The sequence below is a fragment of the Streptomyces sp. NPDC058291 genome, from assembly GCF_042880855.1.
Taxonomy (GTDB): Bacteria; Actinomycetota; Actinomycetes; order Streptomycetales; family Streptomycetaceae; genus Streptomyces.
Genome location: NZ_JBHVYK010000018.1, coordinates 12,681 through 55,949 on the forward strand (window position 1 = coordinate 12,681; position 43,269 = coordinate 55,949).

Sequence of the window (43,269 nt, forward strand, 5' to 3'; positions counted from 1 at the left end):
GGTGTTTTTTTAATAAGTTCCTGGTCCCTTTTATGCGTTTTACTTGAGTGGGGGGGCCCGGGCTGTGGCGGGGGCCACACCTGTCTGCGGTTCCGGTCGCTCAGCCGAGGCCGTCGACGAGGCGGAACATGAAGTCCTGCCGGTTGGACGTGTTGTAGCCGTACGGGTCCAGGCGCAGCTGGAAGTTCTTGTGCCGCAGCGCGTAGTTGGGGTAGTTCACCGACTGCAGCAGCACCGCGCCCGAATACCCCGAGTAGCCGGGGCAGAAGGTGGCGTCCTGCTTGAACAGCGCGGAGCCGTCGTTGCGTTCGGCGCGCAGGACGAAGTCGCGGTGGCGCAGGTAGTCGCCGTCGTGCGTCGCGAACGAGTAGCAGGAGCCGTCGGCCAGCCCCCTGACGACGTCGAAGGTGGAGTCCTCGCGGGACTCCGAGCCGCGCGGCGCGTCCAGTTTCACCAGACCGCCGCTCACATGCCAGTACCGGTCGGGGTAGTTGACCGCCTCGACCGATCGCCGGTAGGCGGCCGGCCCCGGGTCGGCGGGCTTCTTCGTCGGCGAGGGCGCGGAGGCGCCGGCCGAGGCGTGCGGCGACGAACTGCCCTGCGGCTCGGGCGAGGACGAGACCGAGGGCGAGGCCGAGGTCGACGGCGAGGCGGACGGGGACCCGCTCTCGTGGTCCGGGGTCGCCGACGAGGCGCCGGCGGAGGGCGTGGCGAAGGAGATCAGACCGCCGCCTTCCGTCTTGTCGTCCGCCAGCGTCTGTCCCTGACGGGCGTTCGACTTCTGGTCGACCGGCCTGTCGTTCAAGGCGATTGCGGTCACGCAGGTCACGATGGTGGCCACGGCGAGACCGCCCGCCAGCCACAGGCGTCGTGTTCCGGGGGCCCGGGAGCTGTCCGGGGCCCAGCCGTTCTCCCAGGGTTCGTCCTGGGACGGCCGGGACTTGATTCTTGGCATGCGCTGGTCCTCCAGCGGCGCCCCTGATGGCGGCCGCGGCTGCGATGGCCCGGTGTGTGAACGATGAAACAGTAGTGGAACCGGTGGTTCGTGTTCATCCGTTTGAGCGAGCGCTTTCCATAACGCTTTCGAATCCCCTTGTCCTGTACGGCTGTACGCATCGATGTGTCCGCTCGTACACATGGGATCCTGACGCTCGCCGGCGCGGTCGCCGGCGCCGCCGAGGTCGCCGCGACCACCGTCATGCAACAGAGCGACGGCTTCAGCAGGCTCTGGCCCTCGCTCCTGACGACCGTCGGCTACGCGGACGCCGACCTGCCCGCCGAACTGGCCGGACTGCCCGGCGAGTGACTCGCCGGCGACCGCACCGGCGTCGAGCCGGAGTACGAGCCCTACCTCGCGGCGCTGCGCCGCCCGGCCCTGCGTCCCGTCGCCGCCGAGTGGGCCGAGGACGTCGCCGCCCTGCTCGCCCGCCGCCCTGCTCGCCCGCCGCACGGACCCGCTCACCGCACGCGCCCTGGTGGCGCTGATGGACGGCATCCGCCCGCAGGTCCTGCTGACGGGCGCGCCCTACGACGAGGAGTACGCCAGGCAGGCCCTGCGCCGGCTCATGCCGCGTTCCGCCCCGGCCGGCCGGACCGCCACCTGAGACACCGCTGTGCGGGTTGGCCTCCGCGGGCCCCCGCCGGTTAGGTTGCCCTCATGACCGACACGACTGCTCCTCGCACCACCGGCGCCGTGGCCGGCGGCCTCGCCACGATCGCCGCCGACGGCACCGTTCTCGACACCTGGTTCCCCGCCCCCGCGCTGCTCGCGGAGCCGGGCCCGTCCGGCACCGAGCGCCTGTCCGCCGAGCGGGCCGTGGAGCTGCTCGGCGAGGGCGCGGCCGCCGCCATCGGTCCGGACGCCCGCCGTGGCGTCGAGGTCGTCGCGGTCCGTACGGTCATCGCCTCGCTGGACGACAAGCCCCTCGACGCGCACGACGTCTACCTGCGCCTGCACCTCCTGTCCCACCGCCTGGTCAAGCCGCACGGGCAGAGCCTGGACGGCATGTTCGGCCACCTCGCCAACGTCGCCTGGACCTCGCTCGGCCCGGTCGCGGTCGACGACGTCGAGAAGGTCCGGCTGAACGCCCGCGCCGAGGGCCTGCACCTCCAGGTCACCTCCATCGACAAGTTCCCGCGCATGACGGACTACGTCGCCCCCAAGGGCGTCCGCATCGCCGACGCCGACCGGGTCCGCCTCGGCGCGCACCTCGCCGAGGGCACGACCGTCATGCACGAGGGCTTCGTCAACTTCAACGCCGGCACGCTCGGCACCTCGATGGTCGAGGGCCGCATCTCCGCGGGCGTCGTCGTGGGCGACGGCTCGGACATCGGCGGCGGCGCGTCCACCATGGGCACGCTGTCCGGCGGCGGCAGCGTGATCATCTCCATCGGCGAGCGCTGTCTCGTCGGCGCCGAGGCGGGCGTCGGCATCGCCCTCGGCGACGAGTGCGTCGTCGAGGCCGGTCTGTACGTCACCGCGGGCACCCGCGTCACGATGCCCGACGGCCAGATCGTCAAGGCCCGCGAGCTGTCCGGGGCGTCTAACATTCTCTTCCGCCGCAACTCGGTCACCGGCGCGGTCGAGGCCCGCCCGAACAACGCGGTCTGGGGCGGCCTGAACGAGATCCTGCACAGCCACAACTGATCAACGGCGGCCGTCGTCACGGGATGTCGGCGGTCCGCGTCGAGCGCCCTTCCCGGTCCGAGGACGGCCGGGGAGGGCGCTCCCGCGTTGTCCGCGGAGGCCGGCGGCCGGGGCTGCCGTTCGGATCAGGCCGCAGGAGTGCGACGGTGCCTGGGCCCCGCCGTGAGCGGGGCTCGGTGCGTGCAGACGCCAGGCGGAGGAGGGACTCGAGGCGGATCTTCGGCGACCGACGACGACGCCGCAGATGGGCGTGCCGAGCCCCACGTCCGCGGACTGATCCAAACGGCAGGCCCTAGCTCAGGTGCCGGGTGAAGAACCGGGCCGCGGCCTCGCCCGCGTGCTGCGGAACACCGGTGTGGCCGCCCATGTTGGCGTGCAGCGTCTTCTCCTTCGCGCCGAACGCGTCGAACAGGTCCAGGGCCGCCTGACGGTCGTTCCCCTCGTCGTCCCACTGCAGCAGGACGTGCAGCGGAACGGTGACCTGGCGGGCCTCCTCGAACATCGTGCGCGGCACGAAACTCCCGGCGAACAGCACGGCGGCCGCGATGCGCGGCTCGACCACCGCCAGCCGGATGCCGATGGAGATCACTCCCCCCGAGTACCCGACCGGGCCGCCGATCTCGGGCAGCGACAGGAGGGCGTCCAGGGTGGCCTGCCATTCCGGGACCGCCCTGTCGACCAGCGGGAGGATCAGTCGGTCGACGATCTCCTCGCCGACCGGCTCGCCGGCCTGCAGCGCCCGGCGCAGGTCGGCGCGGGCCTGCTCGGCGGCGGGGGAACGGGGCCGGTCACCGCTCCCGGGCAGCTCGATGGTGGCCGCGGCGTAGCCGTCCGCCGCGCACTGCCGGGCTCGGCCCACGAGCCGGGGGTACATCCTGGCGAGGCCGCCGGGGTGGCCGAGCAGGATCAGCGGCGCCGGCGCCGGCGCCGACGCGGATGCGGTCCCAGGCGTCCACAGGACGCCGGGGATCTCGCCGAGGGTGAACGGGCGTTCGAGGACGCCGTCGTCGAGGCGTTGTTCGGAAACGAACTGCATGGTCGTGCCTTTCGGGAGTGCTCAGGAACGGCGCTCCCGGGCGACCTGTCGCCCGACCGTGACCCCGGAGGGGAGCACCCATGTCGATACTGCGTTCACGGGTACCACCTCCTCGTCTCTCGCACGGCCTCCGCAAAGTAGCAGGGGCCGCCCCGGTCCGCCAACGGGTTTCCCCTCGGGCTCCGCGGCCCCCGCGGGCCGGTCAGGAGGACGTCAGGACGATCAGTTGCCGGGTGGCACGGGTCATGGCGACATAGTGGTCGACCGCTCCCTGGACGCCCTCGCCGTACTTCTCCGGGTCGACGAGGACGACGAGGTCGAACTCGAGCCCCTTGGACAGTTCGGGGGTCAGCGAACGGACGCGGGACGTGGCGCGGAACGTGGGATCGCCGATCACGCACGCGGTCCCGTCCGCATGCTCGGCGAGCCAGGCGTCGAGGATCGAGTGCAGCTGGGCGACGGATCCGCGCACGACCGGGCCGCCGCCGCCGCGGATCGAGGTCGGCACGTTGGCGTCCGGGAGCACCGCCCGGATGACCGGCTCGGCCTCGGCCATGATCTCCCGCGGCGTGCGGTAGTTGATGCTCAGCGAGGCCAGGCTGATCCGGTCGAATCCGACCCGTTCCAGCCGTTCCCGCCACGACTCGGTGAAGCCGTGCCGGGCCTGGGCGCGGTCCCCCACGATGGTGAAGCTGCGGGAGGGGCAGCGCAGCAGCAGCATCTGCCACTCCGCGTCCGTCAGTTCCTGCGCCTCGTCGACGACGATGTGCGCGAACGGACCGGCCAGCAGATCCGGGTCGGCGACGGGCAGTTCGGCGTCGTCGACGAGACTGACCTTGGCGTCCTCGCCGCTCAGCATCTTCACCAGGCCCTCGCCGTCGTCCCCGTCGGCGCCGGAGTCGGCCACGGCCCGGATCAGGTTGTCCACGACCTGGTCCATGCGCTCGCGCTGGGCGGCCAGGACGGCCTTGTGCCGGCGGGCGCGCCGGGCCGCCGCCGGGTCGCCGAGCCGCTGCCGTGCCGCGTCCAGGAGCGGCAGGTCGGACACCGTCCAGGCCTGCGCCTGCGAGCGCTGCAGCAGCGACACCTCGTCCGGCCCGAGCCAGGGGGCGCACATCCGCAGGTAGGCGGGCACCGTCCACAGGTCCCCGACGAGGTCGGCCGCTTCGAGCAGCGGCCACGCCCGGTTGAAGGCCGCGGCCAGCTCCCTGTTCTGCAGCAGCGACTTGCGCAGCAGGGCGGGCGGGGCGTCGCCGTCGTGCTTGTCCATCAGAATCGTGAGCAGTTCCTCCCAGACGTGTTCGCGCGCCTCGTTGTGCGGGGCGCCCGGTTCCGCGGCCTCGAACGCGACGGCCCAGTCGTCGGCGCTCAGCGCGATGTCGGACCAGTGGGTGGTGACCGTCATCCCCTCGGCGGGCGGCTCCTCGTAGAACGCCACGGCCTTCTCGATCGCGCGCACCAGACCCGCGGACGACTTCAGACGGGCCACCCGCGGGTCGGCCTCGGCCGCCGCCTCGGCTCCCTCGGCGACGAGGTCCCGCAGGGTGCACGTCTGCACGCCCTCCTCGCCGAGGCTGGGCAGCACGTCGGCGACGTAGGCCAGGTAGGGCCGGTGCGGGCCGACGAACAGCACGCCTCCCCGGCGGTGGCCGAGGCGGGGATCGGAGTAGAGCAGGTAGGCGGAACGGTGCAGCGCGACGACGGTCTTGCCCGTGCCCGGCCCGCCGTCGACGACCAGGGCGCCGCGTGAGCTCGCCCGGATGACGGCGTCCTGGTCGGCCTGGATGGTGCCGAGCACGTCCCGCATCCGGGCCGACCGGTTGCCGCCCAGACTGGCGATGAACGCGGACTGGTCGTCGAGCGCCGCGTGCCCCTCGAACCCCTCCGCGGTGAACACCTCGTCCCAGTAGTCGGTGATCCGGCCCCGGGTCCAGCGGTACCGGCGGCGGCTGGCCAGGCCCATGGGACGGGCGTGGGTGGCTCCGAAGAACGGCTCGGCGGCGGGGGAGCGCCAGTCGAGGAGCAGCCGCCGGCCCGTGCTGTCGGTCAGTCCGAGCCGTCCGACGTACACGGGCTCGCCGTCGTCGGCGCCGACCATGTGCCCGAGGCACAGGTCCAGGCCGAAGCGGCGCAGCGTGCGCAGCCGGGCGGTCAGCCGGTGGATCTCCGTGTCGCGGTCCATCGCCCCCCGGCCGAGCCCGCCGGGCGCCCTGCGCGCGGCGTCGAGGCGCTCGGACACCTCGGCGATCGACTGCTCCAGACACTCCGCGACGGCCGCGAAGTGCCGTTCGTCGCCGGCGATCAGCTTCGGGTCGGCCTTGTGGGAGAGGCGGTCGGGAAGGTCGAAGGCCCCGGTGGTCAGGGGGGTCACGTCATCAGCTCCGATATGAGATCGCTTGCGACCGCGGTCGGTCCGTGCCGCCCGGGTACACCCATTCTCATGCTCTCGGGTGCCGGCGTTCGCCCGCGGGTCGCCGGTGGGGGCGGGGGAGGGGGCGGGCCGTGAGGGCGGGCGTGCGGTCGTCCGTCCGCCGGACACCGGCCCGGGCCGGAGATTCTGCGCCATGAAGGGGGCCTTGCCGCAAGCCCCCCGGTGCGCTGTACGTTGAGAGTGGCAAGGAGTGGGTGACTCCTTGCCTTCGTTGTTTCCTCTCGGGACGGTGTTCCTTTCGGGACGGTGTTCCTCTCCGGACGTCGTTTCGATCTCCAGGCGCGGTGACCCCCGACCGGTCAGGCCGCCAGGCGATCGTGGACCGCGCGCAGCTCCACGACCGTCTTCCGGTCGGCGGGCCGCAGCGGTGCGCGGACCGGGCCGGAGGGCAGGCCCAGGTCCCCCAGCAGGGCCTTGGCGGTGACGGCTCCGGGCAGGCCCTTCGCCATCATCGCCTCCACCAGCTCGGTGGCGCGTCGCTGCTGTCGGGCGGCCCCGGCGGTGTCCCCGGCGTCGAAGGCGTCCAGGACGGCCCGCAGCCGCTCCGGAACCACGTTCGCGACCGTGCTGACATAGCCCGCCGCACCCACCGCGTACAGCGCGAGGTTGTGCTCGTCGCAGCCCGCGTAGTAGGCCAGCTCGGTCTGCGCGAGCACCTTCTGCGCGCCGAGGAAGTCGTAGGAGCAGTCCTTCACCGCGACGATCCGGGGGTGTTCGGCGAGCCGGAGCACCGTGTCCGGCTCGATCCGGGTGCCGGTGCGGCCGGGGATGTCGTACAGCATCACCGGCAGCCCGGACGCGTCGGCGACCTCCCGGAGATGCGCCTCCACGGCGTCCTGCGGGGGTCTGCTGTAGTACGGGCTGACCACCAGCGCTCCGTCCGCCCCCGCCTGCTCGGCGGCCCGCGCGAGGGCGACGGTGTGGCGGGTGTCCGAGGTGCCGACCCCGGCCACGATCGACGCCCGGTCGCCGACCGCCTCCCGCACCGCCGTCACCAGTTCCGCCTTCTCGGCGTCCGACGTGGTCGGCGACTCTCCCGTGGTGCCCGAGAGCACCAGTCCGTCGCAGCCCGCGGACACCAGCCGGTCGGCCAGTCGCTGTGCGCCGTCGAGGTCGAGCGCGCCGGATCGGGTGAAGGGCGTGACCATCGCGCAGAGGGCGCGGCCGAAGACCGCCGCACGGTCCCGGGCGTCGGGCGGAGCGGGCGTCGGCGCGCCGGGTGGGGAGGGCGGGAAGGGCGGGGTGGCTGTCGTCATGGGAGTAGTCTCGGCCGATCGACAGTGAAGCTCTACTTAATTCTTCTACGAGATATCGATAAGGTCTGCTGCGAAATGGTCACCGCGTCCGCCGGTCCGGCCGCCCTCGCGCGGCCGGTCCGCCGCAGGGGTAGGGCGGACCGGCCGGGGTACCCGAAAGTCTCCGGAGACCGAGAGGAGGCGGAGCATCGTGACCGGCACCACGGACGTCCGACCCGTCCAGGACGGGCATCACACGGTCGGCGAACTCGTCGGCCAGGCCACCGAACAGCTCTCACGACTCGTACGACAGGAACTGGCCCTGGCCAAGGAGGAGTTCGCCGAGAAAGGGCGGCGCGCGGGTCGCGGCGGCGGCCTGCTCGGCGCCGCCGGCGCGTTCGGGTACGCCGGTCTGCTCGCCCTCGCCGGCACGGCCGTGGCCGCTCTCTCGCTGGTGCTGCCCGTCTGGGCGGCGGCGCTCGTGGTGACGGCGGTGCTCTTCGTCATCGCGGCCGTGCTGGGCCTGGCCGGCCGCGCCCAACTGCGCCGGGCCGCGCCCGCGACCCCCGAGGAGACCCTCGGCAGCGTGAAGGCCGACGTCGAGGAGATCAAGGAAAGGGCGCACCGATGACGGACAGCGGGGCGGCGGACCTGCGTCGCCAGATCGAGCAGACCAGGCATCAACTGGGAGAGACCGTCGAGGAGTTGGCGGCCAAGGCCGATGTGCGCGGACGCGCCCGGGCTCGTGCCGCCGACCTGAGGGACCGGGCCGGCGCGATGACCGTGCAGTTGCGCAGCACGGCCGCCGAGGCGGGGCGCCACCTGCAGGAACGTGCGAACCGCGCCGGCCACACGGTTCAGGAGCGGGCGAGCCGCGCAGGCCATGTCACGCAGGAGCGGGCGAGCCGGGCGGGTCACACCGTCCAGGAGACGGCCGTGCGCGCCGGGCACACCGCGCAGGACCGGGCGGTCGTGGCCCGCGAGGGCCTGCGGGGCAAGGCGTCGGAGGCGCGACGCGCCGCCGAGGGATCCGCCCCCGCCCCGGTCCGCGCACCCGTGCGGCTCGCGTTGCGGCACCCGTGGCCGGTGGCGATCGTGGGCGTCGCCGCGGTGGCCCTGGTGGTGGCCGGAGCGAGGGGGAGAAGCAGGGCGAAGCGCTGACCTGGCCTTCTTCGGGACCTCGCGGCCGAGGGCGCCTCGCACGTATGCCTCGCACCGACACACGCACCGTAGGTACGCATCGCGCGTACGCATCGAGGCCCGGCACCCCTGGCGAAAGGGGGGCCGGGCCTCGGTCCTCTTCTCCGACGTCGCGCCGACGACTCAGGCCGAGCGGACGTCAAGGAGTGCGAGGCCGCCCGGCAGGGCCGGCGGAACGGTATGGCCGACCGGCCCTGGTCCGGCGGTGTTCACGGCTCACGGCTCGAAGCGCAGCACCTGCGGGTCGTGGTCGCTGATCTGGTCGTGGAACTCCGAGTTGATGTGCACGCTGTCGTAGGCGAAGTCGCAGGACCGCCGGATCGACGGGCTCACCAGGATCTGGTCCAGGACCTGCTGGTTGCCCTGGTAGTCGTAGGTGTAACGCTCGCTCTTCGGCAGCGACTTGATCGCCGACCACAGCTCGCCGTCGCCTTCGAGGATCTTGGCGGTGCCGGAGAACTCGAAGTCGTTCATGTCGCCGAGCGCGATGACGTCCGCGTTCTTCTGGACGTCCAGGATGCTGTTGACGAACGCGTTGACCAGCGTCGCCTGCGCGTGGCGCTGGGTCTCCGAGCTGCGCGCCACGGGCTGGTACTGCGAGGTCAGACCCTGGTCGCCGCCCTTGGAGTTGAGGTGGTTGGCGATGACGAAGACCGTCCTGCCGCGGAAGACGAACTCGCCGGCCAGCGGCTTGCGGCTGGACTTCCAGGCGTCGTCGCCCGGCGCGACGCGGCCGGGGGAGGCCGTCAGCTGGGCCTTGCCGTGCACCTTGGCCACCCCCACCGCGGTGGTGGAGTCGCCGCCCGCGCGGTCCGTGAAGGACACCCGCTCCGGGTTGAAGAGGAACACCTGGCGGATGTTGCCGCCCGGCTCGCCGCCGTCCTGGTCGTTGACCGGGTCGATGGAGCGCCAGTCGTACGTCGGGCCGCCGGCCGCGACGATCGCGTCGATCAGCTTGCGCACCGTCGCGCCGGCGGTGACCGTGCCGTCGTCCTTCGCGCCGGTGTCGTCCTGGATCTCCTCCAGGGACACGATGTCGGGCGACTTCAGGTTGTTCACGATCGCGGCGGCGTGCGCCTCGAAGGTGGCGTCGGACGGGTCGAGGTTCTCGACGTTGTACGTCGCGACCGCGAGCTCGCCCCGCCTCTGCTTCTGCGTCGTCTCCCGCTGCAGGTCGCCGCTCTTCAGCGTGCCGAGCCGGCCTGCGACGAGCGTGTAGCCGCCGAACTGGTTGTAGTCCAGGGGGCCTTCGGTGACGCCGGCGAGGGTGTCGCCGACGTTCGCGAGGGGGAAGTCGGCCGTCGCGCCCAGCGACTGGATCTGCAGCCGGCCGGTGTTCTGCGACGCGTAGGAGCCGTAGAGCGTGCCGCCTCGGCGGGTGGCGTTCTCGCGCGGCTTCACCGTGACCCACAGTTCGCTGTACGGGTCGGTGGCCGTGACGACGCGCGCGTCGGCGACCCGCACGATCATGCCCTCCAGGGACTCGTAGTGGTCCAGGGCGTACGTGCCGGGCCGCAGGGGCAGACCGTTGACGGAGTTGGCCGCGGCGGCGTCGCCGGCCGGGGCGTACGCGGCCGGGACCGACCTCGCGTCCACGACGGTCGCGGCCGGGACCGCGTTGCCGCTCGACAGGACCGTCACCGTGGGCTTGGTGATCTCGGTGACCGACTGGTTGCCGGACGCCGCGCCGCCGGGCACGTACTCCGACACCGTGCCGGAGACCGTGACGGAGTCGCCGACGGCGGCCTTCGGGGCGGAGCCGGTGAAGACGAAGACGCCCTCACTGGTGGCGGGGTCGGCGTCCGGGTTCGGGTCCTGGATCCAGATCCCCTTGGACGAGCCGTAGGCGCGCACCCCGGTGACGATTCCGGCCACACCGGTGACCGCCTGGCCGGCGTACGGCGATATCCGGGTCGTGCCCTGGATGTCGTGAATGGCCACCGTGTCCGCCTGCGCGGGTGCGCCGAGGGCGACGGTGGAGGCCGCGGAACAGGCGGCGGCGACGGTGAGCGCGGCGAGACGCGCGGACTTCTTGCTCGGCAACGGAATCCCTCCGGGGACGTACGTGAGCGCCGGGACGAGGGTGGAGCACGGAACGGGGGGCCGCGACCGGCGAGCGGTGCGCGACGCGCGTAGAAATACAGTGAACAGCTGTCCAGTGGATTTCTACGCGCGTCAATCTCCTGCCTGCTCAGGCCACTTGTCAAGGTTTCAGCCATGTACGCGGGCCGACGGGGAGATGAACCGGGCGGCATGGGCCCATATCCGTCTAGGCTGAGTGGCCCAGTGGCCCCAGCGGGCCGGCGGCACCACGCGCCCCAGGGCCTGTCGTTCGCATCAGGCCGCAGGGCGTCGGCGGGGCTTGTCGATGCGCGTCTGCGGGGTGATCCAAACGACAGGCCCTAGGAGAACCAGCCGATGTCAGACAGCTCCCCCCTGCCGCCGGTGCGGCTGCACCCCGAAGCGGAGCTGGCGCGCGACGCCCTGTCCACGCCCTTGCTCTCCCGGGCCGCCCTGCTCGCCCGCTGGGCCGGCCCCGACACCCGCGTCGACGCGGGCGGCGGACTCGTCGAGGAGCAACTGGGGGCGGCCGCCGAGGCGCTCGGCCTGACCGGGGAGGACGCCGCCGCCCACGCGAGCGAGGCCTGGCGGATCGCCGTGGACGCCGGACTCGTGGAGGCCGTCGACGAGGAGGCCGGCACGGTCACGGCCGGCGAGGACCTGGCCCTGCTCACCGGCGGCGCCCCGCACGACGTCCTCGCCGTCTGGCTCGCCGCCCTGGAGACCGTGCTCGCCGTGGCGGCCGTCCCCGACCTCGACGAGCTGATGGAGGCGATGGACGAGGGCGGCCGGGTCGACTTCTCCCGGCTCGACTGGAACCCCGAGGCCGAGGCCGAGTTCCTCGACGGCGTGCTCGGCAACCTCTACCTGCTCACCGCCGGCGAGGACGGCCCCGCCGACGGCCCCGTCCCGCTGCCCGCACTCGCCGCCTCCATGATCGTCCCGGGTGACATGGAAGAGCCCACCAACGACGTCCTGGAGCAGGTGTCCAACGCGATGATGCGCCTGGACGACCAGTTCCGCCTGCTGGAGCCGATCGGCGTCGTCGCCTACACGCCCGTCGACGAGGCCCTGATGGCGGACCCCGACGAGGAGCCCGCCGCCCCGGTCGACGACACCGACGTCTCCCGCTACGGCATGGTCCGCCTGACCCCGCTCGGCGTGTACGGGCTGCGGGCCCGCCTGCAGGAGGCCGGCTTCCACGCCCCGGCCGTCGGCGACCTCGCCGACAAGGGCGCCGACGCCCTCCTGGACGCCGGCGCGGGCTACGGCCCCCGCGCCGCCCTCGCCGAGACCGAACAGTGGCTGGCCCGGCGCGAACCCCTCGCCGCCGCACGGGAGCTGCTGGCCGCCGCCCGCGGCTCGGACCCCGGCGCGCCGCTGCGCCGACTGCGCTGCCAGCAGGCCCTCTCCCTCGTCGGAGGCCAGGCCGAAGCGGCCGTGCGCGAGGTGCTCGACGACCCCGAACTCGGCGGACTCGCCCGGGTCTGGCTGAGCGAGCTCGGCGCGACCGACGTGCCCGCCCCCTCCGAGGACCTCGTGTTCTGGCTCACCGTCGACACCCTGGCCGCCCAGCTCGCCGCCGAGGGCAACTCCGAGGAGCTCCAGGCCCTCGTCGAAGGACTGGCCCAGCAGCACAGCGGCTTCTTCGCGGCGGCCTGGCGCGTCGACCACCCGGCCACCGCGGACGTCCTGGAGGCGATGGGGCGCCTGCACCCCGACAAGCGCATCGCCAAGGAGGCCCGCAAGGCCGCCTTCAAGGCGCGCTCGCAGCGGAGCGGCTGATCCGCTCCCGGGGGCCTGCCGACGGTATCCGCACGGGTTCACACAAGCAGGTCCCCGGCAGCCGCCCCCCGTTCAACTCCCGTTCAGGCATGGACGGGACGGTGTCGCCGAAACCGGAGTCCGCCACCCTCCACGGCACTACCACCGTCTCAGGAGACACCATGTCGCTCACCCGCAGGGATTTCACCAGGCGATCCGCGGTCACCGGCGCCGGGATCGCGCTGGCGGGCAGCGTAGGCGCCCTCGCCTCCGCGCCCCACGCCCTCGCCGCCACGGACGCCGAGGACCCCGCGGACGCCTCGCGCGGGTCGGCGGCCCCCGGGCACCACGGAGTCGGCTACGGACCGCTGCTGCCCGACCCGGCCGGCCTCCTCGCGCTGCCCGCCGGCTTCCGGTACCGCGTCATCACCCACAGCGGCCGGACCAAGCTGGAGTCCGGCGAGATCACCCCGTCCAACCACGACGGCACCGCCGCCTTCCGCGGCCCGCGCGGCGCGACCCTGCTCGTCAACAACCACGAGCTGAAGGGCCCGCGCTCCGGCTGGCCGTACCCCGTGCCGCTCACCGAGGACCACGTCTACGACCCGGCCGCCGCCGGGGGCTGCACGGTCGTCGAGGTGCGCCCCGGCGGCCAGGTCGCCGAGTGGGTGGGCATCGCCGGGACCTCCACCAACTGCGCGGGCGGCGTCACCCCCTGGGGCACCTGGCTCTCCGGCGAGGAGACCGAGGACAAGGCCGGCCAGAACGGCATGACCAAGGACCACGGCTACATCTTCGAGGTCGACCCCGAGGACCGCCGCGCCAACCGCCACCCCGAGCCGATCAAGGCGTTCGGCCGGTACGCCCACGAGGCGGTCGTCATCGACCCCCGGCACGGGCACGCGTACCTCACTGAGGACGCCTCGGGCCCCAACGGCCTGCTCTTCCGCTGGACCCCGCCGGCCGGCTTCCGCCACGGCCGGGGCAGGCTGCGCACCCTCGCCGACGACGCCGGCGTCCTGCAGGCCTTCAAGTGCTTCGACTCCGGCGGCAAGTTCGTCGACGACCTGTCCCGCGCCACGAGGACCGGCACCGTGTACGGCGTCGACTGGGTCGACGTCCCCGACCGCGACGCCAGGTCGGTGTCCGTCCGCAAGCAGTTCACGGCCGGCCAGGTCACCCGCGCCCGCAAGCTGGAGGGCATGTGGTGGGCCGACGGCGGCGCGTACATCGTCTCCTCCTACGCCCGTGACGAGAGCCCCGTCCAGCACGACGGCGCCGTCTGGTTCTACGACCCCAAGCGCCGCACGCTGACGCTGAAGGTGCTGCTCGGGGTGAACCCGGACCCGTCCGCCGACGGCGCCTTCGACGGCCCCGACAACATCACCGTCTCCCCCTACGGCGGCCTCGTCATCGCCGAGGACGGCGAGGGCGTCCAGCACCTCTTCGGCGCCACCGACAGCGGCCGCACCTACCCCATCGCCCGCAACGAGCTCAACATCGGCACCGCGGACGACCCCGAGTACAGCGAGTTCACCGGCGTCACCTTCTCGCCCGACGGCCACACCCTCTTCGCCAACATCCAGACGCCGGGAATCATGCTGGCGATCACCGGCCCCTGGAAGCGCCAGAAGCGGTGAGCAATGAGCGGTGATTAATTCGCTCGCCCGATCCGCGGCCGCCCTCCTAAAGTGATGCACGTCCAGGTGCGAAGGCAGGACCTACTTCCACTGATAATGGGGCGGCCGCGGGTTCGAATCCCGCCATCGGCACCACGCGCCGGTGTAGCTCAGGGGTCAGAGCACCTTGTCGGTTCCGCCGGCCTCGATCTCTGGACACCACAACTTCACAGCACCTTCCGGTGCGCGGGCTGCGGCTACTTCTCTGTAAAAGAACTCCACGCCGCCGCCGACTTGATCTCGGGAGGCGCAGCATGAGGTGGGTGCCCGGTGCGCAGGCAACGGTTACTTCATCGGATCGGACGGTCGCGGGTTCGAGTCCCGTCGTCGACCTCGGGTCGACGTAGCTCAGTCGGGTAGAGCATCTGACTTGGTCCGTCGCCGACCCCTGATCTCGGGCACCTTCCCTTTGTCGCGCCTCCCCGAAAAGCCGATTCGCCGAACGGCGAAATCGATGAACACGAATTCGGGGGAATTCACCATGGTGCGCTTCAACGTCCGTGCCCGTAAGGCCCTGCCCACCTCGCCCGTGAGGACCACGGGCCGGTCGCTGCGCACCCACCAGGGCGGCCGGGGCCACGAGCGGGACGCCCGCTCCGAGCTCTTCCTGCTGGCGGTGGCGAACCTGGTCTCCCAGCAGACCTTCTACGAGACCGGCGCCGCCCGCGACGACCGCTTCGCGCACCTGGTGCGCGAACTCGCCGTCAGCGACCCGACCTGGACGGCCGGCCTGCTGGGCTGGCTGCGCGGCGAGGGAAACCTCCGCACGGCCGCGATCGTCGGCGCCGCCGAGTACGTCCACGCGCGCCTGGCGGCGGGCGCCACCGGCGGCCCCTCCAACCGGCAGGTCGTGGACTCCGTCCTCCAGCGGGCCGACGAGCCCGGCGAGTTGCTCGGGTACTGGACGGCGGCCCACGGCCGCACCGTCCCCAAGCCCGTCAAGCGCGGCATCGCCGACGCCGTGCGCCGGCTGTACGGCGCCAGGTCGCTGCTGAAGTACGACACCGCGTCCAAGGGCTACCGCTTCGGCGACATCCTCAACCTGGTGCACGCCTCGCCGGATCCCGCCAAGCCGTGGCAGGGCGACCTGTTCCGCTACGCCCTGGACCGCCGGCATCACCCGGACACCGCCGTGCCGCCCCGGTCGCTGCCCGCGCTCGTGGCGCACCACGACCTCATGGCGCTGCCGCCCGCCGAGCGGCGCGCGGTGGTGACCGCGGCGGACGGCGCGCGGCGCCTGGCCGAGGCGGGCATCACCTGGGAGGCGCTGGCGGGCTGGCTGCAGGGGCCGATGGACAAGGCGGCCTGGGAGGCGGTCGTCCCGTCCATGGGGCCCATGGCGCTGGTCCGCAACCTGCGCAACCTCGACGAGGCCGGGGTGAGCGACGAGGTCGCGGCACAGGTGGCGGCGAGGATCAGCGACCCGGAGGAGGTCGCGCGCTCGCGGCAGTTCCCGTTCCGGTACCTCGCCGCGTACCGGCATGCGCCCTCGCTGCGCTGGGCGTACCCGCTGGAGCAGGCGCTCGGCCACTCGCTGGCCAACGTGCCCGCTCTGCCGGGGCGGACGCTGGTGCTCGTCGACCGCTCCGGCTCGATGTTCTACGCGCGGTTGTCGGACCGCTCCGACCTCACCCGGGCCGACGCGGCGGCGATCTTCGGGACGGCGCTCGCACTGCGGGCGGCGGACGCGGACCTCGTCGAGTTCGGCACCGGCAGCAACGCGATCACTTTCCGGAAGGGGGAGTCTGTGCTGAAGATCCTGGAGCGGTTCGGTGACCTCGGCGGTACCGACACGACCGAGGCCGTGCGCCGTCACTACCGCGCGCACGACCGGGTGCTGATCGTCACCGACGAGCAGTTCACCGCGAACCGCCACGGCGGCCCGACCGACCAGGTGCCGGCGAACGTGCCGGTCTACACCTGGAACCTGGCCGGACACCGTGCGGGCCACGGTCCGTCGGGCACGGCGAACCGGCACGCCTTCGGGGGTCTGTCGGACGCGGCCTTCCGGATGGTGCCCCTGCTGGAGGCCGCCGACGACACCAAGTGGCCGTGGGCGCCCTGAGAGCGGGCGGCGCTCGCCCCGGCTCGCGCAGCCGGTAGTGGCCGAGGGGCCGGAAGTCGTGGCAGTCCGCGACCTCCGGCCCCTCAGACGTGGGGGACCGGAAGAGGCGGGCTCTTGTGTGCGCCGGTGACTGATATCTAACATTTCAGTTCATGGAAGCTGTGCCGCGCACTCTGCTCAGGGACCGGGCCTACGCGTCGATCCGCGACGCCATCGTGGCCGGGGTCATCGCCCCCGGCGCCGTGGTGCGCGACGCGGATCTCGCGGAGCGGCTGGGGCTGTCCCGGGCGCCGGTGCGCGAGGCTTTCGCGCGGCTGGTCGACGAGGGGCTGCTGGAGACCAAGCCGCAGAGCTACACGCGGGTGACCCCGGTCGTGGCGGCCGACGTGCGGGACGCGGCCGCCGTGGTCGGCGCGATGCACGAGCTGGTCGCCCGGGTGGCGGTGCCCCGGCTGTTCGCGGCGGACGTCGAGGGGATGCGTGCGGCCAACGAACGGTTCGCCGCCGCGGTGGGCGCTGGGGACGTGGACGCCGCCCTGCGCGCCGACGACGAACTGCACGACGTGCTGGTCCGCGCCGCCGGCAACCGGGCGGCCGCCGCCACCGTCGCCCGCTACACCCCGCTCATCCGGCGGCTGGAGCGACGGCGCTTCGGCGAAGGCGGCGCCTGCCGTTCGGCCGGCCTGCACGGACAGTTGATCGAGGCCTGCGCGGCCGGCGACGTGGACGAGGCGGTCCGGGTCACGGCGGAGATCTGGCGCACCCTGGCCGACCTGGCCGACACCACAGACCTGGGCGACACCGCAGACCTGGCCGACACCGCCCATCGGGCCGACCGGCCGGCACCGACTGAGCCGAGGAGGCTCCATGGCCACGACGTCCCTCTCCTCCCATGACCGCTACCCCCTGCTGTTCGGCCCGTCGCCGGTCCACCCCATGGAACGGCTCACCGCCCACCTCGGCGGGGCCGCTCTGTGGGCCAAGCGCGAGGACTGCAACTCGGGGATCGCGTACGGCGGGAACAAGACCCGCAAGCTGGAGTACCTGGTCGCCGACGCGCTCGCCCAGGGGTGCGACACCCTGGTGTCGATCGGCGGGGTGCAGTCCAACCACACCCGCCAGGTCGCCGCGTGCGCCGCTCGCGCAGGACTCAAGTGCGTGCTGGTCCAGGAGAGTTGGGTGCAGTGGCCCGACTCCGTCTACGACAGGGTCGGCAACATCCTGATCAGCCGGCTCGTCGGCGCCGACGTGCGGCTCGTCCGCGCCGGGTTCGGCATCGGCTTCAAGGAGAGCTGGGAGCAGGCGCTCAGGGAGGTCGAGGAGGCGGGCGGGAAGCCCTACGCCATCCCGGCCGGGGCCTCCGACCATCCGCTCGGCGGGCTCGGCTTCGCCGGATGGGCGTACGAGGTGGCCGAGCAGGAGCGGGAGGCGGGCGTGTTCTTCGACACCGTGGTCGTCTGTTCCGTGACCGGGTCGACCCAGGCCGGCATGATCGCCGGGTTCGCCGCGCTGGAGGAGGCGGGCGGCCGTCCCCGCCGCGTCCTCGGGATCGACGCCTCGGCCGAGCCGGCGCGCACCCGGGAGCAGATCGCCCGCATCGCGCACGGCACGGGCCGGCTGATCGGGGTGCGTCGCGAGCTGACCGTCGACGACGTCGAACTCGACGAGCGGTACCACGCGGGCGTCTACGGCGTTCCGGACGAGACGACCCTGGAGGCGATGCGGCTCGCGGCGCGGACCGAGGGCATGGTCACCGACCCGGTCTACGAGGGGAAGTCGATGGCCGGGCTCGTCCATCTGGTCGCCCGCGGCGAGATCGGCCATGAGGCGACCGTGCTCTACGCGCACCTGGGCGGACAGCCCGCGCTGAACGCGTACAGCGCGCTGTTCTGACCGCCCGCGGCCTTCGCCCGGCACTGGGACCCCCCAGCTCCCCCCTCGCCCGTTCCCCGCGTTTCCCCGTTCTCCCATTCTCCTGATGGCCAGGTCTTCTGGTGTCCCGGTCCGATGTGGTGGACCATGCGGTCAGCACGACCGGACGCGGTCAGCACGACCGGACGCGGTCGTGGAACCGCGGCGCGAGGGCGGCGCGCGGGGACGGTCTGCAGGGCGGCTTCGCCGTCCCGCACAGCGAGACACGGTTCGCGAGGAGTGACTGGATGACGCAGGTCAGGCCCATGCGCGCGGACGCTCGCCGCAACTACGCGCGTTTGCTGGAGGTGGCGGCGCAGGCCTTCGCCGAGCACGGGGAGGGCGCCTCCCTCGATGACATCGCCAAGCGGGCGGGCGTCGGCTCCGGCACCCTCTACCGGCACTTCCCGACCCGGCAGGCGCTGCTGGAGGCGGCCTACGTCGACCGGATCGAGGCGCTCGCGGCGCGGGCCGACGAACTCGGCGGGGAGCTGCCGCCCGGCGAGGCGCTGACGGCGTGGCTCGACGAGCTGTGCGTGGGCACGATCCAGGTCCGCGGCATGAAGGCGCTGCTGGGCTCCGCCGTCACGGACGGCGGCACGGCCGCCGTCACCGTCTGCGGCACCCGCGTGAAGGCGGCGGCGACCCGGCTGGTGGAGGCGGCGCAGCGGGAGGGCACCCTGCGGCCGGACGTCGATCCGATCGACGTGCTGCGGCTCGCCCACGGGGTGGCGACGGCGTCGGAGCTGGCCCAGGGGGACGCGGGCGTCATCCGCCGGTACGTGTCGCTGCTGACGGAGGGGCTGCGGCCGGTGCGCTGACGGCGACGGGCGCCCCCGACGACGGCGGGCGCCCGCGGCCGGGCGGGGCGGAGGGCTTCGATGCGGTCGCCGGGCGGCTACAGGGCCTCGGCGCCGGGCTTCACCATGTTGCGGACCGTCCGTGCCTTCACGAACCGGCCGATCGCCGTCATCTCCCATTCGCCGGAGTACTGGCGGATCATCTTGGCCATCAGCACGCCCGTCTGCGGTTCGGCGCCGGTCAGGTCGAAGCGGACCAGCTCCTCGCCGCTGGCGGCGTCCAGCAGCCGGCAGTAGGCCTTGGCGACCTCGGTGAACTTCTGGCCCGAGAAGGAGTTCACGGTGAAGACCAGTCCGGTCACCTCCTGCGGGAGCCGGCCGAGGTCGACGACGATCACCTCGTCGTCGCCGCCGCCCTCGCCGGTGAGGTTGTCGCCGGAGTGCTTGATCGCGCCGTTCACGATGGAGAGCTTGCCGAAGTAGCAGCTGTCGATGTGGTTGCGCTGGGGGCCGAAGGCGATGACCGAGGCGTCCAGGTCGATGTCCTTGCCGCCGAACGCGGGCTCCCAGCCGAGCCCCATCTTGACCTGGGAGAGCAGCGGGCGGCCGCCCTTGACCAGTGACACGGTCTGGTTCTTCTGCAGGCTGACCCGGCCCTTGTCCAGGTTGATCTTCCCGGCGCCGGGCGCGGCGGCCGGCGGGGCCGGGGGAGCGGCGGGCGGTGCGGGCGTGGCCAGCCGCGGGTCGGCGGGCGGGGTCGCCGGCGCCACCGGGGCCTGGGCCGTCGGCCTGGGCGGGGCGACCGGCTGCGGCGGGGCGACGGGCGCCGGCTCCTCCACCGTCACGCCGAAGTCGGTGGCGATGCCGGCCAGGCCGTCGGCGTAGCCCTGGCCGACCGCGCGGGCCTTCCAGACGCCGTTGCGCAGATAGATCTCCACGACCACCAGCGCCGTCTCCGCGCCGAGCTGCGGGGGCGTGAACGTGGCCAGGACTCCGTTGTCGTCCGCGCTGCGGATCGTCGCCGTCGGTTCGACGCCCTGGAACGTCTGCCCCGCGGCGTCCGGGCTCGCGGTGACGACGATCTTCTCGATGCCCGGGGGGACGGCGGCGGTGTCGACCGTGATCGCGTCGGGGGACGTGCCGCCGCCGGAGCGGTAGGTGACGCCGGGGCCGCTCGGCTGGTTGTAGAAGATGAAGTCGTCGTCGGAGCGCACCTTGCCGTCGGCGGTGAGCAGCAGGCCCGAAACGTCGAGCCGCACCGGGGCGGCGACGTCCACCGTCACGCGCGCGACGGGGAGAGGGATGTTCGAGCCGGGGGTCATAGCTGTCATGCCGGGTGAACGAACGAGACCACTTTGCCGTTCCCTTACCCGCGCGTACCTCCCCCGGACGCTTCGCCGGCGCCACCCCGGTCTTGCCGCCGCCCCCCGCCGTGTACTGCTCCAGTGACCCTCGCGAGGGGGTGGCTTCCGGTCAGTACGGCCAGATCGGCGGGTCGCTGACGAAGTGGCCGCCCAGGTAGGCGTGGGCGATGTTCTCCGGGTCCAGCTCGCCCTGCTCGGCGACGAGTTTGTCGGCGTAGGGCTCGGAGTCGTCCCGCGGCTCGTAGCCGAGCGCCCGCGCGCTGCTCAGGTCCCACCACAGGCGGGTATTGGCGGAGGAGCCGTAGACGACGGTGTGGCCGACGTCCTCGGCGGTGAGGGCCGCGTGGAAGAGGCGGGCGCCGTCGGCCGGGCTCATCCACACCGAGAGCATGCGCACGCTGGTCGGCTCGGCGAAGCAGGAGCCGATGCGCACCGAGACGCTCTCCAGGCCGTGCTTGTCCCAGTAGAGCTGGGCGAGGTCCTCGCCGAAGGACTTGGACAGGCCGTAGAACGTGTCGGGGCGGCGCGGGGTGTCGACCGGGATCAGCGGGTCCCCGTCGCCGGGGCGGGGGGTGAAGCCGACCGCGTGGTTGGAGGAGGCGAAGACGACGCGCCGCACGCCCTCCTCGCGGGCGGCCTCGTACAGGTTGTACGTTCCCGCGATGTTCGCGGCGAGGATCTTCTCGAAGGGGGCTTCCAGGGAGATCCCCGCGAGGTGGATGATCGCGTCCACGCCCCGCACGGCCTCCCGGACCGCCTCTTCGTCGGCCAGGTCCGCGACGATCGCCTCCGGTGCGCCCTCGATCGGGCGCAGGTCGAGCAGCCGCAGCTCGTAGCCGTAGGCCGGCAGCAGGTCCCGCATCAGGGTGCCGAGGCCGCCGGCGGCGCCGGTGAGCAGGACGGTGCGCGGAGCGGGCATCCTCGGGTCTCCTTGGATCACTTGAGCGGGCGGACGCGGGTGGACGCATGCGTGGCTGCGGTTCACATGCATGGACACGCTAAGGAGCGGTGGCGGTGCCCGTCAAGTGTCTCGCAGGAGAGGCGAAACGGCTGGTGTCTTGGGGGTTCGTCGGCTTGACCCGGCTCGTTCGGGCACCTTAGCGTGAGGTTGTTCAGGAATATGGACGCCGCTCAAGAATATGGACCCGGGAGAGCCCGTGACGTCAGCACCGCTCGCCGCCCGCCTCCGCGTCCCCAGCGGACCGCTGTTCTTCCCCGTCACCGCCTACGGCCCCGACGGCCGTCTCGACCTCGACGTCTTCCGCGCGCACGTCCGCCGCGGCGTCGAGGCGGGCGCCGCCGCGGTCTTCGCGGCCTGCGGGACCGGGGAGTTCCACGCGCTCACGCCGGAGGAGTTCGAGGCCTGTGTCCGGGCGGCGGTGCAGGAGACCGCCGGGCGGGCCCCGGTCGTCGCGGGCGCCGGCTACGGCACCGCGCTCGCCGTCCGTTACGCGCGGCTGGCCGAGGCCGCCGGGGCGGACGGTCTGCTGGCCATGCCGCCCTACCTCGTCGTCGCCGCCCAGGAGGGCCTGCTGCGGCACTACCGGTCGGTGGCGGCCGCGACCTCCCTGCCCGTCGTCGTCTACCAGCGCGACAACGCCGTCTTCACCCCGCAGACCGTCGTCGAACTCGCCAGGACCGAGGGGATCGTCGGCCTCAAGGACGGGCTCGGCGACCTCGACCTGATGCAGCGGATCGTCAGCGCCGTACGCACCGAGGTCCCCGGCGACTTCCTCTACTTCAACGGTCTGCCGACCGCCGAACAGACCCAGCTCGCCTACCGCGCCCTCGGCGTCACCCTCTACTCCTCGGCCGTGTTCTGCTTCGCCCCCGAGATCGCGCTCGCCTTCCACCGGGCGCTCGCCACCGGCGACGACGCCACCGTCCACCGTCTCCTCGACGGCTTCTACCGGCCGTTCGTCGAACTGCGCGCCCAGGGCCGCGGATACGCCGTCTCGCTCGTGAAGGCCGCGGTCCGGCTGCGCGGCCTCGACGTCGGCGAAGTCCGCCCGCCGCTGCACGAACCGGGCGAGGATCATGTCAAGCAGCTCGCCCAGGTGATCGAGCGCGGCTACGCGCTGCTGGAGGAGGACCGTTAAGTGAAGGCGTCGACTTTCGTCTATCCCTGGGACGTCACCGGCGACCCCGAGGCCCCGGCCCGGATCGCCGCGCTCGGCGTGGAGCAGGTGACCCTCGCGGCGGCCTATCACTCCACCCGCGCCCTCACCCCCCGCCACCCGCGCCACCGGATCGTCACCGCCGAGCACGCGTCCGTGCTGTACCCGGTGGATCCCGAGGCCGGCCGCTGGAAGGGCCGTGCCCTGCGCCCCTACCCGGCCGGCGACTGGGCCCCCGGCGACGCCTACCAAGAGGCCGCCGAGGCGCTCGCCGGGAACGGGCTGGACGTGCACACCTGGGTCGTCCTCGCGCACAACTCCCGTCTGGGCGCCGAACGTCCGGACACCTCCGTGGTCAACGCCTACGGCGACCGCTACCCGTGGGCTCCCTGCATCGCCCAGCCCGACACGCGCGCGTACCTCGTCGACCTCGCCGCCGAGGCCGCCGTGCGCCCCGGCGCGAACGGCACGGAACTGGAGTCCCTCGGCTGGTACGGCCTCCAGCACCTGCACGCCCACGACAAGACCGGCGGCGTCGCCCTCGGGGACGCCGGCCAGTACCTGATGGGACTCTGCTTCTGCCCCGCCTGCCGGGCCGGCTACGGCGACCGGGGCCTGGACGCCGACGCCCTCGCCGCCGCCGTACGGGAGGCGCTGGAACCGCTGTGGCGGGGCGCGCCGGACGACCAGGGCTGGACCGGGGTGGAGAAGCTGCTCGGGGAGGAGACGGCCGCGGCCACGCGCGCGTGGCGCGACGAACGGGCCCGCACCCTCCAGGAGGACGCCGTGGCCGCCGTCCGGGCGGCCGCACCCGCCGGCTTCCAGGTCCTCCTGCACGCCGACCCCGTGACGTACCACGTCGGCGCCAACCCGGGCGTCGACCCCGCGCACATCCTGTCCGTCGCGGACGGGGTGGTCGTGCCCTGCGCCGGCGGTCCGGGCCTGCTGACGCCCTTCGCCGAACAGGGCCGTGAGGGCGCGGTCCTCGCCGCCAACCTCGGCGTCGTCTCCGGCATGGGCGGCAGCCCGGGCACCCTGACCGCCGACATGGCACGCGCCCGGGAACTCGGCGCGACGGAAGTCCGCCTCTACCACGCCGGGTTGGCGTCGGACGAGGACCTGGCGGCGGTGCGGGCGGCGCTGGCGTCGCGGTGAGCGGGAGGGCCGGCCTCGGCGGGCGACGGCCGCCGGAGCGGACGGGGCGGCGGATCGGGGCTGCGCCGTGCTCGCCGCGAGGCGGACCGCGGGCCCGGAGACGTTCGAGGAAGCGCGGGCGTCACGCCGGGCCGGCGTCGGACGAGGACCCGGCGGCGGTGCGGGCGGCGCTGGCGTCGCGGTGGACCGGCGTGCGCCGCAGAGGCAGGACCGCCGGCAGGCGGGCCAGGCCCAGCAGCACCAACAGCAGCTGATACGGCAGGAGTTCCACCAGGCCGGCGCCCGCCGCCAGACCGAACGCGTTCGGCGCGTACAGCAGGGTGCCGGCCGTGGCGGTGACCCGGCCGAGCAGCGCGTCCGGCGTCCGCTGCTGCACGGCGGTCAGCGCGGCGATGAGGGGACAGGGCAGTCCCGCCCCGATCGCCGCGCCGCACACCAGGGCCACGGGGTCCGAGGGGACGGCCTGGGCGACGACCGCGACGGCCGTGAGGGCGATCCCGCACGCGGCGAACCGGCGCGCCCCCAGCCGCCGCAGCGCCGGCCCCGAGAGCAGCCCCGCCACGACCGAACCGGCGCCCTGGGCGGCGTAGAGCGCGCCCGTGTACGCGGGGGAGTGGCCGAGGCCCTCGACGACGGCGTAGAGCAGCGGCGCGCCGAGACCCGCGAACAGCATCGTCGTGCCGCCCGCCAGGACCAGCGGGCGCAGCTCGGGATGCCCCCACAGGAAGCGGGCGCCCTCGGCGGTCCGCGCCCGCCAGTGGCCGGCAGGCCGCCGCGGCCGTTCCTCGCGGACCCGCACGCACCCGTACAGCCCCGCCGCGCACACGAAGGTCGCCGCGTCCAGCAGGGCCACACCCCGGCCGCCGTGGGCCGCGTAGACGACCGCGCCGGTCGGCGGGGCCACCAGCTTCATGCCCTCGGTGACCGTCATGCGCAGCCCGTTGAAGTCGCCGAGCAGCTCCGGGGCGACGACGGCGGCCACGAGCGCGGACTCGGCCGCGTCGATCACGACGGAGGCGGCGCCGTACAGGAACAGCACCGTGTACAGCAGCCAGAGCCGGCCGGGGGAGTCCACGGCGAGGAGGGCGAGCAGCAAGGCGGCCGGGCCCAGGTCGAAGGCGACGAGCAGGGGGCGTCGGCGGGCGCGGTCGGCGAGGGACCCCAGCAGCGGGGCGAGGAGCGTGGGCGCCCACAGCGCCAGCACGCACAGCGCGGCGAGCCCGTTCGAGCCGGTGAGGTCCTTGACCCACACGCCGGACGCCAGCCAGAGCGCCGAGGTGCCGAAGCCGGACACCACCGACACCGCCAGGCAGAGCGCCGCGTCCCGTTCCCGCACGACACGAACCACGGACCAGTTCTTCGTCATGTCCGGTCATCGTGGGTCTAAGGAGGTTCGCGCCGCGTCGGGCAGGTGCCTTATCCGGGGGCCGCGATGAGTTTCCGGCGCGCGGCCGGTCTCCCTCATATGACCGACACGACGACGACCTTCGACCTCGGGCCGCAGGCCCGGACCGTCGCGCGCCTCGCGGACGGCGTGCGCGAGGAGCAGCTCGCGCACGAGACGCCCTGCCCGGGCTGTGCCGTGCGCAACCTGCTCGGACACCTCACCGGCCTGTCCGTCGCCTTCCGGGACGCGGCCCGCAAGGACCTCGGTCCCACGACCGACACCCCTCCCGACGCGGCCGCGCCGGACATCGGCCCCGGCTGGCGCGGGGAACTGGCCAAGGTGCTCGACGCCCTCGTCGACGCCTGGCGCGACCCGGCCGCCTGGACCGGCATGACCCGCGCGGGCGGCGTGGACCTGCCCGGCGCGGTCGCCGGCGCCGTCGTCGCGGACGAGCTGGTGATCCACGGCTGGGACCTGGCCCGGGCCACCGGCCAGGAGTACGACCCCGACCCGGCGGCGCTGACGGCGGCGCACGGATTCCTGGCCGCCGCGGCCGACGGCGATTCCGGCGTCGGCCCCTTCGGCCCCGTCGTGCCCGTCCCGGACGACGCCCCCCTGCTCGACCGGGCGGTCGGGCTGAGCGGACGCGATCCGGGGTGGGCGCCCCGGTCCTAGCCCTGGGCACACGTCACCCCGGGCGCACGTCACCCCGGGCGCACGTGACCCGGGGCCCGTCGTGGACCCGGCATCCCCGTAGACGCCGGCCTGCGGTTGCCGTAGACGGAGGCAATCAGGGGGCGGACGGCGGGAGCGAAACGTACGCTCCCCACCATGCCCCTCAGCCTCACCGTCCTCGGCACCGCTTCCCCGCACCCGGCTCCGGGCCGTCCCTGCTCGGGATACCTGCTGCGCGGCGCAGGGGCGGAGGTGTGGGTGGACGCCGGGCCCGGCACGTTCGCGGAGTTGCAGCGGCACACGGATCCCGACCGGCTCACCGCGATCTGGATCTCGCACCTGCACGCCGACCACAGCGCGGACCTCCTCGCCGCCGCGTACGCGTTCGCCCACGGCGGGATGGCCCCGCCGGCCCCGATCCCGGTGTACGCGCCGCTCGACTGCGCCCGGCGGCTGGCCGGCTTCCTGGGCAGGCCGGACGTGCGGTTCCTCAGCGAGTTCCTCGACTTCAGGCCGCTGTTCGACGGGCACACCGTGCGGCACTGGAATCTGCGCCTCACCTCGCGCGCGGTGGCCCACGACACCGAGGCGTACGCGCTGCGCGCCGAATGCCAGGGGAGCGTCCTCGCGTACTCCGGGGACAGCGGGCCGTGCGACGCGCTCACCGAACTCGCCTCGGGCGCCGACCTGTTCCTGTGCGAGGCGGACCTCGACCAGCATCGCGAAGGCGAACGCGAGCAGGCGGTGCACCTCACGCCCGAGGACGCCGGCGAGGCCGCCCGCAAGGCAGGGGTGCGCGAGCTGTACGTCACGCATGTCGGCCCCACGCTCACCCGGCAGGCGGCCACCGCCCGCGCCGCCGCCGTGTTCGAGGGGCCGACCCGCACGGCGCGCGAGGGCGAGACCATCCCCTTCTGACCCCCCTTGGGGCCCTTGCGTCACGGCAACCCCAACTTCCTTTGCCAGAAGCATTGACGAAACACGGGGCCCCTCCTACCTTCAACGCGTCGTACCTCGTACGTCATATATGAGACGCGATATGCGAGATCCGTGATCAGACACGCGACATCCGAGAGGCGCGCATGACCTCTGTGCCCACGCCGATCCCGTCCCGCACGCAGTACGTGCTGGAGGAGATCAAACGCCGCATCCTCACCGGGCGGCTGACGCCCGGTCAGGCCCTGGTCGAGACCGAGCTCGCCGCGCAGTTCGGGGTCTCCAAGACCCCGGTGCGCGAGGCGCTCAAGACCCTGGCCGGCACCGGTCTGGTCGTCATGAGCCAGTACAAGGGCGTCACGGTGCGCATGGTGGACGCGGACATGGCGCGCGAGGTCTACGACGTACGCCTGCTCCTCGAACCCGAGGCGCTCAGGCGGGCCGTACGCCGGGGCGCCTCCCTGGAGGCCGCCCGCGAGGCGCTGACGATGGCCGACGAGGCTGCCGACACCGCCGAACGGTCCCTGGCCAACCGGGAGTTCCACCGCGCGCTGTATCTGCCCTGCGGCAACCCGCTGCTCGGCCGGATGCTCGACGAGGTCCGCGACCAGGCCGCCCTGGTCTCCGCCGTCGCCTGGGCGGCCTCGCCCTCCTGGGAGCGCGAGGCCGGCGAACACCGCGAGATCCTGCGGCTCGCGCTGGCCGGCGACGCGGACGGCGCGGCCCGCGCCCTGCACGCCCACATCGCGTCCTTCGTGCACCGGGCGTTCCCCGAGACCGCCGAAGCGGCCGCCCTCGAACAGGCTCCGGCCAAGGAAGGTCAGGAATGAGCAGCGTGGCGTTCGAGACCCAGCGAGCGGCCCTGGCCGACGTGGTGGCCATCCCGGTGACCCCGTTCGCCGAGGACGGCGCCGTCGACCGGCCCGCCCACCGGGCCCTGGTGCGCCGGCTGCTCGACGGCGGGATCACCACCCTCACCCCGAACGGCAACACCGGCGAGTTCTACGCGCTCACCCCCGAGGAGCGCCGCCTGGTCACCGAGCTGACCGTCGACGAGGCGGGCGGGCGGGCCGTGATCCTGGCCGGCGTCGGGCACGACGTGCCGACCGCCGTCGCCTCCGCCCGGCACGCCCGGGAGCTGGGCGCGCAGATGGTGATGGTCCATCAGCCGGTCCACCCGTACGTTTCGCAGAGCGGCTGGGTCGACTACCACCGGGCCATCGCCGAGTCCGTGCCCGAGCTGGGCGTCGTCCCCTACATCCGCAACGCGCGGCTGCACGGCAAGCGCCTGGCCGAACTCGCCGACGACTGCCCGAACGTCATCGGCGTCAAGTACGCGGTCCCGGACGCCTCCTGCTTCGCGGCGTTCGCGCGGGACGCCGGGCTGGAGCGCTTCGTCTGGGTCGCCGGTCTCGCCGAGCCGTACGCGCCGTCGTACTTCTCCGCGGGCGCCACCGGCTTCACCTCCGGGCTCGTGAACGTCGCCCCGGCCGTCTCGCTGAACATGATCGAAGCGCTTCGATCAGGGGACTACCCGGCCGCCATGAAGGTGTGGGAACAGATCAGACGCTTCGAGGAGCTGCGAGCCGCGGACGGCTCTGCCAACAACGTCACCGTCGTCAAGGAGGCCCTGGCGTCGCTGGGCCTGTGTCGGCGCGAGGTGCGGCCGCCGAGCCGGCCGCTGCCCGAGGGTGAGCGTGCCGAGGTCGCCGCGATAGCAGCGGGATGGTCCATATGAAGCGCTTCGACGATCAGGCCGTCAAACGCCCCGAGGAGCTCAGAAGCCACCAGTGGTACGGCGCGGAGGGCCTGCGTTCCTTCAGCCACCGCGCCCGCACCCGCCAGCTCGGCTATCTCCCCGAGGAGCACCTCGGCAAGCCCGTCATCGCCGTCCTCAACACCTGGTCCGACATCAACCCCTGCCACGTCCACCTGCGCGACCGCGCGCAGGCCGTGAAGCGGGGCGTGTGGCAGGCGGGCGGCTTCCCGCTGGAGTTCCCGGTCTCCACGCTCAGCGAGACCTTCCAGAAGCCGACCCCGATGCTGTACCGCAACCTCCTCGCGATGGAGACCGAGGAGCTGCTGCGCTCCTACCCGGTCGACGGGGCGGTGCTGATGGGCGGCTGCGACAAGACCACGCCGGCCCTGCTGATGGGCGCGGCCAGCGTCGACCTGCCGGCCGTCTTCGTGCCCGCCGGGCCCATGCTGCCGGGCCACTGGCGCAACGAGGTCCTCGGCTCGGGCACCGACATGTGGAAGTACTGGGACGACAGGCGGGCCGGCCTCATCGGCGACTGCGAGCTGGCCGAGCTGGAGAGCGGGCTCGCCCGGTCACCGGGCCACTGCATGACGATGGGCACCGCGTCCACGCTGACGGCCGCCGCGGAGGCGCTGGGGGTGACGGTCCCGGGGGCGTCGAGCATCCCGGCCGTGGACTCCGGGCACGACCGGATGGCGGCCGCCGCCGGCCTGCGCATCGTCGAACTGGTCCACCGCGACCGCCGGTTGAGCGACATCCTCACCGCGGACGCCTTCGAGGACGCGGTGACGACCGTCCTCGGGCTCGGCGGCTCGACGAACGCGGTGATCCATCTCATCGCCATGGCGGGCCGCGCGGGCGTCAAGCTCACCCTCGACGACTTCGACCGCGTCGCCCGAACGGTACCCGTCCTCGCCAACGTCCGGCCCGGCGGCCGGAAGTACCTCATGGAGGACTTCCACTTCGCCGGCGGCCTGCCCGGCTTCCTCTCCCGGATCCCGGACCTGCTCCACCTGGACCGGCCGACCGTCTCGCACGACACGATGCGCGAGCAGCTCGCCGGCGCCCGGGTGCACGACGACGACGTCATCCGCCCCCGGGACAACCCGGTGGCGAGCGAGGGCGGGGTCGCCGTGCTGCGGGGCAACCTCTGCCCGGACGGCGCGGTCATCAAGCACATCGCCGCCGAGCCGCACCTGCTGCGGCACACCGGGCCCGCGGTCGTCTTCGACGACTACCGCACCATGCAGCGCACCATCAACGACCCGGACCTGGGCATCACCGCGGACACCGTGCTGGTGCTGCGGGGCTCCGGCCCCAAGGGCGGCCCGGGCATGCCCGAGTACGGCATGCTGCCCATCCCCGACCACCTCCTCAAGCAGGGAGTGCGGGACATGGTGCGCATCTCCGACGCCCGGATGAGCGGCACGAGTTACGGCGCGTGCGTGCTGCACGTGGCGCCCGAGTCGTATGTCGGCGGGCCCCTGGCCCTGGTCCGCACCGGCGACTCCATCACCCTCGACGTCGAGGCCCGCACCCTGCGGCTCGACGTGGACGACGACGAGCTGGAACGGCGCAGGGCGCGGTGGACGCCGCCGCCCACCCGTTACGAGCGCGGCTACGGCGCGCTCTACACCGAACAGATCACCCAGGCCGACACCGGCTGCGACTTCGCGTTCCTGGCCCGCCCCGGCAAGGTCGCGGACCCCTACGCGGGCTGACCGCCGCCGGCAGGGGAGCGCACACGCCTGTCCATGCAGAAAGCGCTTCACCTCCGACGACGGCACGACGCACGCGAACGCTCGCCGCGACCGCGAGACGCACAGCCGGACGCACCGGAAGACGCACCGAGAGACGCACCGAAGAACGCATCGAGAGACGCATCGAGAGTCGCGCCGAGAGACGCGCCGAAGAACGCATCGAGAGATGCGCCGAGAGACGCACCGAGAACGGAGAACAGTCATGGCCCAAGCCGCAGCCGTGGCGAAACCGCCCGCGCCACCCCGGCGGCGCCGTGCCTCCGCCACGCCCCGCAGACTGCCGTACCTGCTGATCGCGCCGGCGGCCCTGCTGATGCTGGGCTTCATCGCCTACCCGGTCGTCAGCGTCTTCTACTACAGCCTGCAGAACTTCAACCCCACCAAGCCGTGGCGCAACGGGTACGCGGGCTTCGACAACTTCGTCCACATCTTCACCGAGGACCCCCAGTTCTGGGACACGCTGGCCTTCAGCGCGAAGTGGGTCTTCGTCGAGGTCGGGCTGCAACTGCTGTTCGGCCTGGCGCTGGCGCTGATCGTCAACCAGACCTTCGCCGGCCGGGCGCTCGGCCGGGCGCTGGTGTTCTCGCCCTGGGCCGTCTCCGGCGTGCTGACCTCCGCGATCTGGGTGCTGCTGTACAACTCCCAGACGGGCGTCAGCCGCTACCTCGCGGATCTGGGGCTCGGCGAGTACGGCACGAGCTGGCTGTCGGAGACCTCCACCGTCTTCCCGGCGGTGGTCGTCGCCGACCTGTGGCGCGGCGTCCCCTTCTTCGCGATCCTCATCCTCGCCGACCTGCAGTCCGTCTCCAAGGACCTGTACGAGGCCGCCGAGGTCGACGGAGCGAGCCGGATCAAGCAGTTCTGGCACATCACCCTGCCCCATCTCAAGGACGCCATCGTCCTGTCCACGCTGCTGCGCGCGGTGTGGGAGTTCAACAACGTCGACCTGCTCTACACGCTCACCGGGGGCGGCCCCGCGGGGGAGACCACCACCCTCCCGCTCTACATCGCCAACACCAGCGTCGACGCCCACAACTTCGGCTACGCGTCCGCCCTCACCACGGTCGCGTTCGTGATCCTGCTCTTCTGCTCGATGGTCTATCTGCGGCTGAGCAAGTTCGGAGGAGGCGACAAGTGATCACCGAGGAGGCCACCGAGGTCACGTCCGTCCCCGTGCGCGCGCCCGCCGCGGCGGGCCGGCAGCCGGCCGGCAGGAAACGCCCCTGGGACGAGGCCCCGCGCTGGCAGATCTACCTTCCCCTGGGCATCTACCTCGTCTTCACCCTCGTCCCCTTCTACTGGATCCTGCTGTTCGCGCTCCGCCCGGCCGGGTCGACCTCGCTCGTGCCCTGGCCGATGACCTTCGACCACTTCGAGAAGGTCTGGAACGAGCGGGACTTCGGGGTCTACTTCCAGAACAGCGTCCTCACCGGCGTGGCGACCCTGCTGCTCACCACCGGAGTCGCGCTGGCCGGCGGTTACGCCCTCGCCCGCTTCGACTTCAGGATCAAGCGCGCGTTCATGCTCGCCCTGCTGTGCACCCAGTTCGTGCCGGGAGCGCTGCTCCTCGTGCCGCTGTTCCAGATCTTCGCCGAGCTGAAGCTGATCAACTCGCTGGGCAGCGTCATCCTCGCCGAGACGGTGTTCCAGTTGCCGCTGTCGATGATCCTGATCAGCGGCTTCATCCGGAACGTGCCCTACTCCCTGGAGGAGGCCGCCTGGGTCGACGGCTGCGGCCGGCTCACCGCCTTTCGCATCGTCGTCCTGCCGCTGCTGCGGCCCGGGCTGATCGCCGTCGGCTCCTTCGCCTTCGTGCACGCCTGGAACCACTTCCTCTTCGCCCTGATGTTCCTGTCCGACCAGACCAAGCAGACGATCCCGGTCGGCCTGAACACCCTGATGAGCGCCGACAGCGTCGACCTGGGAGCGCTGGCCGCGGGCGGCATCATCGCCGCCGTCCCCGTGGTGATCGTCTTCGCCTTCATCCAGAAGTGGCTGATCACCGGCTTCAGCGCGGGAGCGGTGAAGGGATGAGGGGCCGTCAGACCGCCTTCGCCGCCGCGACGACGGGAGGCCTGCGCGTCCCCGCGCACGCGCGCTCCCGCGGCCTCGGCCGTGAGACCCTCGCCGCCGGCGACGGCCGGGCCGCCCACGGCGCCGGCGGGAACGGCGCCGCCGTGCACCGGAGCGGCACCCTGCTCGACGGCCGGCTCGTGCACCTCGTCGCGATCGGCCACGCCTACGACAGCGGCACTCGGCGCGACGTCACGGCGGACGTCGGCCGGACGCCTACCCTGCAGCGAAAGATCGACAGCGCCGCGGCAGCCGACAGCGAGGTGGCACGCGGCGCAGGCGCAGGGAGGATCCCATGAACACCCCGGACACCGCCGTCCCCGTCGTCCTCGCGGGCGCGCGCGGCCACGGCCGCTGGCACCTGGACAACATCCGCAGGCTCCAGGACAAGGGCATCGTCCGGCTGGCGGGCGTCTGCGAGCTGACCCCGCTGACCCCGGCCGAGCTCCCCGAGGGCCTCGGCACGCCCGAGCAGTCCGCCGACTTCGGCGCCCTGCTGGACACGACCGGCGCCCGGGTCGCCGTCGTCTGCACCCCGATCCCCACCCACACCGACCTCGCCCTGACCGCGGCCGGCAAGGGCGTGCACCTGCTCCTGGAGAAGCCGCCGGCCCCGTCCTACGCCGAGTTCCGGCGGATGGCCGACGGGGTCGCCCGGGCCGGGGTCGCCTGCCAGATCGGCTTCCAGTCGCTGGGCTCGCACGCCGTGCCCGCGATCCGCACGCTGATCGAGGACGGCGCGATCGGCGAGGTGACGGGAGTCGGCGGCGCCGGGGCCTGGGCGCGCGCCCAGTCGTACTACCGGCGGGCGCCGTGGGCGGGCAGGCGGCGGCTGAACGGCGTCGACGTGGTCGACGGGGCGCTCACCAACCCGCTCGCGCACGCCGTCGCCACCGCCCTGGCGCTGGCCGGCGCCACCCGCGCCGAGGACGTCGCCCGCATCGAGACCGAGCTGGCGCACGCCAACGCCATCGAGTCCGACGACACCTCCTGCGTCCGCGTGAGCACGACCGGCGGCCGGCACGTCGTCGTCGCGGCCACACTGTGCGCCGAGGACCCCGACGAGCCGTACGTCGTCGTCCACGGCGACCGCGGCCGGATCACCTACTGGTACAAGCAGGACCGCGTGCTGCTCCAGCGGGCCGGCCACGGCCCCGAGGAGTTCGAGTACGGCCGCACCGACCTGCTGGAGAACCTCGTCGACCACCTCACCGACGGGACGGACCTGCTCGTCCCGCCCGCCGCGACCGAGTCGTTCATGCGGGTCGTCGAGGCGATCCGGACGGCCCCCGACCCCGTCCAGCTGCCCGGACGGGCCTGGCGCCTGCTGCCGGAGGAGGACCGGCGCGTCGTCCCCGGCGTCGACGGCCTGGTCGCGGCCGCCGCCGACACCCTCTGCCTCTACTCCGAACTGGGCGCCCCCTGGGCGTTCCCGACCGCGCATCCGAAAGAGGTGAGCCCCTGATGACCGCATCGGCACCCGACTCACCGGTCGTCCTGCGTGTCGCCGGCCGCCCGGTCGCCCAATACGTCATCCGGCCCGAGCTGCCCGCCCGGCTGTCCCCGCGCCCCTACCTGCACCCCGTCACCACCCTGGCCGGCACGGCGGTCACCGAGCTCAGCCCCGCCGACCACACCCACCACCTCGGCGTCGGTGTAGCCGTACCCGACGTCGAGGGGCACAACTTCTGGGGCGGCCGCACCTACGTCCGCGACCGGGGCCCGACCGAGCTGGACGATCACGGCGCCCAGCGGCACGGCTCGTTCCAGTTGCGCGACCCCGACGGCTTCGTGGAGGAGCTGCGCTGGGTCGCCTCGGGAAGGGAGCTGCTGCGCGAGCGCCGCACGGTGGCGGCCACCGAACTCACCTCGGCCGCCTGGGCGCTGGACTTCACCTTCTCCCTGACCAACGTCACGTCCGGCCCGCTCTCCATCGGCAGCCCGGCGACGAACGGACGCCCCGGAGCGGCCTACGGCGGCTTCTTCTGGCGGGCCAGGAAGGAGAGCACGCCCCCCGACGTCTTCACGGCCGACACGCAGGGCGAGGCGGCCGTCCACGGCGCCCGCGCCGACTGGCTCGCCCTGGCCGGCGCCGGCTGGACGCTCGTCTTCGCGGGAGCCACCGGCGCCACCCGCCGCGACCCCTGGTTCGTGCGCACCGCCGAGTACCCGGGCGTCGGCTCCTCGCTGGCCTTCGCCGAACGGCTGCCGATCCCGCCCGGCGAGACGGCCGTGCGCCGGATCGTCACCGTCGTCGCCGACGGCCGGCTGAACCGGGACGAGGCGGCGGCGCTGGTCCGCAAGGCGGTCGGCCAGTGACGCACGAGCGGCACGAGACGTACACCAACCCCGTCCTGAACGCCGACTGGTCCGACCCCGACGTCGTGCGCGTCGGCGACGACTTCTACCTCACCGCCTCCAGCTTCGGCCGCGCCCCCGGCCTCCCGTTGCTGCATTCACGCGACCTGGTCGGCTGGACGCTGGTCGGCCATGCCCTCGAACGCCTCGAACCGGCGGAGGAGTTCACGGCCCCGCGCCACGACTGCGGGGTCTGGGCGCCCGCCCTGCGCCACCATGACGACCGCTTCTGGATCTTCTGGGGCGACCCGGACCGGGGCGTCTTCCAGGTGAACGCCCCCGAGATCCGGGGCCCTTGGACCGGTCCGCACCTGGTCAAGGAGGGCAAGGGGCTCATCGACCCGTGCCCGCTGTGGGACGAGGAGACCGGCGAGGCCTATCTGGTGCACGCCTGGGCGAAGTCCCGCGCGGGCGTCAAGAACCGGCTCACCGGCCACCGTATGCACCCGGAGGGGACGGCCGTCCTCGACGAGGGCAAGGTGATCGTCGACGGGGACCGGATCCCCGGCTGGTTCACCCTGGAAGGGCCGAAGCTCTACCGCCACGACGGCTGGTTCTGGATCCTCGCCCCCGCCGGCGGGGTGGAGACCGGCTGGCAGGGCGCCTTCCGCGCCCGGGACTTCTTCGGCCCCTACGAGGAGCGCATCGTCCTGGAGCAGCGGGACACCGGCGTCAACGGCCCGCACCAGGGCGGCTGGGTGCGCACCCCGCACGGCGAGGACTGGTTCCTGCACTTCCAGCAGCGCGGCGCCTACGGCAGGGTCGTCCACCTGCAGCCGATGCAGTGGGGGAGCGAGGGAGGCTGGCCGGTCATCGGGGACGAGGGCGCACCCGTCCTGGAACACCGGCGGCCCGCCCTGCCCGCGCAGCCGCCCGCCGCGCCCGCCGACGACGACGACTTCCCCGGCGGACGCTTCGGCCGCCAGTGGTCGTGGACGGCCAACCCCCAGGACGGCTGGGCGACCCAGCACTCCGCCGACGGACTGCGTCTGACCTGTGTGCGGACCGCCGACGCGCATGATCTGCGCACCCTGCCGAACATCCTCACCCAACGGCTGCCCGGGCGCCCCTCGGCCGTCGAGGTGGAGCTGCGGCTGCACAGCGAGGAACCGGGGGCCCGTGCCGGACTCGCGGTCCTCGGGGACGCCTTCGGCTGGATCGGCCTCCAGCGGGGCGCCGACGGAGCCGTCCATCTGGTGCACCGGTTCGCCGAGCCGGTGGCCGACCGGGAACGGGACGCCGCTCATCCGCGGCTCGCCCCCTCGGGCCGGGCACGGCTGCGGATCGAGATCGGCGCCGGCGCGCGCTGCCGTTTCGCGTACGACCTCGGCGACGGCCCGCGTCACTCGGGCCCCGTCTTCGCCGCCACCCCGTGGCGCTGGGTCGGCGCCCTGCTCGGCCTCTTCGCCCTCGCGCCCGTCGGGACGGGACACGCAGGGGCGGCCACGTTCGAGGAGTTCCGGATCAGACCGCTCTGACCCATCCGTTCCGCACGCCCTTGGGAGCCGCAATGACGCACTTCCCCAGCCAGCGTTCACCGAGGCCGGCCGTGGCCCCGGCGGCCGTACCCGGTCCGCCGGCCGGTCTCTGCCCCGGCGCGGTCGGCGAGGCCGCCGGCGAGCCGCACCTGAACCCCGACGCCGAGCGCGCGTCGATCCCCAGGAACCCGAGCGGCCGGACCGACGAGTGGGGCGCGGCCTGCGAACCGCCGGACTTCCCCGCCCGCCGCCCGGACCCGCCCGCCGCCGTCCCCGCGCTGGTCACCCGGCTCCCCGGGCCGCGGAAGCAGACCGGCGACGCGGTCGCGCCGCACGTCCCGGACCGCGTCGAGGGCGCGGACGTCTGGGCGTCGTACGCCCGCACCGCCCACTGACCCCCCACAACTTCATATGTCCGTTGGGATCCAGAAGAAGAGAGCCGACCACATGAAGAGCAGCATCCACAGAAGCAGGCGCGCCGCCCTGGCCGTCGCCCTGGGCTCCGTCCTCGCGCTGACCGCCACCGCCTGCGGCGACGACGGCAGCGGCGCGGCCGGGGACAAGGGAGGCGACGGCTCCGGCAAGGGGGAGATCACCTTCTGGGACAACAACGGCGGAGTCCGCACCGACGTCTGGAAGGAGATCATCGCCGACTTCGAGAAGGCGAACCCGGACATCAAGGTCAAGTACGTCGGCGTGCCGTCCGACAGCGTCCAGTCCAAGTACGACACCGCCATCCAGGGCGGCGGCCTGCCCGACGTCGGCGGCGTGGGCACCGCGATGCTCGCCGAGATCGCCGCGCAGGACGCCCTCGAACCGCTGGACGACCGCCTGGCGAAGAGCGAGCTGAGCGGGCAGCTCAACGCGAAGTTCCTGGACAGCGTCAAGGCGGCGGGCATCGGCGGCAAGACGTACACCGTGCCGACCTCCGCCAACAGCGGCACCCTCTGGTACCGCACGGACCTCTTCCAGAAGGCGGACCTGGAGGCGCCGACCACCTGGTCGAAGTTCTACCGGGCCGCCGACGAGCTGACCGACAAGGACAAGAACGCCTTCGGCTACACCATCCGCGGCGGCGCCGGATCGATCGCCCAGGCGCTCGACGCGACCTACGGGCAGAGCGGCATCACCGAGTTCTGGAACGGCGACAAGACCACCGTCAACGACCCGAAGAACGTGGCCGCGCTGGAGAAGTACGTCGGCCTGTACAAAAAGGACACCCCGTCCGCCGACGTCAACAACGACTTCACCAAGATGGTCGCCCAGTGGGACTCCGGCACCATCGGCATGCTGAGCCACAACCTGGGCTCCTTCGGCGACCACCAGAAGGCGCTGGCCGGCAAGTTCAAGGGCATCCCCGCGCCGACGCAGGAGGACGGCAGCCGGGTGCAGGTCTCCAACCCGGTCGACGGGCTGGGCCTGTTCAAGTCGAGCAAGAACAAGACCGCCGCCTGGAAGTTCATCGAGTTCGCCGCGTCGCACGAGTCCAACAGCAAGTGGAACAAGACGGCGGGACAGGTGCCGGCCAACCTGGAGGCCGCGCAGGACAGCTGGGTGCAGGCCTCCGAGCCGACCAAGCTGGCCGCCGAGGCGCTGACGGGCACCGGCACGAAGATCGTGCAGCTGCCCTACTACCTGCCCGACTGGAACACGATCTCCAAGGCCGACAACGAGCCCAACTTCCAGAAGGTGCTGCTGGGCAAGCAGAGCGCGAAGGACTTCCTGGACACGCTCGCCGAGCAGCTGAACGCCGCGCAGGCCGACTGGAAGAAGAACCACGGATAACCGCCCCGGTGGTCGCGGTCGTGGGGGACCGCCGGCCCGCCGTGGCCGGTCGCGCGGTTCCCCGCGGCCCACGAGAACGAGAGGTGCATGATCGTGTCACTGACCCGCAGGCAGGTCACCTCGGCGGCCCTGGCCGCCGTTCCGCTCGGGGCGGCGGCCGTCCCCGCCCACGCCGGGGCCCGCCGGGCGAGAACCGTCTACATCGCCGGCGACTCCACCGCCGCCCAGAAGTACTCCGACGCCGCGCCCGAGACCGGCTGGGGCATGGCGCTTCCCTTCTTCCTGCACTCCGGACTGCCCGTCGCCGACCACGCGGTGAACGGGCGCAGTTCCAAGAGCTTCGTCGACGAGGGCCGGCTCGACGCCGTGCTCGCCGCGATCCGTCCGGGGGACTTCCTCCTCGTCCAGTTCGCGCACAACGACGAGAAGAGCACCGACCCCGCCCGCTACACCGAGCCCTGGACGACGTACCAGGACTACCTGCGCAGGTATCTCGACGGCGCCCGGGCCAAGGGCGCGCGGCCGGTTCTGGCCACGCCCGTCGAGCGGCGCAAGTTCGACGCGGCGGGCAACGCCCTGCCCACGCACGGGGAGTATCCCGCCGCCATGCGCGCGCTCGCCACCGAGGAGGGGGTGGCGCTGCTCGACGTACAGGCCCTGTCGCTGGCGCTCTGGCAGCGGCTGGGCGTCGAGGCGACCAAGACCTACTTCAACTGGACCGAAACCGAGCAGGACAACACCCACTTCAACCCGCCGGGCGCGATCGCCGTGGCGCGGCTCGTCGTCCGGGAGCTGCTGCGCACCCGGGTGCTCGCCCCGCGTGACGTGATCCGGCTGCACGACGAGATCCCCACGTCCTGGATCACCTGGCCCGCGCCTCTCGCCTGACCCCTCTCCCGATCACCGCACACCGCCCTTTCCCGCAAGGAGACCCGCACAGTGCCTACCCAGTCATGTCATGCACGCGCCATAGCCGCCCTGGTGGGGTGCACCGCACTGGTGCTGTCCGCCACCGCCACCGCCACCGCGTCCGCCCACACCGATGCCCGCTCCACGCCCCGCGACCTCGGCCGGCAGGTCCTGGGCGCGAACGACGGCTGGGCCGCCTCCGGGACGGGCACCACGGGCGGGTCCGCGGCCGACGCCGCCCACGTGTACACCGTCACCACCTGGGCCGGGTTCAAGGCCGCCCTCGACGCCGGGGGCTCCGCCCCGAAGATCATCAAGGTGAAGGGCGTCATCGACGCCGTCGCCGAGGGATGCGACGCCTTCGCCGCGCCCGGCTACGACTTCGACGCCTACCTCGCCAAGTACGCGCCCGCGACCTGGGGCCTGGACACCGATCTGAGCGCCGAGCCCGACGACAGCCCGGAGGGGCTGCGACGCGCCTCCGCCGCCGCCCAGGACCAGGCCATCAAGGCGAACGTCCCCGCCAACACCACCATCGTCGGCATCGGCGCGAACGCCGGCTTCAAGGGCGTCAGCCTGCAGATCAAGGCCGTCGACAACGTGATCGTCCGCAACCTGGCCTTCGAGTCGCCCATCGACTGCTTCCCGCAGTGGGACCCGACCGACGGCGACAAGGGCAACTGGAACTCCGAGTACGACACCGCCGTCGTGTACGGCTCCACGCACGTGTGGCTGGACCACAACACGTTCACCGACGGCTCACACCCGGACAGCGCCGCGCCGACCTACTTCGGCATGCTCTACCAGCAGCACGACGGCGAACTGGACATCGTGCGCGGCGCCGACCTCGTCACCGCCTCCTGGAACGTCTTCACCGAGCACGACAAGACGATCCTCATCGGCAACAGCGACGGCGAGTCGACCGCCGCCGGCGACCGCGGCCACCTGAAGGTGACCTTCCACCACAACCTGTTCTCCGGCCTCGTCGAGCGCGCCCCCCGGGTCCGCTTCGGGCAGGTCGACTCCTACAACAACCACTTCGTCGCCGCCGGCGACTACTCCTACAGCTTCGGCATCGGCAAGGAGTCCGCGCTCGTCGCCGAGCACAACGCGTTCACCCTCCCCCAGGGGGTCAGCGCGGCCAAGGTGCTCAAGCGGTGGAACGTCTCGCCGCTGACCGCCGCCGACAACTACGTCAACGGCGTGAGGACCGACCTGATCGCCGTGCACAACGCCGAGATCCCGGCCGAGACCCTGCAGTCCGGCGCCGGCTGGACGCCCACCCTGCGCACCAGGGTCGACCCGGCGAAGGCGGTGCCCCGGATCGTCGACTGCGGCGCCGGCGCCGGCCGCCTGGGCTGACCCGCACGACGGCCGGGGCGGCGCCCGTCGCCCCGGCCGCGCCTTCTCGCACCTCCCATGCCTTCCGCACCCCGCCCGCACCAGCGCACCGCCGTACCGCGAAGGAGCACCCGCATGCCCTCGCCCCACCCCCGACGCCCCCTGTCCAGAAGGGGATTCCTCGCCGCGAGCGCCGGCACGGCCGCCGCGCTCGCCTCCACCGCGTCGCCCGCGCGGGCCGCGGCCGGCCGGCGCCCGTTCGGCCGCTACGGCTCACCGGCCGCCCGCCGCACGCCACGCACCCTGTACGTCGACCCGCTCGGCCGGGGCGACCACACCTCCGTACGGGACGCCGTCGCGGCCGCCGCCGGCGGCGGCTGGACGCTGGTCCTCGCCCCCGGCGCCTACCGGGAGACGGTCGTCCTCGACGCCACCCGCACCGACGCCACCTGGATCGGCGCCTCGGAGGACCCCCGCGACGTCGTGATCGTCTACGACAACGCGGCCGGCACCCCCAAGCCCGGGGGCGGCACGTACGGCACCACCGGCTCGGCCACCACGACCCTGCAGGCCGACGGCTTCACCGCCCGCTGGATCACCTTCGCCAACGACTGGCTGCGCGCCGACCACCCCGACGTCACCGGCACCCAGGCCGTCGCCGTCAAGGTCCAGGGCGACCGCTGCGCCTTCCACCACTGCCGCTTCCTCGGCCACCAGGACACCCTGTACGCCGACTCCCTCGCCCTCACGGCCTTCGCCCGCCAGTACTACGCGCACTGCTACGTCGAGGGGGACGTCGACTTCGTCTTCGGCCGGGCCACGGCCGTCTACGAGCACTGCCACTTCCGCGCCCTCGACCGCGCCGACCTGGCCGCAGCGCCCTTCGGCTTCGTCTTCGCACCCTCCACCGCGGGCGCCAACCCGCGCGGCTACCTGGTGACCGGCAGCCGGGTGAGCAGCCAGGCGCCGGCCGGGTTCTACAAGCTGGCCCGTCCCTGGGTGCCCAGCTCCGACCCCACCGCCCGCCCGAGCCTCACCGTCCGCGACACCTTCCTGGACGCCGGCATCGACGCGGTCGCGCCCTACACGAACATGTCGGCCTCCTTCCCCTGGCAGAGCCAGCGGTTCGCCGAGTACCGCGACAGCGGGCCCGGAGCGCGGATCACCGTCCCCGAGAACCGCCCGCAACTCACCGCGCGGGAGGCCCGGTCGGCGACCCGTGCCGGCTACCTCGGCGACTGGGAGCCCTGGCGGGGGGAGTGCTGAGATGCTGCGCCGACGCGCCCTGCTCGCGGGGCTCGCGGGCGGCCTGACCGTCGCCGCCGGGCGCGCGCCCGCCGTCGCGGGCACGGGCCGCCGTGTGCTGCACGTCCGCCCCGGCGACTCCCTCCAGGCCGCCGTGGACGCCGTCGACGGACCCGGCGCGACGATCGTCGTCCACCCGGGTACCTACCGCGAGGTCGTCAAGGTTCCAGCCCACACAGAGGAGTTGACGATCCGCGGCGCCTCCCGCGACCCGCGCGCCGCCGTCCTGGTCTTCGACAACGCGGCCGGGACGCCGAAGCCCGACGGGTCCGGCACCCTCGGCACGGCCGGCTCCGCCACCTTCACCTCCGCCGCGCCCGGCCTCACCGTCCGCTACCTCACCCTCGCCAACGACTGGCTGCGCGCCGACCACCCGGAGATCACCGGCACCCAGGCGGTGGCCGCCTACGTCACCGGCGACCGCACGCACTTCGACACCGTCCGCCTCCTCGGTCACCAGGACACCCTCTTCGCGGACACCACCGCGCTCGACGCCTTCGACCGGCAGTACTTCCACCGCTGCCACATCGAGGGCGACGTCGACTTCGTCTTCGGGCGCGGCCGGGCCGTCTTCGACGCCTGCCACTTCCACGCCCTTCCGCGCGACGTGGACTTCACCCCCAAGGGCATGGTCTTCGCCCCCGCCACCGCCCGGGCCAACCCCTACGGCTTCCTCGTCCTGCGCGGCCGGATCACCTCCGGCGCCGAGGACGCGGCCTACAAGATCGCCCGGCCCTGGGTGCCGTCGTACGAGACGACCGCCTGGCCTTCGCTGGTCGTGCGGGACACCTGGATCGGCTCCGGGATCGACGCGGTGGCGCCGTACGTCAACATGCGCGACGCCTACCCGTGGCGGACCATGCGCTTTCGTGAGTACGCCGACCGCGGTCCGGGCGCGGTCGTGACGGTGCCGGAGAACCGGCCGCAGCTGACCGCGGCGGAGGCGGCGGCCCACACCCGGCGGACCTACCTCGGTGACTGGACGCCGTAGGGGCGCCCGTGACCCGGCCGCAGGGCGGCGGGCTCAAGTCGCCGACCGAGCCGGGGCGCTTGACCCGTTTTTTGCCCGGCAGCTCTCGCGCCGACGGGGGTGACGCGCGTAGAACCTGTTGTCATGCATAAGCCACTGCGCATTGCGGCCGTAGCCGCAGCCTGTGCCGTCGCCGGCGCCGCCCTGTACGGCGCCGGCGCGGCGACGGCCGGCCAGTCCACGGCCGACTCCACCCACGAGCCCTACAACATCGGGCTGTTGGCGAAGGACATCGACACCTACTACGGCACCGCGCCGGACGCCGACGGCGTGTACCAGGCGTCGCCGTCCAGCCCGTACGCCCAGGACCTCGCGCGCATGGACAAGGCCGCGAGGAAGTACATCGACGAGGCCGCCCGCAAGGCGGTCAGGAAGTATCGGCGACCCGCGGTCGTCTTCGACATCGACGACACGCTGCTGCTCAGCCTCGACTACGAGAAGCGGTACAACTACACCTACAACTCGGCCAGTTGGGCGGCCTACGTGAACAAGGCCGACCGCCCGGCGGTGTTCGGCAGTCCCGAACTCGTGCGCTACGCCGAGAAGAAGGGCGTCGAGGTCTTCTACAACTCGGGCCTCTCCGAGGCGCAGCGCTCCGCCGCCGTCGAGAACCTGAAGAAGGTCGGCGCCGACGTCAACCTGGACGCCGGCCACGTGTTCCTCAAGAACGCGGCCGCTCCGCCGTCCTACCTGAGCGCCTGCGCCACCCCGGGCGCCTGGACCTGCACGACCGTCCAGTACAAGTCCGGCACCCGCAAGCACATCGAGGACGACCTCGGGTACGACATCGTCGCCGACTTCGGCGACCAGTACTCCGACCTCGACGGCGGCTACGCCGACCGCACGTACAAGCTGCCCAACCCGACGTACTTCGTCAGCTGAACCGGCGTGGGGGGGGGGGGGCGGGCCCCCCCCCCCCGCCGGCCCCCCGGCGGGGGGGGGGGGGCCTGGGCCCCCCCCGCGCGCTGGCCCCCCCCCCGGGCGGCCCCGGCCCCCGGCGTGGGGGTT

At 73.0% G+C, this 43,269-nt stretch carries 37 protein-coding genes and 1 pseudogene; 30 read left to right on the forward strand and 8 right to left on the reverse strand.

Annotated elements, in window-relative coordinates; genetic code table 11:
- Positions 1-100 precede the first annotated feature (100 nt).
- Complete coding sequence (locus ACFVYK_RS11955) at positions 101-955, reverse strand: AbfB domain-containing protein (protein ID WP_389771894.1); 855 nt, start codon at positions 953-955, stop codon at positions 101-103.
- 165 nt (positions 956-1,120) lie between these two features.
- Between ACFVYK_RS11955 and ACFVYK_RS11960 the strand changes: the two are divergent.
- Both ACFVYK_RS11960 and dapD read left to right on the forward strand, forming a co-directional pair.
- Positions 1,121-1,258, forward strand: a pseudogene (locus tag ACFVYK_RS11960) (SMR family transporter); the annotation flags it as partial.
- A gap of 399 nt (positions 1,259-1,657) precedes the next feature.
- Positions 1,658-2,647, forward strand: a complete 990-nt coding sequence (gene dapD / locus ACFVYK_RS11965; protein ID WP_389771896.1) for a 2,3,4,5-tetrahydropyridine-2,6-dicarboxylate N-succinyltransferase — start codon at positions 1,658-1,660, stop codon at positions 2,645-2,647.
- A gap of 292 nt (positions 2,648-2,939) precedes the next feature.
- Here the strand turns inward: dapD and ACFVYK_RS11970 are convergent, their stop codons facing one another.
- The 3 genes from ACFVYK_RS11970 to dapA form a co-directional block, all read right to left on the reverse strand.
- Positions 2,940-3,683: an alpha/beta hydrolase gene (locus tag ACFVYK_RS11970; RefSeq protein ID WP_389771899.1), complete on the reverse strand. Its 744-nt coding sequence runs from the start codon at positions 3,681-3,683 to the stop codon at positions 2,940-2,942.
- 202 nt (positions 3,684-3,885) lie between these two features.
- Entirely contained in the window at positions 3,886-6,054 is a 2,169-nt protein-coding gene (gene helR / locus ACFVYK_RS11975; RefSeq protein ID WP_389771901.1) for an RNA polymerase recycling motor ATPase HelR, read from the reverse strand.
- Between the two features lie 359 nt (positions 6,055-6,413).
- Complete coding sequence (gene dapA, locus ACFVYK_RS11980) at positions 6,414-7,370, reverse strand: 4-hydroxy-tetrahydrodipicolinate synthase (RefSeq protein ID WP_389771904.1); 957 nt, start codon at positions 7,368-7,370, stop codon at positions 6,414-6,416.
- 190 nt (positions 7,371-7,560) lie between these two features.
- Between dapA and ACFVYK_RS11985 the strand changes: the two genes are divergently transcribed.
- Both ACFVYK_RS11985 and ACFVYK_RS11990 read left to right on the forward strand, forming a co-directional pair.
- Positions 7,561-7,980 (forward strand): phage holin family protein, encoded by a 420-nt coding sequence (locus tag ACFVYK_RS11985; protein WP_389771907.1) that lies wholly within the window; start codon positions 7,561-7,563, stop codon positions 7,978-7,980.
- The gene (locus ACFVYK_RS11990) at positions 7,977-8,510 is read left to right on the forward strand and encodes a DUF3618 domain-containing protein (protein WP_389771909.1); all 534 of its coding nucleotides are present in this window, start codon (positions 7,977-7,979) and stop codon (positions 8,508-8,510) included. The genes ACFVYK_RS11985 and ACFVYK_RS11990 overlap by 4 nt, the downstream gene beginning before the upstream one ends.
- A gap of 255 nt (positions 8,511-8,765) precedes the next feature.
- Here the strand turns inward: ACFVYK_RS11990 and ACFVYK_RS11995 are convergent, their stop codons facing one another.
- On the reverse strand, positions 8,766-10,592 hold the full coding sequence (locus ACFVYK_RS11995; RefSeq protein ID WP_389771912.1) for an endonuclease/exonuclease/phosphatase family protein: 1,827 nt from the start codon (positions 10,590-10,592) through the stop codon (positions 8,766-8,768).
- A 375-nt stretch (positions 10,593-10,967) separates the two neighbouring features.
- Here ACFVYK_RS11995 and ACFVYK_RS12000 point away from each other — a divergent pair, with 375 nt between their 5' ends.
- The 6 genes from ACFVYK_RS12000 (at position 10,968) to ACFVYK_RS12025 (ending at position 18,850) form a co-directional block, all read left to right on the forward strand.
- Complete coding sequence (locus ACFVYK_RS12000; RefSeq protein WP_389771914.1) at positions 10,968-12,395, forward strand: hypothetical protein; 1,428 nt, start codon at positions 10,968-10,970, stop codon at positions 12,393-12,395.
- A 161-nt stretch (positions 12,396-12,556) separates the two neighbouring features.
- Positions 12,557-14,014, forward strand: coding sequence for an alkaline phosphatase PhoX (locus ACFVYK_RS12005; protein WP_389771916.1), 1,458 nt, complete (start codon positions 12,557-12,559; stop codon positions 14,012-14,014).
- Between the two features lie 520 nt (positions 14,015-14,534).
- Entirely contained in the window at positions 14,535-16,118 is a 1,584-nt protein-coding gene (locus ACFVYK_RS12010; protein ID WP_389772095.1) for a TROVE domain-containing protein, read from the forward strand.
- A gap of 152 nt (positions 16,119-16,270) precedes the next feature.
- Positions 16,271-17,014 (forward strand): GntR family transcriptional regulator, encoded by a 744-nt coding sequence (locus ACFVYK_RS12015; RefSeq protein ID WP_389771919.1) that lies wholly within the window; start codon positions 16,271-16,273, stop codon positions 17,012-17,014.
- Positions 16,986-18,011 carry a 1-aminocyclopropane-1-carboxylate deaminase gene (locus tag ACFVYK_RS12020; RefSeq protein ID WP_389771922.1) on the forward strand — a complete coding sequence of 342 codons (1,026 nt, stop codon included), beginning with the start codon at positions 16,986-16,988 and terminating at the stop codon, positions 18,009-18,011. Before ACFVYK_RS12015 ends, ACFVYK_RS12020 begins: the two co-directional genes overlap by 29 nt.
- 266 nt (positions 18,012-18,277) lie before the next feature.
- A complete protein-coding gene (locus ACFVYK_RS12025) occupies positions 18,278-18,850 on the forward strand; it encodes a TetR/AcrR family transcriptional regulator (RefSeq protein WP_389771925.1) in 573 nt (190 codons plus the stop codon).
- Positions 18,851-18,927: 77 nt separating this feature from the next.
- Here the strand turns inward: ACFVYK_RS12025 and ACFVYK_RS12030 are convergent, their stop codons facing one another.
- Complete coding sequence (locus tag ACFVYK_RS12030) at positions 18,928-20,151, reverse strand: TerD family protein (RefSeq protein WP_389772098.1); 1,224 nt, start codon at positions 20,149-20,151, stop codon at positions 18,928-18,930.
- A gap of 151 nt (positions 20,152-20,302) precedes the next feature.
- The gene (locus ACFVYK_RS12035; protein ID WP_389771927.1) at positions 20,303-21,112 is read right to left on the reverse strand and encodes an NAD-dependent epimerase/dehydratase family protein; all 810 of its coding nucleotides are present in this window, start codon (positions 21,110-21,112) and stop codon (positions 20,303-20,305) included.
- 220 nt (positions 21,113-21,332) lie between these two features.
- Between ACFVYK_RS12035 and ACFVYK_RS12040 the strand changes: the two genes are divergently transcribed.
- Together ACFVYK_RS12040 and ACFVYK_RS12045 are read left to right on the forward strand one after the other, a co-directional pair.
- Positions 21,333-22,292: a 5-dehydro-4-deoxyglucarate dehydratase gene (locus tag ACFVYK_RS12040; protein WP_389771930.1), complete on the forward strand. Its 960-nt coding sequence runs from the start codon at positions 21,333-21,335 to the stop codon at positions 22,290-22,292.
- Positions 22,293-23,465 (forward strand): hypothetical protein, encoded by a 1,173-nt coding sequence (locus ACFVYK_RS12045; protein WP_389771933.1) that lies wholly within the window; start codon positions 22,293-22,295, stop codon positions 23,463-23,465.
- Between the two features lie 121 nt (positions 23,466-23,586).
- On the opposite strand, the gene ACFVYK_RS12050 is transcribed toward ACFVYK_RS12045, so the two are convergent.
- On the reverse strand, positions 23,587-24,831 hold the full coding sequence (locus ACFVYK_RS12050; protein WP_389771935.1) for an MFS transporter: 1,245 nt from the start codon (positions 24,829-24,831) through the stop codon (positions 23,587-23,589).
- A 99-nt stretch (positions 24,832-24,930) separates the two neighbouring features.
- On the opposite strand from ACFVYK_RS12050, the gene ACFVYK_RS12055 reads away from it, so the two are divergent.
- The 18 genes from ACFVYK_RS12055 to ACFVYK_RS12140 all read left to right on the forward strand — a co-directional run bounded on the left by ACFVYK_RS12055 (position 24,931) and on the right by ACFVYK_RS12140 (position 43,143).
- On the forward strand, positions 24,931-25,527 hold the full coding sequence (locus ACFVYK_RS12055) for a TIGR03086 family metal-binding protein (protein WP_389771936.1): 597 nt from the start codon (positions 24,931-24,933) through the stop codon (positions 25,525-25,527).
- Positions 25,528-25,683: 156 nt separating this feature from the next.
- Positions 25,684-26,445: an MBL fold metallo-hydrolase gene (locus ACFVYK_RS12060; protein ID WP_389771939.1), complete on the forward strand. Its 762-nt coding sequence runs from the start codon at positions 25,684-25,686 to the stop codon at positions 26,443-26,445.
- A 164-nt stretch (positions 26,446-26,609) separates the two neighbouring features.
- Positions 26,610-27,293 (forward strand): GntR family transcriptional regulator, encoded by a 684-nt coding sequence (locus tag ACFVYK_RS12065; protein ID WP_389771941.1) that lies wholly within the window; start codon positions 26,610-26,612, stop codon positions 27,291-27,293.
- On the forward strand, positions 27,290-28,201 hold the full coding sequence (locus ACFVYK_RS12070) for a dihydrodipicolinate synthase family protein (protein ID WP_389771944.1): 912 nt from the start codon (positions 27,290-27,292) through the stop codon (positions 28,199-28,201). The genes ACFVYK_RS12065 and ACFVYK_RS12070 overlap by 4 nt, the downstream gene beginning before the upstream one ends.
- On the forward strand, positions 28,198-29,943 hold the full coding sequence (gene araD, locus ACFVYK_RS12075; protein ID WP_389771947.1) for an L-arabinonate dehydratase: 1,746 nt from the start codon (positions 28,198-28,200) through the stop codon (positions 29,941-29,943). The genes ACFVYK_RS12070 and araD overlap by 4 nt, the downstream gene beginning before the upstream one ends.
- Positions 29,944-30,184: 241 nt before the next feature.
- On the forward strand, positions 30,185-31,120 hold the full coding sequence (locus ACFVYK_RS12080) for a carbohydrate ABC transporter permease (protein WP_389771949.1): 936 nt from the start codon (positions 30,185-30,187) through the stop codon (positions 31,118-31,120).
- Positions 31,117-32,016: a carbohydrate ABC transporter permease gene (locus ACFVYK_RS12085; protein ID WP_389771951.1), complete on the forward strand. Its 900-nt coding sequence runs from the start codon at positions 31,117-31,119 to the stop codon at positions 32,014-32,016. The genes ACFVYK_RS12080 and ACFVYK_RS12085 overlap by 4 nt, the downstream gene beginning before the upstream one ends.
- On the forward strand, positions 32,013-32,354 hold the full coding sequence (locus ACFVYK_RS12090) for a hypothetical protein (RefSeq protein ID WP_389771954.1): 342 nt from the start codon (positions 32,013-32,015) through the stop codon (positions 32,352-32,354). Before ACFVYK_RS12085 ends, ACFVYK_RS12090 begins: the two co-directional genes overlap by 4 nt.
- Positions 32,351-33,520: a Gfo/Idh/MocA family protein gene (locus ACFVYK_RS12095; RefSeq protein WP_389771957.1), complete on the forward strand. Its 1,170-nt coding sequence runs from the start codon at positions 32,351-32,353 to the stop codon at positions 33,518-33,520. Before ACFVYK_RS12090 ends, ACFVYK_RS12095 begins: the two co-directional genes overlap by 4 nt.
- On the forward strand, positions 33,520-34,374 hold the full coding sequence (locus tag ACFVYK_RS12100) for a PmoA family protein (RefSeq protein WP_389771960.1): 855 nt from the start codon (positions 33,520-33,522) through the stop codon (positions 34,372-34,374). The genes ACFVYK_RS12095 and ACFVYK_RS12100 overlap by 1 nt, the downstream gene beginning before the upstream one ends.
- Positions 34,371-35,891: a family 43 glycosylhydrolase gene (locus ACFVYK_RS12105; protein WP_389771962.1), complete on the forward strand. Its 1,521-nt coding sequence runs from the start codon at positions 34,371-34,373 to the stop codon at positions 35,889-35,891. Before ACFVYK_RS12100 ends, ACFVYK_RS12105 begins: the two co-directional genes overlap by 4 nt.
- 32 nt (positions 35,892-35,923) lie before the next feature.
- Positions 35,924-36,286, forward strand: coding sequence for a hypothetical protein (locus ACFVYK_RS12110; protein ID WP_389771965.1), 363 nt, complete (start codon positions 35,924-35,926; stop codon positions 36,284-36,286).
- Positions 36,287-36,338: 52 nt separating this feature from the next.
- Positions 36,339-37,676 carry an ABC transporter substrate-binding protein gene (locus ACFVYK_RS12115; RefSeq protein WP_389771967.1) on the forward strand — a complete coding sequence of 446 codons (1,338 nt, stop codon included), beginning with the start codon at positions 36,339-36,341 and terminating at the stop codon, positions 37,674-37,676.
- A gap of 93 nt (positions 37,677-37,769) precedes the next feature.
- The gene (locus ACFVYK_RS12120; protein ID WP_389772101.1) at positions 37,770-38,564 is read left to right on the forward strand and encodes a rhamnogalacturonan acetylesterase; all 795 of its coding nucleotides are present in this window, start codon (positions 37,770-37,772) and stop codon (positions 38,562-38,564) included.
- A 51-nt stretch (positions 38,565-38,615) separates the two neighbouring features.
- A complete protein-coding gene (locus tag ACFVYK_RS12125; RefSeq protein ID WP_389771970.1) occupies positions 38,616-39,947 on the forward strand; it encodes a polysaccharide lyase family 1 protein in 1,332 nt (443 codons plus the stop codon).
- 114 nt (positions 39,948-40,061) lie between these two features.
- Entirely contained in the window at positions 40,062-41,192 is a 1,131-nt protein-coding gene (locus ACFVYK_RS12130; RefSeq protein WP_389771973.1) for a pectinesterase family protein, read from the forward strand.
- Position 41,193: 1 nt separating this feature from the next.
- Positions 41,194-42,222: a pectinesterase family protein gene (locus tag ACFVYK_RS12135; protein WP_389771976.1), complete on the forward strand. Its 1,029-nt coding sequence runs from the start codon at positions 41,194-41,196 to the stop codon at positions 42,220-42,222.
- Positions 42,223-42,345: 123 nt separating this feature from the next.
- The gene (locus ACFVYK_RS12140) at positions 42,346-43,143 is read left to right on the forward strand and encodes an HAD family acid phosphatase (protein WP_389771979.1); all 798 of its coding nucleotides are present in this window, start codon (positions 42,346-42,348) and stop codon (positions 43,141-43,143) included.
- Positions 43,144-43,269: the final 126 nt, after the last annotated feature.

Coding starts and splice junctions, on each gene's coding strand:
- ACFVYK_RS12055 (WP_389771936.1), top strand. CDS start 24,931: ATGACCGACACGACGACGACCTTCGACCTCGGGCCGCAGGCCCGGACC.
- ACFVYK_RS12090 (WP_389771954.1), top strand. CDS start 32,013: ATGAGGGGCCGTCAGACCGCCTTCGCCGCCGCGACGACGGGAGGCCTG.
- ACFVYK_RS12130 (WP_389771973.1), top strand. CDS start 40,062: ATGCCCTCGCCCCACCCCCGACGCCCCCTGTCCAGAAGGGGATTCCTC.
- dapD (WP_389771896.1), top strand. CDS start 1,658: ATGACCGACACGACTGCTCCTCGCACCACCGGCGCCGTGGCCGGCGGC.
- ACFVYK_RS11970 (WP_389771899.1), bottom strand. CDS start 3,683: ATGCAGTTCGTTTCCGAACAACGCCTCGACGACGGCGTCCTCGAACGC.
- dapA (WP_389771904.1), bottom strand. CDS start 7,370: ATGACGACAGCCACCCCGCCCTTCCCGCCCTCCCCACCCGGCGCGCCG.
- ACFVYK_RS12060 (WP_389771939.1), top strand. CDS start 25,684: ATGCCCCTCAGCCTCACCGTCCTCGGCACCGCTTCCCCGCACCCGGCT.
- ACFVYK_RS12065 (WP_389771941.1), top strand. CDS start 26,610: ATGACCTCTGTGCCCACGCCGATCCCGTCCCGCACGCAGTACGTGCTG.
- ACFVYK_RS12100 (WP_389771960.1), top strand. CDS start 33,520: ATGACCGCATCGGCACCCGACTCACCGGTCGTCCTGCGTGTCGCCGGC.
- ACFVYK_RS12110 (WP_389771965.1), top strand. CDS start 35,924: ATGACGCACTTCCCCAGCCAGCGTTCACCGAGGCCGGCCGTGGCCCCG.
- ACFVYK_RS12115 (WP_389771967.1), top strand. CDS start 36,339: ATGAAGAGCAGCATCCACAGAAGCAGGCGCGCCGCCCTGGCCGTCGCC.
- ACFVYK_RS12025 (WP_389771925.1), top strand. CDS start 18,278: ATGACGCAGGTCAGGCCCATGCGCGCGGACGCTCGCCGCAACTACGCG.
- ACFVYK_RS12010 (WP_389772095.1), top strand. CDS start 14,535: ATGGTGCGCTTCAACGTCCGTGCCCGTAAGGCCCTGCCCACCTCGCCC.
- ACFVYK_RS12050 (WP_389771935.1), bottom strand. CDS start 24,831: ATGACGAAGAACTGGTCCGTGGTTCGTGTCGTGCGGGAACGGGACGCG.
- araD (WP_389771947.1), top strand. CDS start 28,198: ATGAAGCGCTTCGACGATCAGGCCGTCAAACGCCCCGAGGAGCTCAGA.
- ACFVYK_RS12095 (WP_389771957.1), top strand. CDS start 32,351: ATGAACACCCCGGACACCGCCGTCCCCGTCGTCCTCGCGGGCGCGCGC.
- ACFVYK_RS12005 (WP_389771916.1), top strand. CDS start 12,557: ATGTCGCTCACCCGCAGGGATTTCACCAGGCGATCCGCGGTCACCGGC.
- ACFVYK_RS11990 (WP_389771909.1), top strand. CDS start 7,977: ATGACGGACAGCGGGGCGGCGGACCTGCGTCGCCAGATCGAGCAGACC.
- ACFVYK_RS12000 (WP_389771914.1), top strand. CDS start 10,968: ATGTCAGACAGCTCCCCCCTGCCGCCGGTGCGGCTGCACCCCGAAGCG.
- ACFVYK_RS12135 (WP_389771976.1), top strand. CDS start 41,194: ATGCTGCGCCGACGCGCCCTGCTCGCGGGGCTCGCGGGCGGCCTGACC.
- ACFVYK_RS12140 (WP_389771979.1), top strand. CDS start 42,346: ATGCATAAGCCACTGCGCATTGCGGCCGTAGCCGCAGCCTGTGCCGTC.
- ACFVYK_RS12020 (WP_389771922.1), top strand. CDS start 16,986: ATGGCCACGACGTCCCTCTCCTCCCATGACCGCTACCCCCTGCTGTTC.
- ACFVYK_RS11955 (WP_389771894.1), bottom strand. CDS start 955: ATGCCAAGAATCAAGTCCCGGCCGTCCCAGGACGAACCCTGGGAGAAC.
- ACFVYK_RS12070 (WP_389771944.1), top strand. CDS start 27,290: ATGAGCAGCGTGGCGTTCGAGACCCAGCGAGCGGCCCTGGCCGACGTG.
- ACFVYK_RS12015 (WP_389771919.1), top strand. CDS start 16,271: ATGGAAGCTGTGCCGCGCACTCTGCTCAGGGACCGGGCCTACGCGTCG.
- ACFVYK_RS12035 (WP_389771927.1), bottom strand. CDS start 21,112: ATGCCCGCTCCGCGCACCGTCCTGCTCACCGGCGCCGCCGGCGGCCTC.
- ACFVYK_RS12040 (WP_389771930.1), top strand. CDS start 21,333: ATGGACCCGGGAGAGCCCGTGACGTCAGCACCGCTCGCCGCCCGCCTC.
- ACFVYK_RS12030 (WP_389772098.1), bottom strand. CDS start 20,151: ATGACCCCCGGCTCGAACATCCCTCTCCCCGTCGCGCGCGTGACGGTG.
- ACFVYK_RS12080 (WP_389771949.1), top strand. CDS start 30,185: ATGGCCCAAGCCGCAGCCGTGGCGAAACCGCCCGCGCCACCCCGGCGG.